Here is a 54635-nt window from a genome sequence, read left to right as displayed (position 1 = left end):
GCTGGTGAGCGAGCACGGCATCGGACTGGTGATGATCAGCCATGACCTGTCGGTGCTGGGGTCGGTGTGTGAGCGACTCGCGGTGATGTACGAGGGCGAGATCGTCGAGCTGGGGACCGCGCCGACGGTTGTGCACGACCCGCAGCACGCGCATACCCAGGCGCTCGCGGCGGCGTTCCCGACCGTGGGAGACCCGGCGTCGCGGTATGCGCCGGCGACGACGAATCCCGCGGGGCTGCCGCCGAGGGTGGTGCCCGAGGCGGGGGAGCCGTTGCTGCGGACCGAATCGCTGCGGGTGGACTTCCGTGACCGCGGCGGCGGGTGGACGCATGCGGTGCGGGACGTGAACCTGGAGGTCGGGCGCGGGGAGATCGTCGCGCTGGTCGGCCAGTCCGGTTCCGGCAAGACCACGCTCGCGCGGACGGTGCTGGGGTTGCAGCAGCCCACCAGTGGGCAGGTGCTGTTCGAGGGCCGGCCGTTGCCGCGAGGCGGGCGGGCGTTGCGGGATTACCGGCGGCAGGCGCAACTGGTGCTGCAGGATCCGTCCAGCGCGTTGAACCCGCGCCACAGTGTCTACGAGGCCATCGCCGAAGGGCTGCGGATCCACCGCATGCCCGGCGATGAACGCGCGCTGGTCGCCGCGGCGCTGGAGGCGGCGGAGCTGCGTCCCGCGCAACGGTTCATGCCTGTGTTGCCGCATCAGCTGTCCGGTGGGCAACGGCAGCGGGTGGTGATCGCCGGGGCGTTGGCGTTGCGGCCGCGGTTGCTGGTGGCCGACGAGCCGGTCGCGTCCCTGGACGCGTCGGTGCGCGGTGAGATTCTGGCGTTGTTGTTGCGTCTTCGTGCCGAACTGGGGCTGGCGGCGTTGGTGATCACGCACGATCTGGGCCTGGCGTGGAACATCGCCGACCGGGTCGCGGTGATGTACCGCGGTGAACTGGTCGAAGTCGGTGACGTGGAACAAGTGCTGCTTGAGCCGCGGCACGAGTACACCAGGTCGCTGTTGGCCGCGCTGCCGGAAGTGGCGGCTCCGGCCTAGTGCGTTACTCCGTTGTTAAGACCAATAGCACACGGGGTAGCCGGTAATGCTGACCACGGGTGGCCATGAACGCACGCAGCGGGACGGTGTGTAACCTGCTAGACGCCATGGCCACCACCACAGATCCGGCGCCGAACCTGGATACCACTTTGGGTGCTGACACCGACAAGACCGGACCATCCGGCAAGCCCGCGACGGGCATGCCGGTGCGCACGATCGCGCTCGGCACACTCGGCACGATCCTGATCCTGCTCACGGCCGTCGGCGCGGCCGGGACCCTTGTCCGTGACCCGATTCTGGGCAACGGCCCGCTGTCGTGGATCCGCTACGGCCACGGCAAGATGCTGGCCACCGCGGTGCTCTACATCGGGTTCGCGCTCGTGGTGTGGGCCTGGGTGCGGCTGGGCCGGCACGTGCTGGCCGGCCGGGTGGACGCCCGCGCGGTGCTGATCGCCGCGTTGTGCTGGATGGCGCCGCTGCTGTTCTCCCCGCCGGTGTTCACCCGCGACGTGTTCTCCTACCTCGGCCAGGGAATGCTGCCGCTGCACGGGTTCGACCCGTACGTGGTGGGGCCGGCGCAACTGGAGAACATGCCCGACATCTCCCAGAACGTGCACTCGTTCTGGCAGACCACGCCCGCGCCCTACGGGCCGATGTTCATCCTGCTGGCCAAGGGTGTCGTGTCGATCACCGGTTCGGACGCGATCTTCGGCGTGATCCTGATGCGGCTGGCCCTGGCCATCGGGCTGGGCCTGCTGATCTGGGCGCTGCCGGGCCTGGTCAGGCACCTGGGCGGGAAGCTGTCGGTGGCGATGTGGCTGGCGGTGGCCAGCCCGATGACCGTGGTGCACCTGTTCGGCGGGCCGCACAACGACATCCTGATGGTGGGCCTGCTGGCCGCGGGTACTTTGTGTGTGCTCAACCGCAAGCACGTGCTGGGGATCGTGCTGGCGACGCTGGCGATGGCGGTGAAGGCGTCCGCCGGTCCGGCGTTGCCGTTCCTGGTGTGGGTGTGGGCCAAGCACCTCACGTCGACGTTCTGGCGGAACTTCGTGCGCGCCGCGTCGCTGTCGATCGGCATTTTCGCGGTCACCTTCACCGCGGTGACCCTGGCGGCGGGCGTGAACCTCGGCTGGTTCCCCGCGCTGCGTGCCCCGGCGATGATCGTGAACTGGATGTCCCCGCCGACCGCGGTGGGCGAGTTCCTGCACTGGGTCAGCGCGCTGGTGTTCAACGTGTCCAAGGACCCGTTCATCATGGTCACCCGTGCCATCGGCGCGCTGGTCCTGGCGTACATCTTCGTCCGGCAGTGGTGGGCGGCCCGTGACGGCGGTGCTGACGCGATCCGCCGGATGGCGATCGTGCTGCTGTGTGTCGCGTTGCTGTCCCCGGCGACTCTGCCGTGGTACCTCACGTGGGGCTTCGTGATCGCGGCCGCGTTGCCGTGGCCGGTCAAGCGTCTGCCGCTGGTCGTGGGCTTCGCGGTGTTCCTGGTGCTGACCTACTCACCGGCGGGTGAGGACCAGCTCTACAACTATCCGTTCATGGCCGCCGCGATCCTGGTGTCGGTGCTCGCGGCCAAGGCGTTGACCACGATCGACCCGCTGAACATGTTCGGCCACAAGAAACCTGCCCTGGTCGATGTCGGGCCGGCGCCGCTGACCGACAAGAAGCCCGTGGCGGACTGATCATCCAGACACACGTGGAGGGGCCCTGGGGCAATCCGGGGCCCCTCCACGTGTGTCCTGGGGTTGTCGGTCGGCTGGCCGGGAATCCGGCCGTCCGGTCAGGACAGTCGCGGTGTCAGGCGGTAACCGGACCTGCACACACGGTGGCTGATCATGGGTGTTAGGTTGCGGCGATGCAGTCCAAGTCCCGCACGATCGGCCGCGACGGCCCGTCGTTCATCGAGGTGGCACGGCGTGCGCAGATCGTCGAGTGCGCCATCGAGACCATCGCCGCCATCGGCTACGCCCAGGCGTCGCTGAACCAGATCGCCGAGCGGGCCGGCATCTCCAAAAGCGTCATCTCGTACCACTTCGCCGGCAAGGACGAACTGATCCAGCAAGTCCTCACCGACGTCAGCCAGGCAGGCGCGGCCCTGATCTGGCCCCGCGTGCAAGCCGAGACAACCTCAGCGGGGATGCTGCGCGCCTACATCCAGTCCCACCTGGACTTCATGCGTGATCACCCGAAACAGGTGGCCGCTGTCTCGGAGATCCTGCTTTACCACCGTGCCCAGACCACAGCGGAGCACGACACCACACCCCTGGAGGAACGGCTGCGGCAAGGCCAGCGTGACGGCGAGTTCCGCACGTTCTCACCCCGCCTGATGGCGTGGACCATCCGCGCCGCCCTGGACGAGGTCGCCCGCCAGTACGTCGCCGACCCGTCCCTGGACCTCGACGAGGCCGCCCGCGAACTGGCCCGGAACTTCGCCCTGGCCACCACAGCACACACTCCCGGACTCACGCATCCTGACAGCGGGTGTCAGGTATCGCGGGGAGGATGAGCCGCGTGCAGATCACCGCGACGTTCGAGATCACCGGCTGGGACCAGGTTCTCTACGACGAGCCCGCCGACGGCCCGCCACTGGGGCAGGCCACCATCCGCAAGACCTACACCGGCGCCCTCGAGGGCACGGCCGAGGTGCGCATGCTCGCCTGCCAGACCGGCGACAGCCCCGCCGACGGCGCCGGCTACCTCGCCCAGGAACGCGTCACGGGCACCCTCCAGGGCAGAACCGGCACCTTCGTGCTGCAGCACGGCGCGTGCGGCGGACCCGGCGGCACCGACCAGTTCGGGTTCATCGTGCCCGGCGCCGCCACCGGCGAGCTGGCCTCGCTGACCGGCACCTGCCGGGTCCGGCACGGCGAGATCACCCTGGACTACCGGCTGGACTGAGCGCGGGCCGCAGGATCGTCAGCGTGCCGTTGTCGGCGTCCAGTTCCGCCTGGACGCCCAACGGCACCGTCAGCTGCGCCGCGCAGTGCCCGAACCCCAGCTCCCACACCGTCGGGATCCCCAAGGACCCCACCAGGTCGTGCAGGATCGCCTCCACCACATCCGGGGCGCCGCAGTTGGTCCACGACCCGAGCGCGATCCCGTTGACACCGGTGAACCAGCCCGACCGCAGCAGCGCCGTGAGGATGCGGTCCAGCCGGTAGGTGTCCTCGGCGACGTCCTCCAGCAGCAGGATCGCCTCACGCGGCGGCGGCCCGGACCCCAGCAGGCTGGCGTTGCCGCCCACCACCATCCCGGTGGCCTTGCCGTGCACCATGGTCGCGGTGTTCGGGCCGGCCAGCACCCGCACCTTCTCCGGCTCGAACAACGTCTGCCGGAAATGCTCCCGCGCCGCCGCGTCGGCGACGAACCCGTCGGTGCCGACCATCGGCGCGAACAACGTCGCCACGTTCAGATGCTGCAGGAACGCCTCGTGCAGCACGGTGATGTCACTCGATCCGGCGAACAGCTTCGGGCCCGCCGCGGCCATCGCGTCCCAGTCCAGCAGGTCGACCATCCGCAACGTGCCGTACCCGCCGCGCACGCAGAACACCGCGTCGACGTCCGGGTCGCACCACGCGGCCTGCAGGTCCGCGGCCCGGTCGGCGTCCGCACCGGCCAGGTAGGGCAGCTTGGGGTGCCGGTCGAGCACGTGCTCGCCGATCTCGACCCGCAGGCCCCACGACTCCAGGTGTTTGATCCCGGCGTTGAGCAGGCTCGGCGCGACCGGCCCCGACGGAGCCACCAGTGCGACACGGGAGCCCGGCCGCAGCCGGGCGGGATGGATCTTCACGACCGCAACTGTAGGACCGGCACGCCCGGCGGCGTGAACCCGAACACCTGCCCGTAGAACGACAGCTGCGCCTCCAGCGCCGCCCGCTGTGTCTCGGCCTTGCGGAACCCGTGCTGTTCACCGGCGAACGCCAGATACGCGTGCGCGACACCGGTGCCCGCGATCGCCGCGACGAACCGTTCGGCGGGTTGCGGTGGGCAGATCCGGTCCTCCAGGCCCTGCATCAGCAGCACCGGCCCGGCCAGCGTGCCGACGTGGTTGACCGGTGAGCGCCGGGTGTACCGGTCACGCTCCCGCGGCCACGGCCCGACCAGGCTTTCCAGGTAGCGCGACTCGAAGTCGTGGGTCTCGCCGCCCTCGGCGGTCCAGCGCACCAGGTCCAGCACCGGGTAGAGGATCGTGGCACACGCGTACACCCGGGTGCTGGTGATCGACGACGCGGCGGTCCAGCCGCCCGCGCTGCCGCCCATGATCGCCAGCCGGGCCGGGTCGGCCGTGCCTTCCTCGGCCAGCGTCCGCGCGACCGAGGCGCAGTCGTCGACGTCCACCACGCCCCACTGCTCGTGCAGCGACTCCCGGAACACCCGCCCGTACCCGGTCGACCCGCCGTAGTTCACCGCGACCACACCGATCCCGCGGCTGGTCAGATACGCGAACCCCAGGTTGAGCGTCGGCACGTACTTGCCCGTCGGGCCGCCGTGCGCGAACACCACGTACGGCGGTTTCTCACCCGCCGGCGCGGCGAAGCCCGGATTGGCCGGCGGATACACGTACGCGGGGACTGTGCCGAACATCCGCTCCCGAGGCTCGGGCAGCACATCCGGATCGAACGGTGCCTCCTGCGGCGAATAGGTGGCCAGCTCACCACGCGACAGGTCCAGGCTGACCACGGCCGTCGGCAGCGACGCGGTGCCCGCCGCGCCGTAGAGCATCCCGTCGCGGGCGATCAGATCGGCGCGCCACACGGTCAGGTCGGTGTCCACATCGGTCACCGTGCGGCTGCGCTCGTCCAGGATCGCCAGGCTGCCGCCCGCGCGCAGCACCGCGAACCGCCCCGACCCCAGCGGGGTGAACCAGCGGCTGCCCAACCGCCACAACGGGCCGCCCAGCTCCTCGGCGCACGGCGCGAGGTTGCGGGCGGTGCCGTCGATCCCGATACGGAACAGGTTCCACCAGCCGTCCGGGTCGGTCAGCGCCAGCAGTGTCGCGCCGTCCTCCCAGGCGAACTGGCACACCGCCTCCCGCGGGCCGCCGGCCACCACACGGTGCGCGCCGAACGTGCCGTCCGCCAGCAGCGGCGCGACGCACAGCTCGGCGCGGTCCCACGGCATCCACGGGTGGTCCCAGCCGATCCACGCCGCGTGCCGCCCGTCCGGGCTGATCCTCGGGCCGGACAGGAAGTGGTGGCTCGCGCCCAGCACCCGCACCTGCCCGCCGGTCAACGCGACCAGGTCACGCCGGACGTCGGTCGGCGCGTCGCCGGTGACGGTCTCGCGCACACACCACACCTGACCGTCCGGGCCCGCCGTCAGATCGCCGTAACGCCACCCGTGCTCGCGGTCCGGTTCGGGCGTGACCGGCTTCGGCTCGCCGCCGTCCCACGGCACCTCGTACACGCGTTGGTCGTCCCAGTTGGTGAACACGACCCGGTCGTGCAGCACCACCCACGACCGGCTGCCGTACTCGTGCACCCGGTTACGCACGCTCCACCGTGCGTCGAGCACCTCGCGTGCCTGGCCGCCCGCGGGGCTGCGCATCAACGCGATCCGGCCGCCCTCGCTGGGCCGTGTCTCGGTCCACCACACGTCCGGGCCGTACAGGTCCACCCAGTCCGGGCCGCCGGCCACGGCAGCCGCCTCGGCGGCGGTGATCGGCGAGGCCCAGGTCCCGTAAGAAGCGATCTCCACCACAGCCGCCGACCCTACTGGTCGCGGCCGTGCCGTGCGGCCACAGGGAAACCACGGCGAAGATCGCTGTGAGGCTGATGGCAAGTTGGTGAGCCGGGCTGCTCATCGCCGGTCGCGTGCCCTAGGGTCGAAGGTGCCATGGCTCGTGTCATACATGTCTTCCGTCAGCCCGACCGGTTCATCGCCGGGACCGTCGGGCAACCAGGCGACCGCACGTTCTTCCTGCAGGCCTCCCAGGACGCCCGCACGATCAGCGTCGCACTGGAGAAACAACAGGTCGCGGTGCTCGCCGAACGGATCGGGTCACTGCTTGAGGAAGTGGGGCGCCGCTTCGGCGCCGAGGTCCCGCCCGACACCCCCGACGAGATGATGGACTCCGAACCGCTGACCGTGCCGGTCGAGGAGGAGTTCCGGGTCGGCACGATGGGGCTGGGCTGGGACGCCGAGACGCGCGCGGTGGTGATCGAACTGCTCGCGGTCAGCGAGGCCGAAGTGGACGAAGCGGTCGTGCTGGACGACACCGAGGAAGGCCCGGACGCCGTGCGGGTGTTCCTCACGCCCGCGCACGCCAAGGCGTTCGCCGCCCGCGCCGACCGGGTCGTGCGCGCCGGCCGCAAACCGTGCCCGCTGTGCGGCGAGCCGCTGGACGCCGACGGGCACGTCTGCCCCCGCCAGAACGGCTACCGCAGAAACGAAGAAGGCTGAGCGTGCACGCGGGTGACCCGGCGGCGCTGGAACTGATCACCCATGGCCGGATCGACGTGGAAGGCAGGCTCGTTGACGCCTCCAACGCCACGCTCTACGGCTCGATCAGCCACAACGGCGTGACCGCGCACTGCGTGTACAAGCCGATCAACGGTGAACGCGCGCTGTGGGACTTCCCCGACGGCACCCTCGCCGGCCGGGAGGTCGCCTCCTACCTGGTGTCCGAGGCGACCGGGCTGGGCCTGATCCCGCCGACGGTGCTGCGCGCGGGCCCGTTCGGCCGCGGCATGGTCCAGCTGTGGATCGACACCAAGGAAGGCGACGACCTGGTCGACGTCCTGGCGCCCGACGAGATGCCCGACGGGTGGCGCATGGTGCTGCGCGCGCACGACCGCCACGGCGACCCCGCGGTGCTCACCCACGCCGACCATCCGAGCGTGAAACTTCTGGCCGCCCTGGATGTCGTGCTCAACAACGCCGACCGTAAAGGCGGGCACGTCCTGCACGGCACGGACGGCAACGTCTACGGCGTGGACCACGGCATCTGCCTGCACAGCGACCCGAAACTGCGGACCGTGCTGTGGGGGTTCCTCGGCGAACCGCTGCCCGAGCAGGCCATCGACGCGCTGACGCGGCTGCGCAAACACCTGGACGCCGAGCTGGGCCAGCGGTTACGGCCCCACCTGACCCGCCGGGAGATCCACGCGCTGCGGGAACGCACCGACGCGCTGCTGCGCCAGCCGGTCTATCCGGAGCCCAACCCGGACGGGCGCCCGATTCCCTGGCCCGCGTTCTGAACGTTCCGGTGACCGGAATACCCGAGAATCGACCACACAGGAAGTGGTGCGAATCGTGTGGCGTGATTCGCGGCGCGTTCATGGTGACAGGCGACGAGACACGTTCGGTCAAAGCGTGTACCACGCTACGCTGAATTGGCCGGCGAAGACGGGGCACTGTATCCGATCGTGGCCGTGGGGAAGTGGCCTTGATTTGTCACTCCGGCATGTAACATCCGTGACTTCCGTCGCGACTGACGGATGTCGATGGAGCCAGGGAACTGTTCTTATGGCAAGATCCACGGCGCTGAGTGACCGGGAACCCGTTGGGTCACCGTCCGGCCGCTGGTACCGATCCGGCTGAAACGAGCATGACTGGCATGGCAGGCCACACAGCGGCCGGTCATGACCGGCTGTGGCAGAGGCAAGGAGACGACGATGTCCGGTAGCGCTCCGCCCCGCGTGGTCCTCTGGCTGGGCGGCGGTGTCCTTGCCGCGCTGGGGATAGCGATCGTCGACCAGGTCGTGGAGGAGTGGACGGTCGCGCTGATCGTGGGTGTCGTCATCGCTGTCGGGTGCGGCCTTGTCGTCGAGCCAGTTCGATCTGCGCTGTCCTCGCGGCCGAGCCGACAGCGGCTACTTCCGTCGGGCGATGCGATTCGTCAGCCCAGTCACTCCAGCCAGGACGCACGCCGTGATGATGTACTGCCAGAAGCTTCCTTTGATCAGCGCGACTAGCACGACGAGCACGATCAAGCACAATAAGACGACAGACCACAGCACGCCCATAACGCAGATGTGCTTTTTCTCATGCTCCATCCACGCGGTCAACCCTCGATACACTCTGCCGATGATGTCGGCGACCAGCTGAAGGAACGACAGTTTGTCGACCATGCGGCGAGTCGGTGCCGGTGTGATGGTCTCGTTCGCCGACGGGCTGCCAACAGCCTGCACACTTTTGTCGAGGGCATGGCCGGCGCCGGTGGATCTCTTCTTGTTCTTGTCAGGCTTGCTGGGCATCGGAACTCCGGAACGAAATGGGGCATGTGGTGTCGGCCTGGTGACATGCGGGCGTCACCTCGCGGAATCCGGTGCGGCCGCCTCCGGAGTTCCCAGCCGGCTTCTGGCTCGCTCGATGAGGTCGCGAGTCTCCGACGGACTGAGGGTTTGTGCTTCTATCTCGGTGAAGCTCGTACGGTAGAGGTTGATCCGTTCGTCGCCTGTTCTGATCAGGTACTCGGAATCCCCGGTCTCCCGATAGACGATCGTCTCGTAGTCGTGTGCGTCGAGCGAGCCGCCAGGGATGGTCATGATCATGAATGGTTCCCAGAGGCCCAGATGCGCGCCCGCGGCGAACGGAATCACGCGTAATGTCAGATTCGGGCGGCCGCTGATCTCGAGCAGGCGAGTGAGCTGTGCCGCGAGCACGTCCGGGCCACCGATCTGCCGGTACAGCATCGCCTCGTCGATGAGGAACTCGAACCGGGGTCCCTGGGGGTCGTCGAGGATCTGCTGGCGGACCTGGCGGGCTTTGACGAGCGCGTCGAGCTTGGCGCCGCTGTGCTTCACCGACAGCAGGGCCCGCGCGTACCGCGGAACCTGTAACAGGCCCGGCAGCACGAAGGAGTTGGCCGACCGGATCCGCAGCGCGGACTCCTCGTAGGACAGCAGCGTCTGGTACTCGGCGGTCAGATGCTTCTTGAACGGGGTGAACCGGTCCCTTCTGCGCGCTTGCCGAGCCATCGCCAGCAGGTGCTGAGCGGCCGTGTCGTCCCTGAGCCCGTACAGCTCGACCAGCGCCTTGGTGTCGGTCCAGGACACGCTGACCACCGCCGTCTCGATGCGCTGCAACTTCGACAGCGACCAGCCCATCTTGTTGGCCGTCGAGCTCTGGCTCCAGCCCTTGTCCTCCCGCGCGCGGCGCAGGTAGTCGGCCAGCCGCTCGCGCAGGACAAGCGGGCTCAACGAGCGGCTCTCGTCACTCATTCGCACTCCCGTCACACGTCAGTGGTGTTCCAGTCGGGTGATCTGCGGCGCGGCGATCTGCGGTGCGGCAGATTAACTCAGCTGGGGAACCTACCTGATCTCCGGACGACGCCGCGCGTCGAGGGGGGTCAACCGGTGTGCCGGGGTGATCTCGCGGGAGCCCGGGAACGAGTCGGGCGGCCGACCGCGTGAACCACACGATCGAGCCATGAATCACTCGATTGACGTAGTTCTGTGACCTCGCCCATGGGCGCCGCGCATTTGTCAGCGCCCATAATGGGAACGCTGGTATCAAAAATGGTCATCACGTAAGGGGAGATCTGATGACGTCCGACACGAAATGGCGCCGCAGTTCACGCTCATGGGGCGGCGACTGCGTTGAAGTGTGTCACGTCGAATCACGAATCCGTATTCGCGACTCCAAGGATCCACGACAAATATTGGACATTCCGTGGTCACGCGCTTCCGAGTTCACCGACTACCTCAAGTCGATCCCGCCAACGCCGGAAGCGGCGGCCGAGAGGGAATTCGGTCCACGGCACATCTGATCGGACAAGCTCAGGTGACCGGACGTCCGCGCTCGGTCACCCGGCCACGGCCCGACCCTGGCCGGGGGGAGCGGCAACTGCCGGTGCCCGCGCCGGGCGGAAGCCCGACAAAACGCTGTTGTTGTCGCGGTGTAGGCACAACGGCCGTCGAGGAACACGTGATCCGGCGGTTATCGTGGACGGTCCTGCACCGGGGCAGGACAGGGCCAGGAGGACGCGATGGGTCGCCGCCGAGTCACGTTCGTCGCCGTCAACGTCACCGCGGTGGCCCTGGCCACCCTGACCACCATGACCGCCGCCGCGGACCCGTCAGCTGATCGCGGGCACGGCTGGTTACGGCTGGAAGTGTTGTCCGGTCCCGCCCACTACGTCAGCGGCGGCGCCGCGCGCCTGCGCGTCGTCCTGCCGCGCTCCGCCCCGCTCACGGCGAGCGTCACCGTCAACGGCACCGACGTCAGCGCCTCGTTCACCCGCGACGATCAAGCACCGCACGCGCTGGAAGGCGTCGTGCGTGACCTGCCGCTGGGCGACAGCCGCGTCCAGGCCCGCGCCCACGGCCGCCGCGCCGAACTCACCCTGACCAACCACCCGAGCAGCGGCCCGATGTTCTCCGGGCCCCACCAGCGGGACTTCTTCTGCTCCACACCCGCGCACCTGGCCGGATTCGACCTCGCCCCGCCGTTCCTGGACACCGACTGCGCACTGGCCACCCGGACCAGCCACTACTACCTCGCCGCAGGCGGCGACTGGAAACCCCACGACCGCTCCGCGCCACGCCCCGCCGACATGACCCGCACGACCACCAGCCACGGCGCCGACGTGGACTTCGTCATCCGCTGGGAACGCGGCACCCTCAACCGCTTCATCTACACCATCGCCGTGCTCGACCCCACCGCGACCGGACCCGCGGCGCTGCCGGCGTGGAACCGCAAACTCATCTACCACTTCGGCGGCGGCGTGGGCGTGGGCCACTACCAAGGCTCCAACAACCACGACGAATCCCGCTACGTCCACGGCCTGGGCCAGGGCTACGCCATCGCCTGGTCGACCGGCACCAAAACCAGCACGCACTACAACCTCGTCCTCGGCGGCGAGACCGCCATGATGGTCAAGTCGCGGTTCGCCACCGAGTACGGCGACCCGCGCCACACCATCGGGCTCGGCGGATCCGGCGGCGGCATCCAGCAGTACGTCTACGCCCAGAACCACCCCGGCCTGCTCGACGGCGCGATCCCGCAGTACTCCTACCCGGACATGGCCACCCAGACCATCCACGTCGGCGACTGCGAACTGCTCGAACGCTGGATGGACGGCAAGGTCCGCACCGACCCGTCCTCGAAATGGGCCAGGTGGACCAACCGCACGCTGCTGGAAGGCCTGGCCGCCTCCGACACCGTGACCAACCCGTACCAGCCACTGACCCCCTGGCTGCGCTCGCCGGGCTCGTCGGAATGCGTCAACGGCTGGCGCGGCCTGTCGGCGCTCGCGCTCAACCCGAAGTACGGCACCGCCCCGGGCATCACCCCCGACCAGCAGGCACGCGTGGAATGGACCCACTGGAACGACGCGGTCACCGTCTACGGCCGCGACCCGCTCACCGGTTACGCCCGCTCCACCTGGGACAACGTCGGCGTGCAGTACGGGCTGAAAGCCCTGGTGGACAACCACATCAGCCCAGCGGAGTTCCTCGAGCTCAACGCGGCGGTGGGCGGGTGGAAACCACCGCAGGACAACGTCCAGGAAGGCTGCCCGTTCATCACCACCGCCTGCCCGGCCGACATCGACGTCTGGAGCGCACGCAACCAGACTGTGCCCGGCGCCGACGGTGTCGCGCCCCGCACGCACGGCAGCGTCGAGGCGATGCGCGCGGCGTACCGGTCCGGCCTGGTCTTCGACGGCCGCATCGACATCCCGGCCATCGACTGGCGCCACTACCTCGACGCCGAACTGGACATGCACAACGCCCGCCAGTCCTTCGCCGCCCGCCACCGCATCACCGACCGGCAGAGGGCGGCCAACCAGGTCGTGTGGTTCACCGACGCCCGCCCGGCCCGCGCGTACGACCAAACCCCGATGGCGCTGCGGGTGATGGACACCTGGCTGGAAACCCTGCGCGCCCGGCCATGGCTGGGCGTCGCGGGCGCGAAACCAGCCGAAGCGGTGGACTCCTGTTTCGCCACCGACGGCACCCTGCAATACCGGGGCAGCGACGCGTGGCGCGGCATCCTCGACCCCGGACCGGCCGGGCCGTGCACCCAGCGGTACCCGATCCACGGCACCTCCCGCACCGTGGCAGGCGGCCCGTTCGACGGCCAGCACTACAAGTGCGCGCTGCAACCCGTCGAGCGAGCCATCGCCCGCGGCGTGTACGGGTCATGGCAGCCCACGGACACCGAACGGGACCAGCTCACCCGGATCTTCCCGACCGGAGTGTGCGACTACACCCGCCCTGACGTGGGACGGCCCCGCTAACCGGGTCGCGCACCGTCGAACGCCCGGTTCGATCTTGATCCGGACGGGCTGCTGACCGAACGAACGGTCCGTTCGCGAATCTGGTTGTCCACAACCCACCGGTAACCCTATGACCAGGCCTTATTCCGACTAGAATGGAAGCGGGGCCGGCCCCCGGGACAGGGCGGGGGCATGTCTAGTGGGGGACAGGGGCGTTCGCGGCGGCCGCTCAGGCGTGGGCTGTGGTGTGCGGTGCCTGCTGACCCGGTTAGACCACGCCGGCCGAGATGGCGAGACGAACATCAGCGCCTTCGGCGCGCGGGCCGCTACCCGCTGCGGGTTGTGGTGGCGCCGCTCCAGCCAGGGGCGGTCACGGACGTGGTGGTGCTTGCGGAGGATCGGGGCGCCGGTGGCACGGGCAGCCGCCCCGGCTGCCTTGGCGCGCGGCGATCGCGCTGGGCGCCACCGCACCAGATCGGCACCGGCGACGCTGGCACCCGGCCACCGCACCGGAACGCTCACCGTGACCGTCGGCCGCGGTGTGCCGTTGCCGGGACCCGACGGCATGTCGCGGTAGCGTGCGCCGCGTGCGCTCCCAGGACTACGGCGACATCCTCGCCGGCAAACCGAAACGCCGCATTCCCGAACTGGCCGCCGAGCCAGGCCTGGTCGTCGAAGACCCGGCCAGCGGGTTCTGCGGCGCGGTGGTCCGCGTCGAACAGGGCAACGTCGTGCTGGAAGACCGCCACGGCCGCCACCGTCTCTTCCCGCTCACCCCCGCCGGGTTCCTCGTCGACGGCAAACCGGTCACCCTGGTCAAACCCGCCGCGCCGCCCAGGAAACCGGTGATGTCCGCGTCCGGGTCGGTGAAGGTCGAAGGCCTCAAAGCCCGCACCGCCCGCGCCAGCCGCATCTGGGTGGAAGGCATCCACGACGCCGAACTGGTCGAACGCGTCTGGGGCCACGACCTGCGCGTGGAAGGCATCGTCGTGCAACCCCTCGACGGCATCGACGACCTCGCCGCCCGCGTCGCCGAGTTCCGCCCCGGCCCGCAACGGCGCCTGGGCGTGCTCGTGGACCACCTCGTCAAAGGCAGCAAGGAATCCCGGATCGTCGACGCGGTCACCGACCCGAACGTGATGATCACCGGCCACCCGTACGTCGACATCTGGCAGGCGGTCAAACCCTCCTCGGTGGGCATCACAGCGTGGCCGACCGTCCCGCGCGGCGTGCCATGGAAGGAAGGCATCTGCGCCCAGCTGGGCTGGGGCGAGCCCGCCGACGGCTGGCGCCGGGTGCTCGCGGGCGTCAAGGGGTTCCGCGATCTGGAGACCCCGTTGATCGGCTCGGTCGAGCGACTGATCGACTTCGTGGGTCACTTCGGGTGACATGCCCCTCGAAACGGCCACTTTTTCTGCCAGGATGTGACCATGGCGGCCTGGCTGGTGTGGCTCATCGCAGGGTTCATCCTGATCTCCGCCGAGGTGCTGTCCGGCGACCTGTGGCTGTTGATGATCGGACTCGGCGCCCTCGGCGGCGCCGCCGCGTCCGCCCTCGGCGGTGACCTGGTGATCAGCGGCATCGTGTTCGCCATCGCCACCATCGCACTGGTCGGCGGCATCCGCCCGATGCTCAAACGCAAGATGCTCGCCGGCCAGGACATCAAAACCAACACCCAGGCCCTGATCGGCGCACGTGCCCTCACCGTCACCGCGGTCGACGAACACAAAGGCCAGGTCAAGATCGGCGGCGAGATCTGGTCGGCCAGGGCACACCACCCCGGCGACACCATCCCGGAACCCGGCACACCGGTCGTGGTGGTCGACATCTCCGGCGCCACCGCGATCGTGGCACCCGAACCGTGACCCTGAACCTGCCGCAATTCGCGGCGCGATCACACGGCATCGAGTAGAACCGACCTCACATAGCGCGCGGAAGGTGGAGGTACTGCTTTGGACGCCGTCGCGATCGTCATCGTCGCGGTCATCGTGATCTTCGTGCTCACCATCGTGTTCAAGTCGATCCTGGTCATCCCCCAGGCCCAGTCCGCGGTGATCGAACGGCTCGGCAGGTTCACCAAGGTCGCCGAACCGGGCCTGAACTTCCTCGCCCCGTTCGTCGACCGGGTCCGTGCCCGCATCGACCTGCGCGAGCAGGTCGTGTCGTTCCCGCCGCAACCGGTGATCACCCAGGACAACCTGACGGTGTCCATCGACACCGTCGTCTACTTCCAGGTCACCGACTCCCGCGCCGCGGTCTACGAGATCTCCAACTACATCGTCGGCGTCGAACAGCTGGCCACCACCACCCTGCGCAACCTCGTCGGCGGAATGAGCCTGGAAGACACCCTCACCTCCCGCGACGAGATCAACAACCAGCTGCGCGGCGTGCTGGACGAAGCCACCGGCCGCTGGGGCATCCGCGTCGCCCGCGTCGAGCTCAAGGCGATCGACCCGCCGCCGTCCATCCAGGACTCCATGGAAAAGCAGATGCGCGCCGACCGGGAGAAGCGCGCCATGATCCTCACCGCCGAAGGCCAGCGGGAAGCCGCGATCAAGACCGCCGAAGGCCAGAAACAGTCCCAGATCCTCTCAGCCGAAGGCGCCAAGCAGGCCGCGATCCTCGCCGCCGAGGCCGAACGGCAGTCGCGCATCCTGCGCGCGCAAGGCGAACGAGCCGCCCGCTACCTGCAGGCCCAAGGCCAGGCCAAGGCGATCGAGAAGGTCTTCACCGCGATCAAGGCGGGCAAACCCACCCCGGAAGTGCTGGCCTACCAGTATCTGCAGACCCTGCCGCAGATGGCCCAGGGCGACGCGAACAAGGTCTGGCTGGTGCCCAGCGACTACGGCAAGGCCCTGGAAGGCTTCGCCAAAATGCTCGGCGCACCCGGCGACGACGGCGTGTTCCGCTACGAACCACCCAAGGAAGACGTGCCGGTGTCCAAGCCCGAACAGGACGACGAGGAAATCAAGGACTGGTTCGACACCGCACCCGACCCGCACGTCGCCGAAGCCGTGCGCGCCGCCGAAGCCGTCGCCCGCAAAGAGGTCCCCAGCCCGCTACAGGTCCGGCCCACCCCGGGACTGCGCCAGCCACTGGACACCCAGCCGCCCAGCCCCGGCGTCGACCTGGCCGACTCCCCGGAGCTGTCAGACGACCCGCGCAACCCGTGACCCCCTCGTGAGTGTTTATCAGGGTTAGAACCCTGATAAACACTCACGAGGCCACGGCTGGCTGACCAAGCGCTAGATGTCGTCGAACGGAGCGGCGTACCGGAACGTCCCCCGGACCTTCTCCTCATACGCCGCCAACGTCCGCACCTGAAAATGCTGCAACCAGTTCTCATCCGGCGGCAGCACATGCATCATCGCACCCAGCCCGAACCCGAACCGCTGATAGAACCGCGGCTCACCCAACAGACCCACCAACGGCTCACCCAACGCGTCCGCCGCACCCAACACCGTGTGCATCAACGCACTGCCCAGCCCCTGGCCCTGAAACCGGCGCGCCACCCCGATCGGCCCCAACGCCACCACCGGATACTCATCCACATACGCCCGCGTGCACACCACATGCCCGGCGATATCCACACCGAACCGCACCACGAACGACAACTCCGGCATCCACGCGTCACACGCCCGCAACTCATCCAGCAGCGACGCCTCCAGCTCACGCCCGAACGCCTCGACATGCACCGCACGCACCGCCGCCACATCACCGGGCCGCTCACGAGTCACCCACATGGTGATCAGCCCCGCGCCGCCTCCACCGAATCGAACAACCGCAACGTCTCGGTCAACCCCGTCAACTGAAACACCCGAGCGGTGTTCGAGTTCGTCACGACCCGCACCTCACACCCGGCCTCCTCGGCCTGCTGATGCGCCTGCACCAGCACCGACAACCCAGCCGAACTCAGAAACGTCACCCCGCCCAGATCCACCACCAGCGCCTGCCCGGCCGACGGCATCGCCTGCTCCACCCCAGCCTGCAACTCAGGCGCCGTCACCGTGTCGATCTCACCCTGCACCGACAACACAGGACCCGACGGCCCCTGCTCGACCTCGATCGACAACGACTGAAACTCAGCGGAAGACATGCGCGACATCATCGCATCACGCCACCAGCACCACCTTGCCCACCGTGCCGCGTGTCTCCAACGCCCGATGCGCCGCCGCCGCATCCGCCAACGGGAACGACTGCGTCAACGGCACCAGTTCACCCTGCGCCAACGCCGCCAACGCCGCCGTCTCCAACCCCCGCACCCCACCCGGACGCCGCAACACCCGCGCCCGGAACGCCGCCGACACCGACAAACTCCGCCCCACCAACTCCGCCGGCGTGAACTCCACCGGCTCACCCGACGACCACCCGAAAACCATCATCCGGCCACCCAGCCCCAGCAACTCGAACCCCGCGCGCCCGGTCTTACCCCCGACACTGTCGAAAAACACCGACACCTCACGCTCACCCAGCGCCTGGCGAACCCGATCCGGCCACCCATCCACCCGATAATCCACCACCACATCCGCACCCAACTCCCGCACCCGCGCGACCTTCTCCGCGCCACCCGCCAACCCCACCACGAACGCACCCACATTCCTGGCCGCCTGCACCAGCAACGCACCCATCCCACCCGCGGCCGCGGGCACCAACACCACGTCATCCTTCGTCAGCGCCGCCATCTCCAACACCGCCAACGTCGTCCGACCGGTGCCGATCATCGCCACCGCCTTGTCGAACGCCACATGATCCGCCAGCTCATGCAACGACTCGACACCCGCCACCGCCAACTCCGCATACCCACCGCTGGCCTGCCCCAGATGCGCCACCACCCGCGCACCCAACAACGCCTGATCCACACCCTCACCCACCGCGTCCACCACACCAGCCACCTCACGGCCCGGCGTCATCGGCAACCGCGGCAACGGAAACGGCCCACCGCTCGCACCACTGCGGATCGACGTGTCCAGCAGATGCACACCCGCCGCCGCCACCCTGATCCGCACCTGACCCCGGCCAGGAACCGGGGCAGGCACCTCCTCGAACCGCAACACCTCAGCCGGGCCGAACTCGTACTGCCGAATCGCACGTGTCGTCATACGCCCAGCCTGCAACCTCAACCCAAGTCGAGGTCAACTCGCGTACGGCGCCTTCGCCGCCCGCGCCGCGGTCAGCAACGCCCCCTTGTTCCGCGGCCAGAACAAACTGTCCACACACGAATACTGCGGGAAGAACCCGCCACAGTTACCACTGGACGACCCCAGCTCGAACGTGTAACTCGCGATACCCAGGTTGCCGTAGGTGAAATCATCCGTCGTCCCGGTCGTGTCACCCTCGGCCCGCACCGTGTACCCGTTGAACGCCGCCATCTTCTGCCCCAACGCCCGCAGACCCGCCGCGTTCGGATTCGCGTTCCACGTCCACCCCCACGGCGGCATGATCAAGTTGCCGTAGCTGTGCACCGTGATCATCACACCCCTGGTCGTCACCGGCGCCGGATCGGTGTCACCCGGACCACGCTGATCCGGGAACAACTGCCGGAACCACGCCTCCAACGCCTTCGTCTCCGGCTCCGACCCCGCCGACGGACCCTGATACGTCTCACCACACCGCGACGTCCCCGCACCACCCCACTTGAACGTCGAGTTGCGGTTCAGATCCACCCCGCCCGTCGCACCCGAACACCCCGTCGGGTTGTTGGCGTTCTTGCGCTGCATCAACGGCTGATTCCCGCCCGAGGCCACAATGTCCACCCCGTCAGGATTGGCCACCGGCACCACCCACAACTCCGTGGTGTCCATAATGGACGTCACCTCGGCGTCCGAGCCGTACCCCCTGGTCAAGTGATCGATCCACCGCCACGCCAACTCACCCGTCGCCAGCTCCCGCGCATGCAACTGCGCGATCAACGCGAACCGCGGCTTGGCCGAATTCGGGCTCAACGCACAATCCCCGGCCTGCTTACGCGTGATGCAGACCGCCCGGATGTCATGCCCACCCTGACCCTGCGTCTTACGCCAGCTGTCACCGATGTCGTACACCTGCGTCAACGCCGGATACGCCGCCGCCACATCCGTCAGACGCCGCGAATGCTCCGCCGCAGTGCGATAACCACCGTAGAACGTCTGCACACCCACGTCCTGAACGCGGGGGAGGACCTCCTTGTACACCGTGTCGTGCCGCACCGGCCGATACCCCAACCCAGCCAGCCGATCGGCCACCGACTGATCACCGACCACCTGCACAGCACCGCCGGCACCGTGCTCGACATCGAACCCCGCGAGCTTCAACCGCCGCTCACCAGCCCCCGGAACCTGCCAGTAATACGGCGTCGCATCCGGCTGTTCCACCTCCAGCCGCGCCGTCTCCAACTGGGCCGCCGAAGGGGTATTGACCAGCACCAAAGGCACCACCACACCGGCAACGGCCACACCGATCCGCAACTTCATGGACACACCTCCACAAGGAGCCGACGGCCAATGCAGGGGACAGGGCGACCGCCGCGCCGAACGCGAGTATGAGGTGACATACCTGTGATTAGAACCTACGAACGGTGGTCACATGTAAACAGACAGTATCGCCTGAAAGGATGATCACGTGCGACACCTGATCATCCTCACCACGCTCCTGCTGACCGCCTGCGGCTCACCACCTCCACCGGCCCCACCACCACCCGCACCCGCACCGAAACTCGTCATCCAACTCGGCGCCGTCGACGCCGCCATGGGCCTGCGCAGCCTCGACATCCAACTGACCAACCAAGGCACCGCCCCAGCCCAGATCAACGGCTACGCCGACATCCGCATCCTCGACCACAACCGCCAACCCATCGACGCCCACATCGGCCACGGAACCGCCGGCGTCGCCACCGTCGAAGGATTCGACGCACCACCCCAACCCATCACCCTCGAACCCGGCCACACCGTCCACGCCGGACTGCTCTGGCGCAACCTCGTCACCCAGACCGACCGCAAAGCCACCCAGGGCGCCTACCTCGACATCGCCCCCGCACCAGGCCAGGCCTTCCAGACCGTCGAACCCGACGGCGGCATCGACCTCGGCAACACCACCACACTCGGCCTCAGCGCCTGGAAAACCATCACGCCCTGAGCGGAACCACTGGCCGCCCGGCACGCCCCACCAGCACGCTGACACCATGAGCAGGGGATTCCGCGGCGACGTCGCCGACTACTACCAGCGCTACCGCCGCGGCTACCCACCCGAAGTCTTCGACACCCTCACCACCGTCTTCACCCTCACCACCACCGACACCGCCATCGCCATCGCCATCGACCTCGGCTGCGGCACCGGACAACTCACCATCCCGCTGACCGACCACACCGGCGCGGTCATCGGCATGGACATCGAACCCGACATGCTCGCCCACGCCCGCGCCGCGGCAGGGGAGCGGCCCATCACCTGGCTGCTCGGCGGCGACACCCACCTGCCCCACCTCATCCCGCTACTCGGCCCCCAGTCGGTCAGCCTCATCACCATCGGCCAAGCCCTGCACTGGATGGACCACGACACCCTCTTCCGCACCGCGCACCCGTTACTGCGCACCGGAGGGGGAGTAGCGGTCATCACCAACGGAACTCCGCTCTGGCTCCAGGACACCACCTGGTCCCGCGCGCTGAGAACCTTCATGGAGAACTGGCTCGGCCGGCCCCTCGCCGCCACCTGCGGCACCGACCCCGCCACCCAACAGCGCTACCGCGACAGCCTCACCACCGCCGGATACACCGTCCACACCCACGAAATCACCTACACAACAGCCCTGGACATCGACCAGATCGTCGGCGGCGTCTACTCCGCACTCTCACCCGAACAACTGCCCACCGACCGCGACACCTTCCACCACGACATCCACCGCGCGCTCAGCCCGCACCAGCCGTACACCGAACACGTCACCGTCACGATGCTCCTCGGGATCCGTAGCGACTGACCAACTCCGACCCGAGTCGAGCCAACTCGGCCTTCACCGCGTCCGACTCCTCAACCTCCACCAACGCGCCCCACCCCGCCAGCACCTGCGCGATCATGATCGGCGCCGGCGCCGCCAGCCTCACCCGCACCCGGCCGTCCGGCAACTCCTCCAGCACCTCACACTGCCGGCCGAACTGGTCCTGCAACACGAACAAATGCCTCGACTGCGCCACCACGACCGCCGACACCGAACCCCGCCGGCGCTCCACCCGATCGACCACCTCGTCCCACGCCACCGACAAGTCGAAATCATCCGGCCGCGCGGCAGGGGAGTCGGTCACCTCCGTGTCCAGCATCCGATCCACCCGGAACGTCCGCTGACCACTCTCCGTCCCGGCCACCAGGTACCAGACCTCGTCCTTGTCCACCAAACCCCACGGATCAACCACCCGCTCAGTCACCTGACGCGCCCGATTCGTGTACCGGAACCGCACCTTCCGCCGCCGCACCACAGCCGACTGCAACACCTCCACCGGACCCGACCGGACCTTCTCCCGCTCACCCCACCTGCTCGAATCGATCACCACCGCACTCGCCGCGGCCTCCGCGTCCGCCCGGAACGTGTCCGGCAACGCCCGCACCAACTTCCGCAACGCCGCCTTCGCCTCCGGCGCGATCGCCGCCGCCGGCCCCACCAACAGGAACAACGCCTGCGCCTCCGCCGCGGTCAGTCCACTGAGGTCAGTCCGGGCACCGCCGACCAACTGCCACCCACCACCACGCCCGGCCTGCGGGTACACCGGGATTCCCGCCGCCGACAACGCCTCCAGATCACGACGCGCGGTCGCCACCGAGACCTCCAGCTCCGCGGCCAGCTCGGCAGCCGTCACCCGACCCCGCGACTGCATCAACAACAACGCCGCGACAAGCCGGTCAGCACGCATAGGGGAGAGCCTCGCACACAAAGTGCTCACCGGATGAGCGCTTACCACGGCCAGGCATGCGATGCTGGGCAGATGATCAACAGGATCGAAGCGATGCAGGCCGGAGTCGGCGTCCTGACCGTCGCACACGGCGCCTTGCGAGGTTCCGAGGACACCGAGGACATCAGGACGGCCTTGTCGCTGCTTCGGCACGGAGCCCTCGACATCACCATGGACGTGGGGGGAGTACCGGCCGAATGTGGCGCCATCGTGCGCCAGAAAGCCCAGGAAGTCGCCGAGGAACTCAGCCAACGCGCACAGCTGATGGTCAACGGGTGTGTCAAGGCGTTCATCGAGGTCGCCGCGGCCTACGAGCGTGACTGCCCGGATGCGGACATCCCGGCGATCCTGCAGAAGGCGTCCCTGTCCCTGGCCGCCGACCAGTTCGACGGGGAGGCCTGACAGCCGTTACTTGACATAATGTAGATTATCGAACTTAGGGATGATCGACTGGTCAAGGCTGAAAGAGGCTTCACGGACTCGTTTTCCGGCACTCAAAGGCTGTCCGTCGCGCTCGGCGTCGCTCCGTCGGCGCGTTCACGCGAAACCTTCGTTGGGGCTCGCGGTCGAGCCGTGACGGTTTCGGGAGGATGCCGCCCTTGGTTGAGTCAGGCGCACATCAGGCATGTATTGAATCGTCACCGTGACGTAAGACGCGTAGGTCTCTGGCCGTCGACAGACTGAGGCTTGTCCGGTTTGATGCATAATGACCGTTATGCATGAATTCAACGGACGCTGAAATGTGGATTGTCGGTGGTTACCGGTATCAAGATCACGTGCTGCTGCTCCACGCCCAGGACGCGTTCTTCGTCGCCCGCAAACCTCGTAAGGACTCCCCGCACACCACTGCCGCCTACCGCCGTGACCTGTCCGGCATCACTTCCCTACTGGCCGACGGCGCCGGCAAATCGGTAGCCGAGCTAACCATTCAGGACCTGACGGTTCCGGCGTTGCGGACGGCGTTCGGCGAGTTCGCCGACGAACACGCCAAAACCTCGGTGGCACGGGCCTGGTCGACCTGGAACCAGTTCCTCAACTTCTGTGTGGCCGACGGTTTGCTGGAAGGCAACCCGATGGGCGCGGTCACCCGGCCGAAAGCACCACCGCCCTCCCCCAAGCCCCTGCGTGGTGAGGACACTCCCGAACGGCTCCTCGCGGCCGCGGCGGCCGGGGCACGCAAAGCCCGTGACCCCTGGCCGGAGCGCGACGTCCTGGTGATCGCGCTCGGCCTGGTCGCCGGCCTGCGGTCGGCGGAAGTCCGTGCGCTGCAACGGTCCTCGCTGGTCGGCAGGCCCGGCGAGCAGCGGCTGCACGTCCAAGGCAAGGGAAGCCGCGAACGGTCCATCCCGATCGAGCCCCCGCTGGAGCGGGTGATCGACGCGTATCTGGCGTCGTGCGCGAAGCGGTTCCCGCACCAGCGGTTCGGCCCGAACTCCGCCCTGCTGCTGGACTACCGCGGCGAACCGATCGGCCGTGGCGCGCTGGACTACCTGGTGAAGACGAGTTATCGCTGGGCGGGCATCCGTGATCAGGTCCCGACCGGGGCGAACCTGCACGCGTTGCGGCACACGTTCGCGACCCGGCTGGCCGAGGACGGTGCGAACGCCGCGGAGATCATGGCGTTGCTCGGGCACGCCAACCTCAACACGAGCCAGAACTACATCGAGGCGACGGGACGGGAACGCCGGGCGGCGGCCGCGGGCAACCGCACGTATCGCGCGTTGTCCGGGCTCGAGCCGGGGGTCACGAGTCCCGACTCGTAGCCTGCGGTCACGGGTGGTCCTCTGGGACCGCAAAAAGTGGGATTTCCGCAGGTCAACCCGGTCGAGTGATCCTTGGCTCCGAGGGCGGCTGAAGCGCTTCAGGGGCGGCGTGGAGCCGGTAGGGTGGCCGCATGTCGATCCCCGAGAAGAGGTTTCGGATGGGACAGATCACGGCAGATGTGGAGGGCCTCTATGAGGTAGCGGATGCCACCATGAAGATGGTGGCCACCATCAGCGAGACACAGCGGGAACACAGTCGCCGCATAGGTGACATGCAGGTGGCGCTGACCACGGTGACCACCAAGTTGAGCAGTCTCGACTGCCGGATGAACCGGGTCGGCGCGCGCTTCGACGTTGTGGACGTCCGGCTCGGTGGGCTCGAAGGAAGGCTCGGCCGTGTCGAGATCAGGATGGATGATGTCGACAGTCGCCTGACCAGTGTGGAATCCACGCAGCGCGAACACACCGGTCGCCTGGAGAGGCTGGATCGCGGCCAACAGGAACATTCGTTGAAGCTGGACGGCCTTGACTCGAAGATAGACCGAGTGGCCGCGGGGCTTGATTCCAAGATTGATCAGGTGGCCGCAGGGCTTGATTCCAAGATGGACCAGGTTCTCGCGTTGCTGACCGCCAAGCCTGAGTAGTTCTCTCCCCTACTCCGTACTCAGCCAGCGCACGCTGTGCGCCTCGGTCGGGTCGGGGGTTTCCCATTTGTTCACCAGGCGGTCGATGACCGCGGCGGGTACGGGTTCTGGGCGCGCGGCGTTGCGTGACTTGATCAGCGCCAGTGGTGCCTCCAGTGCGACCACTTCCACTCGTGCCTTGTAGGCCGCGGCGAGTCCGATGGATTGTTGCCGGATCTGCCTGGACACGTTCGTTCCGTTCCACACGAAGGATTCTCCGGCGCGCAGGTGTCTGCGTGCCTGTTCTTGTGCTGCGCTGATGACGGGTCTTTGGTCGTCCGTGGGTTTGACGCGCAGTTCGGTGCGGAGGGTGTCCAGGCTGATCACCGGGTGGTCGGGGCGGTGGGCGGCGATCCAGGTGTCCTTGCCGACGCCGGGCAGGCCGGACATCACGGTGACGGTGACGGTGAGGCGTGTGTCGTCGTAGGCGTCGTAGTCGGGGTCACGGCCGGGTGTGCGGAAGTACATGAAGCGGGCGTGGTCGGAGGGAAAGGCACGTGGTTGTGCCAGGCATGCGGTTTCCGTGCAGTACTCGCGGTACAGGGCGATGTTGTCGAGGACTTCTGGTGTGTCGGTGCAGATGCGGCCGAGGATGTCGGCGGTGGCGAGCATGGCGAGGTCGGTGTTGCGGGCGAGCAGGCTGACGCGGAAGGCGATCTGTTCGATGTCGGGGCGTTCCAGTGCCCAGAACGGGATTTGGTGGTGGCGCACCAGTGCGGCGACGTGTTCGCGCCATGGGGGTGTGGCGCCGAGTTCCCAGAGGATGCGGCGGGTGAGCAGGTCGCCGCGGCGGGAGTGGCCGTGTGCGGTGATGCGGCCGTCGACGTGTTGGGTGCAGTCGGGTTTGGCGACGTCGTGGAGTAGCACGGCGGCGAACATCTGTACTTGACGGTCGCGTGGCAGTGCGCGCCATTCGGGCAAGGCGACCAGTGCTGAGGCGGCCATGCGGGTGTGGGTTTCGACGTCGCCTTCGGCGTGGTGCTGGTGGTCCTGGGGTACGCCTGTCATCCGGCGGATCCACCAGAACTCCGAGCGGATGGACGGCCATGCGATCGTCCACGGTGGACCGGATGGGCAGAGCCGGTCAAACACCTCCATACATCACCGCCGGGTTGGCCAGTCCGTTCGGCACGATGGGCCGGTCGGCCCAGTGTGAGCCGGAGTCCAGCACTGCGGTCAGGAACGTGGGCCGTACCCACTTGTAGCGTTCGGTGACTTGGCCGTGCTGTTCGACTTTGATGTAGAGCCCTTCCATCTGCGGTTCGTCCGGCGCGGCGCTCCCCTATACATATGCTCATGAGTGACACGACTGGGCCGCGTGAGTTCGCGCAGCGGCTGCACGACACCCGGAATCGACTGGACACTGACGTGGACACCTGGGTCGCGACCGCCGACCCGGCGACCGGGACGCCTTATCTGGTGCCGTTGTCGTTCCTGTGGGATGGCGAGACGGTGTTGGTGGCCACCCCGGCGGCCAGTCCGACCGGTCGTAACCTGCGCGTCACCGGCAAGGCGCGGTTGGGGTTCGGGCCCACGCGTGATGTGGTGATGGTCGAAGCGACCGTCGAGTCGGCTGGAGAGGTCGAGCGGGAGGTGGGTGACGCGTTCGCCGCCCGGACCGGGTTCGACCCGCGCGAGCTGGACGGGTACTTGTACTTCCGGCTGCGGCCGCAGCGGGTGCAGGCGTGGCGTGAGGCGGACGAGCTCGCCGGCCGGGACCTGATGCGTGGCGGGGCCTGGCTTGCCCAATAGGGTGGGCGGCGATGGATACGTCAGCCTCTCGCCCGCTCGCCGCCCGTGTGCCGGTGGTGTTCGCCGTGGCCGTGCTCGTTGTCGCGCTGGATCAGGCGACGAAGTTCTGGGCCGAGTCGACGCTGCCCGGTCGTGCGCCGATCCCGGTGCTCGGCGAGTTCCTGCGGTTCCGGCTGCTGTACAACCCGGGTGCGGCGTTCTCCATCGGCGCCGGATCGACGTGGATCTTCACGATCATCACCGCGGTGGCGGTCGTCGTGCTGATCCGGTTCGCCCTCAAACCCGCATCGGGCGTGCAGGCGGTGGCGTTGTCGCTGCTGTTGGGCGGGGCGATCACGCACTTGCTGGACCGGTTGTTCCGCGAGCCCGGGTTCGCGCGTGGGCACGTGGTGGACTTCATCGACTACAACGGCTGGTTCGTCGGCAACGTCGCGGACATCGCGCTGTTCAGCGGAGCGGTGTTGTTGCTGGTCCCCGCGTTGTTCGGCGGCGAGGACCAGAAGAAGGCCGAGGACTAGGCCGTGTTTCAAATGCCCGATCGCGATAGCCGGGCCGGATGCGGCCCCTGACGCCACCGCGGGACCGCCCAAAGACAACCAGTATTCGCGGCGATCCCGCGGCGACGCCAGGAACCGCCCCACCGAGCCGATTCCGGCCTCCGGCCGGGGCAGACTCTCATCGACCGGGACATTCGAAACACGACCTAGAACGGTGGGCGTTCGTCGGTCACGGTGTACAGGCTGACGGCGACGTTGTGCATGGTGATCCCGGTGTTCGGGGCGTTCGCCACGGCGCGCCACCGGTCGAGGTCTTCGCGTGATTCCCAGCGTTCGTAGTTGTTGATGCGCGCGGGGTCCAGGGGGTCCGCGGTGATGGCCACGTCGAGGCAGCCCGGTGCCTGGCGGGCGCGGCGCAGCAGGTCGTGGTGGGCGGCTATGAAGGCGTCGCGGTGGGCGGGGTCGACGGTCAGGTGTCCGGCGATGATCAGCATGTACCTGTGACGGGCCGGGGCGCCGGAACTCATCGGTGCGGGCTGAGTGCCTGTTTCCGAACCGAATGTCCGTTGCGGCGCGTGGTGGGTGGTTGCCGTATTCCGCGACGGCAACCCAGGACCGTCGCCTTGAAGCCCGTAGGCATGCCCCCGCCACACCCTGGGGGGCGACCCCGGACCCAGTCTACCGGCGGGTAATGCCTGGTAGAAGGGTTACCGGCGGGTTGTGGACAGCCAGTTTCGCCGATGGTTCCTTCGGTACGGTCGGCGGTGCCTGGTTCGGCACCGCGAGCAGGAACGCGTTGCGGTATTGGTCCTCGCAGCCGACCATGTCTCGGATGTCGCCGAAGCCGGTCGCCACTGTCGCGGGTGCCGGTGGGTGGGGCAAGCTGGGCCGGTGATCAAGCGGCGGGGAATCACGATCGCGTTGATCGTGCTGTGTCAGAGTTCGCAGGCGCTGGTCACCGGTGGCATCGCCTTGTTCCTGCCGTTGATCCGCGGTGACCTGGGGTTGTCGTTCGCGCAGGGCGGCACGCTGGCCGCGGCGTCGACGTTCACCTATGCGCTGATGCAGGTGCCGGTCGGGGTGCTGGCCGACCGGACCGACACCAGGAAGATGTTCCTGTTCGGCCTGTTGGGGGTGAACGTTCTCGCGCTCGGGTTCGCCCTGATCGACTCCTACGGCTGGCTGCTGGCCAACCAGGCCGTGTCGGGTGTGCTGCGGTCGATGGCGTTCGCGCCCGGTTTGGTGCTGATCAGCCGCCAGTTCGATTCGGGTAAGCAGGCCACGGCGATGGGACTGTATGTGGCGGGCGGGTTCTCCTCCAGCATCGTGCTCAATCTCGTCGGGCCGCTGCTGGTCGGGCCGTTGGGGTGGCAGGGGGTGTTCGTGTTGTGCGCGGGCCTGGGCGTGGTGGTGCTGATCGCGTATTGGCTGGTCGGTAACAACGGCACCGACGCGGGCGCCAGGAAACAGCCGCCGCTGCGGGAGCTGCCGAAGCTGCTCAGGCACCCGATCGTGGCGGTGACGTCGGTGATCCAGTTCGTGCGGCTGGCCGCGACTCATGGCGTGGTCATGTGGCTGCCGAGCTTCGTGGTGGTGGAGAAGGGCTACTCGATCCAGACCGCGGGATTGCTGGTCGCGCTCGGGGCGGCGTTGACCGCGCCGTCCAACATCATGGGCGGTTACGTCGCCGACAGGACGGGACGGCCCTTGGCGGTGGTGGGTGTGTCGCTGACGATCGTGGCCGCGTCGCTGGTCGGGCTCGTGCTGGCCGATTCGCTGCCGATGATCATCGCGATGGTCGCGGTCAACTCGATCGTCATCCAGCTCTACTTCGGGCCGCTGTTCGCCATCCCGATCCAGTACCTCGGCCGCTCGGTGGCCGGCGCGATCAGCGGGTTCGGCAACTTCTGGGCCAACCTCGGCGGGTTCACCGCGGTGTGGGCGCTGGGCGCGCTCAAGGACGCGACCGGCGCGTTCGACGCGGGATTCCTGTTGCTGACCGGGTTATGTGTGGTCGGTGTCGTCGCGGTGCTCGTCGTACGGCGTATCCCGGTGCCGGGTCAGCAGATGGACAGCACGCCCAGCAAATGAGCCACGGTGTGCGCGACCGCGTCCCGTGCGGGGGCGAGGTACTTGCGCGGGTCGGCGATCCGCAGATCGGCGGCCTGCACGGCCTGGGTGAAGGCGACGTTCAACGCTGTCCCGATGTTGATTTTCACCATGCCGTGCCGGACCGCGGCCCGGAGCTGGCTGTCGGGCACGCCGGACGATCCGTGCAGCACGAGCGGGACCGGCACCGCGGCCCGGATCCGGGTGATCAGTTCCAGGTCCAGCGAGGCGGTCTGCGAGGTCATCGCGTGTGAGCTGCCGACCGCGACCGCCAGGGCGTCGACGCCGGTCTCGGCCACGAACCGTGCCGCGTCCGCCGGGTCGGTGCGCACACCGGGTGCGTGTGCGCCGTCCTTGCCGCCCACCTCCCCCAGTTCGGCTTCCACCCAGAGCCCGACCCGGTGCGCCCATTCCACCGCGTTGCGGGTGACTTGCACGTTCTGGCTGTAGGGCAGGGTGGAGGCGTCGTACATGACCGAGGCGAACCCGGCGTCCGCGGCTTGGCGCAGCAGCAGCTCGTCCTGGACGTGGTCCAGGTGCAGCGCGACCGGCACGGATGATTCGGCGGCCACCGCGGCGGCGGCCCGGGCGATGGGCAGCAGCCGCCCGCCGTGGAACCGCACGCAGTTCTGGCTGATCTGCAGCACCACCGGTTTGTTCACCGTTTCCGCGCCGGTCACGATCCCTTCGGCGTGCTCCAGCGTGATCACGTTGAACGCGCCCACGCCGGTGCCGGTGCGGATCGCTTCTTCGATGATCGCCGTCGTCGCAACCAGCATCAGCTTTCCTCCACAGTCACCTGATCAGTGAAGTCCCGGTACGCCGCCGGGTCGTAAGCGCCCGCGACCGGGCTGAGCACGGCGGCCGCCGACAAGGCCACCGCGTCCGCCAACATCCGCGGCCACGGCGTGCCGTGCGCCATCCCGCGTGCCAGCGCGGCGGTGAACGCGTCCCCGGCGCCGGTCGGATTGCCGGCGAGCTCACGTGGCGGGCGCGCGGTCCACACACCGTCCGCGGTGGACAGCACCGCGCCGTGGGCGCCCAGTGTCGCGGCCACCGGCACGCCCAACGCCACACAGTCGGCCGGCAGGTCGGGTTGTCGGCCAAGCAGCCTGGCCAGCTCGTCGGCGTTGGGTTTGACCAGCGCGGGACGGGCCGCGATGCCGTGCCGCAGCGGCTCGCCGTCGGTGTCGAGGATGACCGGTACCGGGCAGCGGCCGATCAGTTCGGCGTACGCCCGCGGGGGCAGCCCGCGCGGCAGACTGCCCGACAACACCAGCACACTCGCCTCGGCGGCTAGCCGGTCGAACCGCGCCAGCAGTTGCGTCCACTCGGCCGCGCTGACCTCGGGGCCTGGCTCGTTGAACAGCGTCGCCGTGCCGTCCTGAGCGGAGACCACCGTGACCGTGCGGCGGCTCTCGGCCGCGATCGGCACGAACCCCGGTAGCTGCGCGCCCAGTTCGGGTCCGGCGAACCCGGTCGCGATCACGGGCTCACCCAGTTGTGTCAGCACCGCGGCGACGTTCACGCCCTTGCCGCCTGGACGGGTCCGTACCTGCGTGACCCGGTGAGTGTGGCCCGGCTGCACGCTGTCGACGTGGTAGGTGACGTCCAGCGCGGCATTGAGCGTGACGGTGACGATGTTCTTCACGCCACCTCCCACGCGCGGATCGCCGCACCCAACCGGCCCGCGGACGCTCCCAGCTGAGCGCCTACCACCCGCGGCGGCATCCGCCACGACACGCCCACCGCCAGTTGCGCGCGCACCGGCGCCAGCAGCGTCTCGCCCGCTTCGGCCAGCCCGCCGCCGATCACGATCAACGCGGGGTCCAGCAGCATCGTGTAGGTGGTCAACGCGAACCCCAGCGCGCGGACCGCTTCGGAGAACACTGTCGCCGCGCGCGGATCGCTCGGCACCCGCGCGACCACGTCCGCCGCGCTCAACGCCGGGTCGCCGTAACGGCGCACCAGTGCCGCCGCCGAGGCGTAGGTCTCCAGACACCCGCGTTGCCCGCACGCGCACGGCTCGTCGGCTGCGCCAATCGTGGTGGCGGGCACGGGTGCGTGCCCGATCTCCCCGGCCATCCCGTCGGCGCCGCGATACGGCACGCCGCCGGTGAACACCGTGCCCGCGATTCCCGTGCCGATCGGCAGGAACAGGAAGTCGTCCACACCCCGCGCCGCGCCGAACTCGTGCTCGGCCACGCCGCCCGCGCGTACGTCGTGCGTCAACGCGACCGGCAGGCCCAGCCGCTGCGCGGCGATGTCACGCAGCGGCAGGTCACGCCATCCGAGATTGGCCGAATACCGGGCGATGCCGCGCTGCTCGTCCACGATCCCCGGCACCGCCAGCCCCACCGCCCGTACCGGTCCCGCGGTTTCGGCCAGGTCGGCGGCGAACCGCAGGATGCCCTCGACGGTGTCCGGCTGGGGACGAGTCGGCCGCTGCTCCACGGTCCGCGCGGTGCCGTCGCGCTGCACGACCGCGCCTTTCATCAACGTCCCGCCGACATCCAGCGCGACAACGCTCACGTCAGGATGACCGAGCGGGTCAGATGCCGTGGCGCGTCGACGTCCAGGCCGCGCCGGTCGGCCAACCCGACCGCCATCCGCTGCGCCCGCACCAGCTCGGCCAGCGGATCCAGCAGCGACACCTCCACGTGCGCGCCCGTGGCCCGCACCTCGTCGAGCAGGCCGTGCGGCGCGTCGCCGAACACCCACACCAGCGACGCGATGTCCGCGACCGCGATCGGGCCGTGCCGGTACTCCATGCCGGAATACGACTCCGACCACGCCTGCGCGGCCTCCCGCACCTTCAGTGCCGCCTCGTGGGCCAGGCCGAGCGTCCAGCCCGATCCGAGGAACGTGAACTGCCGGAACCCGTCGAGGTCGTCGGGCAATGGTAGGCCCAGCGCCCGTTCGGCCTGGCCGGGCAGCCCGGTGACGTCCTCGCCGAGATGTGCGCGAAGTAGCGTGATCAATGTCGTCGGGAACCGTGTTTGGACAACCGACTGCTCGTCGGCGAACCCCAGCGTGAGCACCTCGTCGGCCTGGTCGCGCACCGGGCTGCCGGCCACCGCGGTGATCGCGGTGATCTTCGCCGGGCGGTCGATCTGCGACAGCGCCCGCAGGATCTCGGTCGTCGTGCCCGACCGGGAGATGGCCACCACCCGGTCGTAGCGGCGCGACACCGGGAACTCCGAGGCGGTGAACGCGTCGGTTTCGCCCTGGCCCGCACGCTCGCGCAGGACCGCGTACGCCTGGGCGACGAACCACGACGTTCCGCACCCGATCACGGCCACCCGCTCACCGGGCTCGGGCAGCCCGGCCGGCTTGGCCGCGGCCACCTCGATGGCCGCGCGCCAGCAGGACGGCTGGCTGGCGATCTCCTCCGACGCGTGACTCATAAGACCCGACCTCGCTCCACCCTAGGACCGCACTGCCTGACTACCGATGAGCATTTCTGTTTCATACTAGGTCAGAGCGTGCACGTTCACGCAACACTGGGCGTGGTTGTTGGCGTTCGACCCGGTTTACTGTGACGATCTGCACCGATTCGGGTCAGCGGAACTGGAGGAACAATGGCGTCACACGAGCGATGGAACGCCTTGCTGGAGATCATCGCTCGCGACGGGCGCCTGGAAGTCGACTCCGCCGCGCAAGAACTCGACGTGTCCACCGCCACCATCCGCCGCGACCTCGACCGCCTGGCCCAACAGCAGATGGTCACCCGCACCCGCGGCGGCGCCACCGCCAACAACGTCTCCTACGACCTGCCGCTGCGCTACAAGACCGCACGCCACGCCACCGAGAAGGACCGCATCGCACGCGCCGCGTCCGCGCTCATCCGCCCCGGCAGCGTCGTGGGCCTCAACGGCGGAACCACCACCACCGAAGTCGCCCGCGCGCTGGCCACCCGCGCGGACCTGCACGCGGCAGGCGGCGAAGCGGCACTCACAGTCGTGACCAACGCCCTGAACATCGCCAACGAACTGACCGTGCGCCAGCACGTCAAGATCGTGGTCACCGGCGGTGTCGTACGCCCGCAGTCCTACGAGCTCACCGGCCCGCTGGGCACCCTGGTGCTCGAACAGCTCACCCTCGACCACCTGTTCCTCGGCGTCGACGCCATCAGCGCCAGCGCGGGCGCCACCGCGTACAACGAAGGCGAGGCCAGCATCAACCAGCTGATGGTCGCCCGCGCCCGCCAGGTCATCGTGGTCGCCGACAACTCCAAACTCGGCCGCCACGCCTTCGCCCGCATCTGCGCGATCCGCCAGGTCGACGTGCTCATCACCGACTCGGGCGCCGAGCCCGGTGTGGTCGGCGAGTTCACCGACGCGGGCGTCCGGGTCATCCGCGCCTGATGACCCGGCCCAAGATCATGTACACGCTGGCCGCGATCGCCGCGGTGCTCCTGCTGCTGCTCGGCCTGGTCTGGCTGTTCCAGCGCGCACTGATCTACCTGCCCGACACCAGCCCCGTCCCGCCCGCCAACCAGGTGCTGCCCGGCGCGCAAGACGTCCGGCTGCGCACCAGCGACGGCCTGGACCTCGGCGCCTGGCTCGTGCCACCCGCACAACCCGGCCCGTACGCGGTCGTGCTCGTCGCACCCGGCAACGCCGGCAACCGCGTCAACCGCGCGCCCCTGGCCACCGCGCTGTCGGCCAAAGGCATGGCCGTCCTGCTCGTCGACTACCGCGGCTACGGCGGCAACCCCGGAACCCCCACCGAAGACGGCCTCGCCCAGGACATCCGCGCCGCCCACCGGTTCCTGGTCGACGACCTGCGCATCCCGCCGGCCCAGCTGATCTACTACGGCGAAAGCCTCGGCTCGGCCGTCGTCACCGACCTGGCCGTCGAACACCCACCCGCCGCGCTCGTGCTGCGCTCACCGTTCACCGACCTGGCCGCCGCGGGCCACGAGCACTACCCGTTCCTGCCCGTGCGGCTGCTGCTGCGCGACCGGTTCCCGGTCGCCGAGACCATCCCACGCGTCACGGCGCCGGTGACGGTCGTGCTCGGCACGTCCGACTCGGTCATCCCGCCGGAGCAAAGCCGCGAGGTCGCCCGCGCGGGCAACGCGACACTGGTGGAGATCCCCGGCGCCGACCACAACGACCGCGTCCTGCTCGACGGCCCGCAGCTGATCGACGCCATAACCCTCTGAAAAACACAGGCCTACAGCAACACAGGGCTACAGCGCGGCGTACAGGTCCACGCCGTTGCCGTCCGGATCGTGCACCACCGCGTACCGCTGACCCCAGAACGCGTCCCACGGCTGCCGCTCACCGTGATACCCCGCGTCCACCAGCTGCGCGTACAGCGTGTCCACCTCGGCCGGGCTGTCCACCTCGAACGCCAGCGACATCCCGTCGCTGCCGCGCCGCACCCAGTCCGGATCGATCGACCGGACCACGTCCTCGGTGTCCCACAGCAGCCGCAGCCCGCCCGGCAACGGCGCCTCCACATGCGGCTGGCCGTCCGCGTCCGCCGGGACGGCCACCCCCAGGCGGCGGTAGAAGGCCAGGGACCGGCCCATGTCCGCGACCACGATCGAGATCGCATTCAGTCGAACAGTCATGGGCCGCACCCTAGAAACATCCACTCGCCGGCGTCTTGAACGAAACGGACCTACTCCACCGTCACGCTCTTGGCCAGGTTGCGCGGCTTGTCGATGTCCCGGCCCAGCGCCGAGGCCACGTGGTAGGCCAGCATCTGCAACGGGATGGTCAGCAGGATCGGGTCCAGCTCCGGCTCGTTGCGCGGCACCCGCAGCACCGCGTCGGCCAGCCCGTCCGGCAGATCCGCGTTGGTCACCACGATCACCGGGCCACCACGCGCCTTGATCTGCTCGATCGTGGCGATGTTCTTGGCCAGCAACTCGTCCTGCGGCACGATCACCACACTCGGCATCGCACTGTCGATCAACGCCAGCGGCCCGTGCTTGAGCTCCGCGGCCTGGTAGGCCTCCGCGTGCACGTAGGAGATCTCCTTGAGCTTCTGCGCGCCCTCCCGTGCCACCGGCCAGCCCCGCACCCGGCCGATGAAGAACATGTGCTTGGCCTGCGCGTACTTCCGCGCGATCGCCGCGACCTCGTAGTCGGTCTCCAGGATCGAGGCGATCTGGTCGGGCAGCTGCTGCAACGCCGAGACCAGCCGCGAGCCGTGCGCCGCCGAGAGGTCACGCACCCGGCCCAGCCACAACGCCAGCATCGCGAACGACACCGCCATGTTGGTGAACGCCTTCGTCGAGGCCACCGACACCTCCGGCCCGGCGTGCAGGAACACACCGCTGCCGCACTCCCGCGCCACCGCCGACCCGACCACGTTCACCGCGCCGATCACGTTGCCGCCCTTGCGCTTGAGCTCCTGCACCGCCGCAAGGGTGTCCAGGGTCTCGCCGGACTGCGAGATCGCCACGTACAGCGTGTCCGAGTCCACCACCGGGTTGCGGTAACGGAACTCCGACGCCGGCTCGGCGTCCGCCGGGATACGCGCCAGCTCCTCCACCAGGTTCGCGCCGATCTGCCCCGCGTAGTACGCCGTGCCGCAGCCCAGGAACTTCACCCGCCGCACCGCCCGCAGATCCCGCGGGTCCAGCCGCAGACCACCCAGCCGCGCGGTGGCGAACCGCGAGTCCAGCCGCCCGCGCAGCGCCCGGCGTACCGCCTCGGGCTGCTCGGCCATCTCCTTGCGCATGAAGTCCGGGAACTCGCCCAGCTGGTAGTCCTCGTCGGCCAGGTCCACCGTCTCCGCGCGGCCGCTGGTCTCGAAGTCCCCGGCCCGCACCGTGGCGATCTCGCCGTCCTCCAGGTACACCACCCGCTGGGTGTGCCGGACCAACGCGGCCACGTCCGAGGCGATGAACATCTCGCCCTCACCGACACCCAGCACGATCGGGCTGCCGTTACGCGCCACCACCAGCTCATTCGGGCGCCGCGCGTCCAGCACCACCAGACCGTAGGTGCCCTCCACGCCCCGCAGCGCCGCGCGCACCGCCTCCTCGAGCGTCTCGTGCTGCTCGGCGGCCGCGGCGATCATGTGCGCCAACGCCTCGGTGTCGGTCTCCGACTGCAACACCACACCCTGCGCCACCAGCTTCGCGCGCAGCTCGTCGGAGTTCTCCACGATCCCGTTGTGCACCACGGCGTAGCGGCCCGAGGTGTCGGTGTGCGGGTGGGCGTTGACGTCGGTGACCTCACCGTGCGTCGCCCACCGCGTGTGCGCGATGCCCACCACGCCAGGTGCCTTGCCGACCTGCTCCTTCAGTTCACGCACCCGCACCGCGGCCTTGTGCACCTTCAACCGGCCACGGTGCACCAGCGCCAGCCCCGCCGAGTCATAACCGCGGTACTCCAGGCGCTGCAGCCCCTCCAGCAACACCGGCACCGCGTCCCGATGCCCGACATAGCCGACGATCCCGCACATATAGGGTCCCTTTCAGCCGTACACGATCCGTCGCAGCTGACGCTCGGACAACCGCGGAGCCGCCACCCGCCGCTCGGCCAGCTCCCCGGCGATCACCGGCCAGATACTGGCGTTGCCGTAGTGCCGCCGCCGCAGCTCCGCGTGCCGGCGGCGCACGAACTGCTCCGTGGTCTCGCCGAAGTAGGCGATCACATCCGCGATCAGCCGCGCCGCCGTCTCCGGAGCCAGCCCGGTCGAGGCGACCACGTGCCGCACCAGCTCCGTCTGCGTCATGGCGTCCGAGCCTGACACCACCCACCCCCAAACTCAACTTCCGTGCCCGAAATCGGGCACAGCTGCGAGGTTACTCACGACCGAGTGAACTTCACGCTCCGTGCTGGCTGTCCGCCGGCCTGGTGAGGAGCATCAAGCGGCATGCACAGGCAGCCCGACACCGACCTGCTCTACCGCCATCCCGAGCTCTACGAAGTCGTCTACGACGGCGACAACCACGCCGTGCCCCGGCTGGCCGAGACCATCTTCACCGAGCGACTCGGCCGCCAGCCCGCCAGCCTGCTCGACATCGGCTGCGGCACCGGCCGGGACCTGGAATACCTCGCCAAACACATCCCCGACGTGGCCGGCGTCGACCACCAGCAGGTCATGATCGACTACGCCCGGCAGCGCCGCGGGCAGATCGACTTCCACGTCGGGGACATGCGCACCCTGCGCCTGCACCGCACCTTCGAGGCCATCACCTGCTTCGGCTACGCACTGGCCAACGTCCACGCCAACCGTGACATCGACAAGGCCGTCGCCACCTTCGCCGCGCACAGCGCACCCGGCACCCTGCTGATCCTGGAGGTCATCGACCCGCTGCGCACCGACAAACTCCCGCGCAGCTTCACCATCGACATCCCCGACCTGCGTGCCGACGCCATCGCCGAATACCGCCAGCACCACGCCCAGCAGCTGCTGGAACGCCGCCGCACCTGGCGCCGCGCCCAGGGCCTGGTCCACGACCACGTGACGTTCCGGCTGCTGTACCCCAAAGAACTCGAGTACTACCTGGACAACCACCACTTCGACATCCTCGGCGCCCACGAACTGCGCGAGAAGCACAACGCCGCTAGCGCGTTCGTCGTCGCCCGCTACCGTGACAACACGGCACCGGAAGAACCGCCATAACACCCGGCATGTGGTTCGGGATCTTTCGTCGCGACTCATGCAACCCGCCGAGCCGCCGCGGGCGTGACTAGTGCGGTAACGCAAAACGCACCAGGCCACCCACATTTCCTAGCCGGGGGATCGATGACCGATCGGGACACCGCGTTCGCGGACTACTTCGCGGCGCGGGCCGACGCCATGCGCCGCACGGCATACCTGCTGTGCGGGGACTGGCACCGGGCCGAAGACCTCGTCCAGGTGGCGTTCACCAAGCTCTACCTGGCTTGGCGGCGCGTCACCAGACACGACGCGTTGGACGCCTACGCCCGCCAGACCCTCGTGCGGACGTTCCTGTCCGAACGCCGCCTCGGCTGGTTCCGCAAGGAAAGCGTCACCGGCGACCCGGCCGACACCCCGATCAGCACAGTCGGCCCGGAGGACCGGATGGTCCTGCACGCGGCGCTCAAGCAGGTGCCGCCCGGCCAGCGAGCGGTGCTGGTGCTGCGCTACTGGGAGGACATGTCGGTCGAGGAGACCGCCAAGACCCTCAAGTGTTCCACCGGGACGGTGAAAAGCCAGGCCGCGCGGGGGCTGCAGACGCTGCGCGACCTGCTCACCGACCAGATGACCCCGACCTTTGATCGAAAGAGGACCTCCTAGATGAACGAGCAGGAACTGCGCGACGGCCTGCGTCAGGTGATGGCGGTCAGCAGCCAACCGCCGACGATGAACCCGAACACGGCGCTCGACGCCGCCCGGCGCGCCCACAAACGCCGCCGCGCCACCTGGGCAGGCGCCGGAGCCGGAGCCGCCGTCGTCGCCCTGGCCGCCGGCACCGTGTTCGCCCTGGCCCCCAGCGGCGACTCGCTGCCCATCGGGCCCGCCGCCAGCGGCCCCGGCCTCGCGCCCCCGTCCACGGGCGCCGCCGAGGCGGACGGATCGACCAAGACCTCCTGGCCCAACGGCCAGGTCGACCGCACCGCCCGCAACGGTGCGCGCGCCGACACCGCCGACGCGGTCCTCGCCGCGCTGAAAGCCGCCGTGGCCCCCACCCTGGCCGTCGACGAGAAACGCACCTACCCCAACTCCGACGCCAAGGTCACCGGCTCCCAGGCCTCGTTCGAGGACCGCGCCGGGCCGGACAAGCAGGAGGTATGGCAGTACCTCGTGACCGTCGCGGTGACCAGCAAGTCGGCGCCCGCCGGCGGAACCGGCCGCGTGATGGCCCTGGTGTACACGCCAGGCAACACCTACCCGGCTGACGTCTGCCAGCTCACGCCCAAGTTCTGGGGCGCGGGCGGACAGTGCGAGACCAAGGTCGTGCAAGGCAAGACCGTCGGTGTGGTGGCCAAACCCGAGGACTCGCGCGTGAACACCGTCGTCGGCTACCGCTACGACGACGGCACCGTGGTGTTCGTGGCCCAGTCCAAGGACCCCGACAACGAAGAAGGCAGCCCCGCCAAGGGCTCCATGGCCACGCCGCCGCTGACCATCGACCAGCTCGCCCCGATGGTGCTCAACCCCGCGTTCAAGGTCACCTGACCACCTCGCCGTCCGGCCGGTCCGCGTCTTTACGCGCCCGGCCGGGCAACCACCGGCGTATCAGAACGCGCTGCCACCGCTCTGCTCAGCGAGGGAGTAGGGAGCGCGATCATGCCCGAGGCGATGACTCTGGCCGAGTACACCGCGGCCACCGCACCACTGACCCCGGCACAGCGCCGCACGATCGTCGACGAGGCACTGGCGTGTGTCACCCGCCCCGACGACGTGACGCGGCTGCGACGCGCCTGCCGGCTCACCGGGGACCGCGCGTTCCACTGGGAGATGATCATCATCCACCGGTCGCTCGGCCTGACCTACCGACTGCCCGAACCGTATGCCAGCCGCTTCGCCTACCTGCCGTTCCGGCTGGAGCGCACGGGCCCGACCTACCTGGTGACCAAGCTTGTGCCCGGCGCCACCCCGGCGGTCCGGTTCGGACCCGGCGCCGAGGTCACCCACTGGAACGACACGCCCATCGCCTGGGCCGCCGCGCTCACCGGCCTGGATTCGCTGCCGCTGCGGCCCATGCTGACCCGCCTGCCGCCCGACGAAGACGCCGTCACCCTGACCTACATCGGCCTGGACGGCGTGACGCGGTCGCTGCGGGAACCGTGGCGCGTGGGTGAAATGCCCGCACCGGCCACCCCACGACTGGACCTCGACCTGGACGCCGACGCGCGGGCACGCGCCCGCAAACTGCTGTTCCGCCCGGACGTCGTCGCCTGCGAGGGCGGCAACACCGCCGTCCGGCTGGACCGGCCCGTCGCGGTGAGCGCCGGAGACATCGCCACGCACATGCCGGGCGTGCTGCGTGCCCGTGTGGTGCAGACGCCGCACGGCCCGGTCGGGCACCTACGAATCTTCACCCTCCACGTGGCCGACCCGCGCGCGTTGCCCCTCGAGGTCCAACGGCTGCTGACCCTGCTGCCGCCGCGCACGGCGATCGACGTGCGCGGCACCACCGGCCCGGTGGGATTCGCCGTCCCGCACGTGCTCATCGACGCGAGCGCCGACGATGTCATCACCCGGCGAGACCTGCTGCACGGCAACGCCGACCTGATCGAGCGCGCCGCCCAGGCTCAGGCGAACACCGGCACCAACGCCACGGCGAACAACCCGTAGAACGCGCCGACGATCGACAACCTGCGCACACTCAACCGCCCGGACCGCAACGTGATCAGCAGGTACACCACCGCCAGCAGCGTCACACCACCGGCGACGAGCAACGCGGAATCCAGCCGCCACGGCGTGAACAGCAGACCGAACCCGCTCGGCACGGTCGCCTGGATCATCATCGAACCCGACACGTTGGCCAACGCCAGCTGGGTCTTGCCCTGACGCACCCAGATCACCGCGTTCATGATCTCCGGCAACTCGGTCGCGATCGGCGCCAGCAGCAACGCCGTCAACGTCGCGGGCAGCCCCAGCATCGGGCCCACCGCGTCCAGTTGCAGCACGAACACCCGCGACGCCGCGAAGATCACCGCCAGCGCACCCACCGTCTGCGCCACCACCGCCCACGTCGCCGGCACGGCACGACGGCGCTGCAGCTTCAACGGCTCCAGGTCCTCACCCGGCCCGTCGTCCCGCTGACGCATCTCCCGCACGCAGTACACGGCGTAGGCGGCGAAGAACAACAGCCCCAGCCACGGCTTGATCGAGAACGCCACCAGCCCCAGCGCGACCTTCACCACGAACACCACCACGAACCAGGTCTGGTCCTTGGCCAGCTTGTCGACGTCACCCCAGTCCTGCACCGCGCCCCGGCGGCGGCTGGCCAGCAGGCTCCAGCCGATCACCCCGTAGGCGACCGTGGCCAGCGCCAACGGCCCGCCCATCGCCGCACCGACACCCAGGTCACGCTGTTCCGGCGTGTCACCGAAGGCCACCGCCACGAACGTCACGACACTTTCCGGCAGCGCGGTACCGATCGCCGCCAGCACCGTGCCGACCGCGACCGTCCCGACCTTGAGCCGCCGACCGAGCCACTCCACGGCGTTGACAAACCACTCACAGGACAAGTAGATCGCGACCGCACAGCCGATCAGCAGAACGAAATGAATCACGGGGTCCTCCCGCGTCGCGGGACGAGAACCCCGGGAGCGCACCGGCGACCTCGACCCACGGCGCGCATCCAAGTCATGCGTCCGTCATGGGTCGAAGGTCTCGCCCGCCTTCCCGCACGGGAAGGCCGCCGGGCCGGGCTGTGTCAGCCAGTGTGTCGACCCAGGCGTTGGGGGCTACTCCCCTTCGTTCGGCATCAACCTTGCCGGACACACCCCCGATTGTCAATCAATTGCGCAAGTGTCAGACTGTGGCGCGCGCCTCGTTCGGGAAGAATCCAACGCGCCATGAGCGAACCGACACCGACCGACGAGCCGACCCGCCCGCAACTGCAGTCCGCGGCGGCCACGTTCGCGCTGCTGTCCGCCCCCACCAGGCTGCACGTCGTGTGGCTACTGGCCCGGCACGAGTACGACGTGGGCACCCTCGCCGAACGCATCGGCACCACAGTCGCCGCGGTCAGCCAGCACCTGGCCAAACTCCGCCTCGCGGGCCTCGTCGCCGCCCGCCGCGACGGCCGCCGGCAGATCTACGCGGTGGAAGACCCGCACGTGCTCACCCTGGTCGAGCAGATCTTCGAACACATCGCCCCCGACGGCTCACTCGCCCCCGACCCGCCGACACCGCGCCACCCCACCCGAGGAGCACCGTGACGCAGGCATGGGACACCCGCTGTGGACAACCACGCCAGGCAGATCTCCGCGCGCCCGAACCTGTCAGTGCCCGTCAGTACGCAGGATTCCGGGGGCCGGAGGCCGCCGTCACCCGCGAGGACCGAGCTCACCGGCGAGATCCCGGCGTGCCAGCGGGCTCGAGTACACCACGCTCGTGGTCACCGAACCCAGTCCGCTGATCCGGCCGGTCGTCTGCTCCAGATGCCGCATCGACCGCGCGATCACCTTCAGCACGAAACAGTCGTCGCCGGTCACGTGATGCGCCTCGATGATCTCCGGTGTGCTGGCCAGCAGCTCGTGGAACGGCTTGTAGTTCCCGGTCGGGTACCGCAACCGGACCAGCGCGAGGATCGCGAACCCGAGCCGCTCGGCGTCGACGACCGCCGTGTAGCCGCGGATGATCCCGGCCTGTTCCAGGCGTCGGACCCGTTCGGTCACCGCCGACGCCGACATCGACACCGCCCTGGCCAGCTCGGCGTAGCTCGCGCGGCCGTCCCGCTGGAGCTCCTCCAGGATGCGCCAGTCCGTAGCGTCCAAGTTTTCCACGGCCACAAAGCATAATCACCGGGGAAACACCGGCCGGACAACGGCAACGCCGTTGATCGCTCCTTCACGTCCCCACCGTGGGGAAATAGCGTTTCAGCCATGAACGCTCTCGACTTCTTCGCCGCCCGCCTGCGGTTCCAGACCGACGTCTCCGACGTGCACGCGGCAGCCGGCACCGTCGTGCTGATCGACTCGCGCGGTGAAGCGGGCTGGCGCCAAGGCCACATCCCGGGCGCCCTGCACATGCCCACCGCCGAGATCGCCGACCGTGCCCCGCTGGCCATCGACCCGGCCACACCCGTGGTCACCTACTGCTGGGGACCGGGCTGCAACGGCGCCACCCGTGCCGCCCTGGAGTTCGCCACCCTCGGCTACCAGGTCAAGGAGATGCTCGGCGGCATCGAGTACTGGATCCGCGAAGGCTTCCCGGTCGAAACCGCGACCGGCACCACCAGTCAGCCCGCCGACCCGTTGACCGCGCCGCGCGACACGATCAGCTGCGAGTGCTGACCGCGCGCTTCGCGGTGCGGTCGATCCCGTCCACCAACGTCGGCCATATCCCTTGCGGCAGGTCATGACCCATCCCCGGCACGAGGACCAGCTCAGCGCCGGGGATCGCCCGCGCGGTCGCCTTGCCGCCCGACACGTGCACCAGCGGATCGGCCTTGCCGTGGATCACCAGAGCCGGCAGCCGAAGCCGCCGCAGCTGCGCCGACCGGTCGGCCGCCGAGGTGATCGCGACCAGCTGCCGCAACGTCCCGGCCCGGTTGAGGCCGCGATCGAACGTGCGCATCGCCCGGGTGCGCATCCGGTCCTCGTCGAACGCGAAACCCGGTGAACCGATCAGCTTGAACGTCGACAACACCGCCTCGACATAAGCCTCACGGCTTTGTGGTGTCCTGCCCAGCAACGACGGCAACACCCGCGGGTTGGGCCAGCCCACGAGTTTCCCGCCGGTCGTCGACATCACCGACACCAGCGACCGCACCTTCGCCGGGTGCCGGATCGCCAGCGTCTGCGCGATCATCCCGCCCAGCGACACGCCTGTGACGTGCGCGGCCTCGATACCGAGGTGATCGAGCAGGCCGGCCGCGTCATCGGCCATGTCACCGAGCGAGTACGGCGGCGGCTGCCGCAGGAACGACCCGATCAACGAGGCACGGCCGGTCATCGCCTGCGACCGGCCGCAATCCCGGTTGTCGAACCGGATCACATGGAAACCACGCTCGGCTAACTGCCCGCACAGCTCGTCGTCCCACCAGATCATCGGCCCACCCAGGCCCATGATGAGCATCAACGGCCGGTCGGCAGGATCACCGATGGTCTCGTAACAGATCCGCACCCCGTTGATGTCGACGCTTTGCTCAGCCATTCCCCGATTGTGCCCGGCCCGCGGCCGTGATCAACCACGGCCGCAGCACAGGCAGCACCGCGCCGGGCTGCATCGCCTGGGTGTGGTCGAGCCCATCGAGGATGTGCACCTGCCAGCCCGCGGCTTCGAGCTCACCGTGGTGATCCGCCACCGCGCCCGCGATGTCCACCGTGACCCCGCCCCACCGCTCGTCGTAGACGATCGTGTCCTTCGAGCCCACGAAACACAGGCGCGGACACGTCACCCGGGACTGCACCGCCCGGTCGTCGAACCCCTGCAAGGCCACGTACAGCGTCATGAACTGCCGGGTCTGCTCCTCGCTCATCGTGACCTCCGCGGTCGACCAGTCGTACTCGTCGCCGGACTTCCGCGCTGGCGGCTCGCTGGAACGAGGAGCGCCGGACGAGGCGTGCGTCGCGGCGGTCACGGCCAGCATCTCGGCGTACGGGCCGGCGAGCGCGGGAAATCCACCCATGACCAGCGCTGTCAGCCGATCGGTGCGGATCGCCAGCTGGAGCCCGCTCAACGCCAGCCAGGAGTAGCCGTAGTACGCGAACCGCTCAGCACCGGCCGCGTCCGCCACGGCCAGGAAGTCGGCCGCGATGTTGTCCGGGGTCAGCGTGTCCGGCTTGGGCGTCGCGATGACGTGCCCCTCGTAGTCGAACGCGACCACCCGGAACGCGTCGCTGAGCCCGTCGATCAGCGAACGCCCCAACGCCGGGTCCACGCCCCAGTTCCGCATCTCATCCGCACGCTGCCCGGTCACCGGCACCGGGTTGACCGGCAACAACACCGTCGGGCCCGTCCCGTGCACCTCCACGTCGATGCGGCTTGCATCGTGCAACGTCGCCTGGACCACGATCGTCTCCTAACTCTGTACACCGTAAGGCGATAACGGTAACACCTTACGCCATAAAGAGCCGCCGGGGTTCCCCTGGGGGCATCTCGGCGTCGATCAGCCGATGCGGAGGATCATCCCAGCCCACGCCGGAGTTTCGTCACGGTGACGACCTCCCGGTTTTGACATCCTTCGAAGCCTGGCGCATTCGTGTCAATCCACCCTCCAGAACGACGACCTGACTTACACCGTGATAACAGTCATTATCACTGAACTACACGGTCGTCATAGTTACGCGCCAGATTTACGCGATACCAGTATCGCTTACGCGTAAGCGAATGAGATAGGCTGGTGGAGTGGAAGATGACGCGGTTGAGCGGGCAACGTGCGCGTTGGAGGAATGCGAGAACCCCTTGCCTCCCCCGGCCCGGGATGAGCAGGGACGGTTGAAGGGCGGGAAGCCTGTTCGGTACTGCTGCAAGGCGCACGCGGACGAGGCGTCGAGGCGCAAGCGGGCCCTGGAGTCGGTCGGCGTCGAGGAACCCCTGCAGCTGCTGCGAAACCTCGGCGGGCAGACCCGGGACGTGATGGACGCGGCGTTGCGGGAGCTGGCGGAGATCCGGCGGCGCTGGGACGAGCTCGACGCCGGCGCGGTGGCGCAGTCAGCCAAGGACAAGGCCGAAACCGCCGAGGCCCTGCTGACAGTGGAACGTGCGCGACGCGAAGCAGACGACGCGGAGAAAGCGCGCCGTGAGGCGGCCGCGGCCGCGGCGAAGGATCAGCAGCGGCGCAAGGCCGCCGAGGACGCCGCCGAATCGGCCGTCAAGGAAGCCGAACAGGCCAAGAAGACCGCATGGGAACAGGTCGCCGAGCACGAACGGGCCCGTGGCCAGGCCGAGACGCGGGCTGCCCACGCCGAGCAAGCCCTCCGGGAAACACTCGACCAGCTGGAGATCGTCCGGCGGGAGCTGCGTGCGGTGATCACCGAGCGCCAGGAGACCGAGCGGCAACTGGGCCAGGCGCTGGCGGCCGCCGACCTGGCCGAGGCGGGCAAGACCCTCGCGGAAGCCAAGATCGCCGGTGCCGAGGAACGGGCCCGGCTGGCCGGACAAGCCGCGAGCCTGGCCGAACAAAGCGCACAGCGGGCACACGAGGACAGCCGGCGTGCGCAGCAGGACACGGCCACGGCGCGACAAGCCGAGAGCACGGCCAAGGCCGACGCGGCCAAAGCGCAAGCGGCCTACAGCGTGGTCGTGCAGCGCTTGTCCAGCCAGGACCAGGAGATCCAGCAACTGCGCCGGCAACTGGCCGAGGCCAGGGAACGGGAACGCCTGCTACTGGAGAACGTCGTCGTGCACGGCGAGCAGGTCGAGGGCGGCTGACGCCGGCTCGTCCGCGGGCAGGTAGACCGTCAGGCGCTGCTCGTCGGCGTCGGGCAACGCCAACGTCTCGTACGACAGCCGCAACTCCCCCACGCGCGGGTGCCGCCAGCGTTGGGAGCCGGTGCGGCTGGCCAGCATCGCGGACGAGCCGTAGCGGCGGGTGAACTCCGTGCCCCCGGCGACGGACAACTCCTGCGCCATGAACCCGGCGTACGAGTCGCCGAGTGACGCCGCGGCGCGCAACTCCGCGGCCCATTCGTCAGCGACACGGTCCCAGTCGGGGAACACCTCGCGCGCCTGCGCCGAGGTGAACACGAACCACGCGAGGTTTTCCGGCACCGGGTCGAGCAGCCGCTGATAGGCCTTGGTGTACGCCAGCACGTCACCGACCTGGTTGGTCACCAGCGCCGGGGTGGGCTCCAGCCGCGCCAGCAACGCCGTCACCGTCGGACGGACCGACCGCGCGGGAGCCGAACCGCCCTGGCACACGCCGCCCGCGGTCGCCTTGAGCAGGCGGTGCAGGTAGACGCGCTCGTCGACGGTCAGGCTGAGCGCGTCGGCCAGCGAACCGAGGATCTCGGCGGAAGGGTTGCGGTCACGTCCCTGCTCCAGGCGCGTGAGGTACTCGACGCTGATGCCGGCCAAGGTGGCCAGCTCGGCGCGGCGCAACCCGGGCGTGCGGCGGCGGGGATTGTCGGGCAACCCGGCCTCCGAAGGCGCGATCGACTCGCGCCGTGCCCGCAGGAACGCCCCCAGCTCGGTCATGACCTGCAGTGTATTGCCTACCCCCGAGAGGACCACCCTTGTCGCGGTCTCCCTGCACACGGCCGGAACCACCAGGCTGACGGCATGCGTTACCGACTACTGGGCCGGACCGGGTTGCGGGTGTCCGAGGTGTTCTTCGGTGCCATGACGTTCTACGAGCGCGGCGCCGAACCGCGGTTCCGGGCGATGCTCGACGCGTACGCCGAGGCCGGCGGCAACGTCATCGACACCGCCTCGGCGTACGGCGACAGCGAAGCCATCCTGGGCGACCTGCTCGGCAAGGACCGCGACAGTTTCGTGCTGGCCACGAAGTACACGCTCTCGCGCGACCAGAACGATCCGAACGCGGCGGGCAACCACCGCAAGAACATGATCCTCACGTTGGAGCAGAGCCTGCGCCGCCTGCGGACCGACTACGTCGACCTGTACTGGGTGCACAGCTGGGACCGGCACACACCGATCGAGGAAACCCTGCGCGCCCTGGACGACGCGGTGCGGGCGGGCAAGATCCGCTACGTCGGCATCTCCAACGCCCCCGCGTGGCTGGTCAGCCGGGCCAACACGCTGGCCGAATGGCGCGGGTGGACGCCGTTCGCGGGCCTGCAGGTGCAGTACAACCTGCTCCAACGCGACATCGAACGAGAGCTGCTGCCGATGTGCGAAGCGCTCGGCGTCACCATCGCGGCGTGGGCACCGCTGGCCCGGGGGATGCTGGCGGGCAAGCTCACCGGCGCGGGCAGTCCCGGGTCCAACAGCCGGATCAACGTCGACGAGGCCAGTGCCCGTGATCGGGCGGTCGCCAAGATGGTCCAGGAAGTCGCCGACGAGGTGGGCGCCACGCCCGCGCAGGTCGCCCTGGCGTGGATCTGGCACCGCTCGCCGGTCATGCACCCGATCATCGGCGCGACCAGTGTCGAGCAGGTCAAGGACAACGTCGGGGCGAGCGGCGTAACGCTGCCGGGTGACGCGATGCGCCGCTTGGCGGCGGCGACGGAGTTCCAGAAGGGCTACCCGCACGACTTCATGGACGAGGTCGACGACCATCCCGGCGTGTACGGAACGAGACGGGTCACTCCACGGGCCAGTTCCTGAGCACGGCGTCCAGCGCGTCCAGGGTTCGTTGCCACGAGATGCCGGCATCGCGTGGGGTGTGGGCGAATCCGCCCGCGGTCTCCAGGCTGACGTATCCGTGGAACGTACTGTGCAGCATGCGGATCGCGTCGGTCTGGTCGGGTTCCCGCAGGCCGTAGCCACGCAGGATGGCCCGTGTCATCTCCGAGTGGCGGCGCGCGGCGCTCGCGGCCGCCGCTTCGGGGCTGAGCCGCAGTTGCGCGGCGGCGTACCGGCCGGGGTGCAGTTTGGCGTACGCGCGGTAGGCGTTGGCGAACGCCACGAGCGCGTCTTTGCCCGCGCGCCCGGCCAGTGCGTCGGCGGCGACGTCGGCGAGTTCCTCCAGCGCCAGCATCGCGACTCGTTCCCGGAGGTCCTGTGCGTTCTTGACGTGCGAGTACAGGCTGGCGTCCTTCACACCGAACCGGCGGGCGAGCGCCGAGACGGTCACCTTGTCGAAGCCGACCTCGTCCGCGAGTTCCGCGGCCGCCTGGACCAGGCGGTTCGCGGTCAGTCCAGCACGTGCCATCCGTCACCATTCCTAATGGCTTTAATTATTTGCCTAATACCTCTAGGAACTTTACCGTCAACGGTATGAAGGCTGTCACCGAGCGCGAGATCCGCGCGTCGTTCGTCAACTGCACCAAAGGCGAGGCGAAGCGGCTGGCCGTGCCCAGGGACCTGGCCGACCGCCCGTGGGACGACCTGGACTTCTTCGGCTGGCAGGACCCGGCCGCGCCCGACCGCGCCTACTTGGTCGCCGAGGACGGCGAGGGGTTCGTCGGCATCGCCCTGCGCCGGGCCGCGCCCTCCGCCGCCGGGTATGTGCGTCGCAGCATGTGCTCGTTCTGCCTGACCACGCACGTGGGCGGCGGCGTGTCGCTGATGACCGCGCGTAAGGCGGGCAAGAGCGGCCAGCAGGGCAACTCGGTGGGCGCGTACATGTGCACTGACCTGGCGTGCTCGCTGTATCTGCGCGGGAAGAAGGACGCCGGGCCGGGCGCCCGGTTCCACGAGTCGCTCACGCTGGACATGCAGGTCGAGCGGACGCTGTCCAACCTGACGGGTTTCCTGGACAAGGTGCGGGCGTGATCGAGCCGCACGGCTACAGGTTCGTCCTCGCCAGGAACACGTACTCGCGGCCTGGCCGGTCGGGTGCGTCGCGGACCTCCTCGACGGTGTAGCCGTGCGCTGCGAGGTCGGCCTCGATCTCGTCGCGTTCACGGAACCGCAATGTCGACTCCGAGGTCAGCGTCTGCCCGTCCGAGGCGAAGACGTATGTGCTGCGGAAGGTCACCAGCGGCAGGCTGACGTCGAGCAGCTCCACCCAGTTCTCGACCGCGCCGACGCCGTCGATGTCGCTGACCCGATAGGACTCGGCGCGATTCCACGACAGCCACGCCTTGCGCGCCGCGATGCGGGTCTCGAACACGAGATGCCCGCCAGGCCGCAGCGCGTTGTGGGCGCCACGCAAGGTGTGCGCCCACAACGCCGGCTCCACGATGGCTTGCGCGACATTGGCCGTCATGGTGGCCAGGTCGACCCGCATGGCCGGCAGATCCGATGCGTCGCCGTGGATCCACCGCACGCGCGCGGCGCCCGGCTTGACCCGGGCGACGTCCAGTGAACCGGCGGCGGGGTCGACCGCGGTCACGTCGATGCCGCGAGCCGCCAGCATCAGGGCGAACGTGCCGGTGCCACACCCGATGTCGAGCACGCTGCGCGCACCGAGCTCGTCGGCGATGCCGACGTAGACGTCAAGATCGTCACGAACCGGGTCGAGCGGGTCGTAGATCGCCGCCAGCCGTGGATGGTCGAAGATGGCGTCAGGCACGCACCGAAACGTACTCAATCGGAACCTGTAACTCGGTCACCCACTCGCCGCGGTCCTCGGGGCAGTCGATCGACAGTTCCCGGGGAAGCTCAAGCGCGCGGTAGCCGTGGGCGTCGATCCACCGCGCCAGTGCCTGCGCGGTGGGCAGGACGTCGTCCATGCTGCCGTGGTGCACGACCGTCGCCGCGCGCTCGACCGCGGGCAAGTCGACCATCCGCGCACCGGAGACATCGGCTGTCACGGGGAATCCCGCGTGCACGACGATGGTGCCGTCGTCACCTTCTTCATAGCGGGCGAGCCCAGGGCCGGCCGGGTTGCTGACAAGTTCGCACAGGGAGGCGAACATCGGGCCGACGACCGGCCCGATGTGGTGCGGCTCGAAGCTTTCCGCGACCGCGGTGAGCGTGGCCAGCCGCATCGGCGGCAGGCTTTTGATGACGATGTCGTCGGCCATTGATCCCTCGGTTTCGATGCTGCGGAGCCTCGCCTCGACCCTGGCCAGCCGCGCGGCCGTCTCGGTCACCGCGGTCCGCAGTTCCATCCGCCGCAACCGCAGCATGCCGCGCAACTGCTCGACGCTGACCTCCTCGTCGAGGATCACACCGGCCTGCTGCAGGCTGAAACCGAGATCCTTCAACGCGATGAGCCGGTTGAGGCGCGTGAGCTGCTCCGCGGCGTAGTAGCGGTAGCCGCTGGACTGGTCGACGTGCGCGGGCCGGAGTACTCCGATGGCGTCGTAGTGCCGCAACATGCGGACCGACACGCGGCCGTACTTGGCGAAATCTCCGATGCTGAACATGACGCCTCCCACTACAGGCCCTCACACCGTGAGAGGGTCAACAGTTGACCTCAACCTGAGGTGAGGTTGCACGCTCGACCCATGCACGCTGTCGTCCTGCACGAATTCGGTCCGCCCGAGAACCTCACGTACGAAACCGTCCCAGACCCGGTGCCCGGCCCCGGTCAGCTGCGGATCGCGGTCCGAGCGGCCGGTGTCCACCACGTCGAGACGCTGATCCGCAAAGGCTGGGTCAGCGAGACATCGCCGCCGCTGCCGCGGTTGCCGTCGATCTTCGGCGGTGAGGTGGCCGGTGTCGTGGACGCGGTCGGCCCGGAGGTGGATCCCGCGTGGCTCGGCCGCGATGTGGTGGTCGCCCGCAGCACACCCGGTGGTTACGCCGAACTCGCTGTCGCGCAGGCGGCGAACGTCCACCGGATCCCGGACGGGCTCGACCACGCCGCCGCGGTGGCGATGATCATCACCGGCAACACCGCGATGGGCCTGCTGCACATCGCCGAACCGACGCCCGATGACGTCGTGCTGGTGACCTCGGCCGCGGGCGGGATAGGCCGGCTGGTCGTGCAGCACCTGCGCGACCTGGGCGCGAAGGTCATCGGCGCCGCGGGCGGGCCGGACAAAGTGGCGGCCGTGCGGGCGTTGGGCGCCGAGGCCGTCGACTACAACCAACCCGGCTGGGGGCATGGCATTCACGGCGTGACGCTCGTGCTCGACGGCGTCGGCGGCGAGAAGGCGAAGACGGCCTACGACCTGATCGTGGCCGGTGGCCGGTACGTGACCATCGGCAACGCCTCGCAGCAGGACTTCGCCCAGGACAACCCGAACGTCACGTCGATCGACGCGCTCGGCCTGATGCTCAGCGGAGCGGTCGACGTGGACTTCGAGGCCGAGGCGCTCGCGGCGGCGGGCGAGGGCAGGCTCGTGCCCGGTGTGCAGAGCTTCCCGCTCGCCGAGGCCGCCGCGGCCCACGCCGCGCTGGAAACCCGGGCGACGACGGGCAAAGTCGTGCTAGTCCCGTGACACGTCGGCGACGACCACGCAGTCAAGGCCGTCGCCGGCCGCATCGGGGTCGCTGAACCAGCGCCCGCCGTGGCCGAGGTAACGGAACCGGATCTGCCTGCCGGATTCGGCGGTCCAGGACACCGAACGAGTGCCGTTGGACCGCTTGCCGAGCACGTGCAGGCCGGGTGTCCAGTCGTTGAAGCAGCCCACGACGCTGACCGGACCGTCATGTACGTCCGCGGGCAGTACCCACGTCACGGTCACCATGCCGTTCTTCTGCCGACGCTTCTTGATCACGGCCTCAAGCGAAGCACATGCCCTGCTTGCCCGATGGAGTTACCTGCGTGGTTACGCGCAGTCAACTACCTTACGCGCGAGTGCGTACTCCCCCACGCCCCGGCAACTTCGTAGACTGACGAACGTGCGAGTGGAGATCTGGAGCGACGTCATCTGCCCGTGGTGCTACATCGGCAAGGCCCGGTTCGAGTCGGCGTTGGCCGGTTTCGAGCACCGGGACGAGGTGGAGGTGATCTACCGGTCGTTCGAACTGGACCCGAACCGTGCCTCCGTCGAACCGGTCGAGCAGCTGCTGACCGAGCGTTACGGCCCTCAGGCAGCACAGATGGAACAGCAGGTCGCCGCGCTCGCGCAGGACGAAGGCCTGGGCTACCGCACCGACCGCGAGGTCGGCAACACCTTCGACATCCACCGCGTGCTGCACCTGGCCCGCGCCAAAGGCGTGGAACACGAGCTGATGACCGCGATGTTCGCGGCGAACTTCGCCGACGCGCGCCCGATCTTCACCGCCGACACCGTGGTGGACGTCGCCGTCAGCGTCGGTTTGGACAAAGCGGACGTGGTGCGTGTGCTGGACGACAAGACCGCGTACGCCGACGACGTTCGGGCCGAGGAACGCGAAGCGGCGCAGCTCGGCGCACGTGGCGTCCCGTTCTTCGTGCTGGACCGCAAGGTCGGTGTGTCCGGCGGTCAGCCGGTTGAGGTGTTCGCCCAGGCGTTGCGCCAAGCGTGGGACGCCTAACTGCGGAACGTCACCACGCACACGACGGCGGCGCCCACGAGCAGCGGCACACCGAACAGCACGGCCGCGTGCAGGCCGAACACGCTGGCCACGACGCCACCGGCGAGCGCTCCGACCAGCGACGCCACCATGGTCGTGGTACGGGCGGTACTGGTGACGCGGCCGAGCATCTCGTCCGGAGTGAGCTTCTGCCGCTGAGTCAGGCTGATCACGTTCCACACACCGAACGCGAAACTGCCCACGACCAGGCCGACCGCGGTGACGGGCGTGGAGCTGGTCAGCCCGAGCAGTAGCTGCCCGACCGCAGCGACCATCAGCGCGCCAGCCAGTGTTCTCCCAGGTCCCCACACACGGCCCAGTCGTGCGGCTGACGCTCCGCCGGCCAGGCCGCCGACCGCTCCGGCGGCCAGCAGCAAGCCGTAGCCCGCGGCGGGCAGGGCGAGAACGTCGGTCACGTACAGCACCAGAACGGCGAACCAGGCGCTGTCGGTGAACACGAACAGGCTGGCGAGTCCGGTCAGCGTGCGCAGCCGGCGATGCCCGGCCAGCCAGCGCAAACCCGCACCCGTCTCGGCGAGAAGCCGTCCGCTTGGCGCGCGTCGGGGCGCGAACAGGGTAGGCAGCATGAGAATCAGCACGACGGCGATCGCGAGCGCGCCGCCGTTGACCGCGAACGGCAGCATCAGCGCGACACCGGTCAGGTAACTGCCGAGCGGCGGCCCGATCAGTTCGTTGCCCGCGATTTCGGCGTTGACCAGGCGCCCGTTCGCGCGGTCAAGATCATCGCGGCTCACCAGCGGCGGCAAGAGCGTCGACGCGGCCGTGTCGCGAAGGGTCTCGCCGATCCCGCAGCCGAACGCGACCAGGTAGATCAGCGCGAGTCCGGCCATGTCCGCCGCGATCGCGGCGACGAGCACGGCCAGCAGCGCGACACGCACGATGTCCACGACCGCGACGAGACGACGGCGGTCGACGCGGTCCACAATCGCACCCGCGATGAGCCCGAACAGCAGCCACGGCAGTTGCCCCGCGACAGCCACCCCGGCGACGAGCAACGGATTCGTCGTGACGGTGATCGCGAGCAGTGGCAGGGCGGCTTGCCGGATTCCGTCGCCGAGATTGGCCAGCGCGGTCGCCGACCACAGTCGCCGGTACGCCGGACCCAACGACGCTGTCGCCATCTCGCCACCTTAATGTGCGCGATCACGTTCCCTGACGGGCGAACATCGCGTGTAGTGGCGTCGGATCAGCGCAGACTCGACACCATGCCCGACCTGAGCTACGACTCGGCCGCTCCACTGAACGTGACCGTCGACCCGCTGGCGCAACGGCCTGGCGCGAGGATCTCCCGCTGTGAGTTCGACAACGCCGAAGGCGATCGCGTCGCCGGGTACCTGGTCGAACCGGACAGCACGCCGACCGCGGGCGTGGTCTACATCCACACCACCAGTGGCGCCGAAGGTTTCCTGCCGGACGCGATCCGGCTGGCCAAGGCAGGCGGGATCGGGTTGTGCCTGCAGGTGCACTACCTCGATGACCAGGTCGCGTCGATCCGGCAGTCCGTGCAGTCGATTCGCCGGGGCGTGGACCTGCTGCTTCAGCGCACCGACCGGATCGCGGGTGTCGGGCACAGCGGTGGCGCGATGATGATGACGGTCGTGGCCGGGATCGACCGGCGGTTGCGGTGCGTTGTGCTCGAGGTGCCGATGGCCGGGCTGACGCATCACTGGCGCAACACCAGTCACCCGCAGATCGTGCGGATGCGCGACGCGATACCGGCGGACCTGTTGGAAGCGACTCTCGCGACGATGGCGCCCTACGATGCCGAGCACTTCATCGGCGCTGTCCAGCGACCGGTGTTGTTCCAGTTCGCGCGGTTCGACATCGGCGTGACGGCCGCCGAGTCCGAGGAGTTCTACGCCATGGCCGGCGAGCCGAAGCAGCAACAGTGGTACGACTGCGGGCACGTGATCAACGACGTGGCCGCCTACGAGGACCGGGATCGATTCCTCGCCCAGCACCTCGCCGGTTAGCTGTCGTCCTACGTGACGTACCGGGGGCTGGCGGCCGCGTGGCAGGCGCCGAAGCCCTCCGCGCGCAGCACGGTCCGGCCTGACTCGACGCGCAGCGCGATCTCGGTCGTGTCGGTGACGGACTCGATGCCCGCGGG

64 protein-coding genes (2 of these 64 only partly in view) are annotated in these 54635 nt (G+C 68.9%); 34 read left to right on the top strand and 30 right to left on the bottom strand.

Going from position 1 to position 54635, the window contains the following annotated elements; translation table 11 throughout:
* The 4 genes from GC106_RS13860 to GC106_RS13845 all read left to right on the top strand — a co-directional run.
* Window positions 1-1039, top strand: partial view of a dipeptide ABC transporter ATP-binding protein gene (locus tag GC106_RS13860; RefSeq protein WP_173129422.1) — the 3' portion only. The gene continues 578 nt to the left of window position 1, outside the view; the window shows 1039 of its 1617 coding nt (coding positions 579-1617); its start codon lies off the left edge, out of view; the stop codon is at window positions 1037-1039.
* A 107-nt stretch (window positions 1040-1146) separates the two neighbouring features.
* Window positions 1147-2727, top strand: coding sequence for a polyprenol phosphomannose-dependent alpha 1,6 mannosyltransferase MptB (gene mptB / locus GC106_RS13855; protein WP_173129419.1), 1581 nt, complete (start codon window positions 1147-1149; stop codon window positions 2725-2727).
* Between the two features lie 173 nt (window positions 2728-2900).
* Window positions 2901-3551 (top strand): TetR/AcrR family transcriptional regulator, encoded by a 651-nt coding sequence (locus GC106_RS13850; protein ID WP_173129416.1) that lies wholly within the window; start codon window positions 2901-2903, stop codon window positions 3549-3551.
* Window positions 3548-3943 (top strand): DUF3224 domain-containing protein, encoded by a 396-nt coding sequence (locus GC106_RS13845; protein ID WP_173129413.1) that lies wholly within the window; start codon window positions 3548-3550, stop codon window positions 3941-3943. The genes GC106_RS13850 and GC106_RS13845 overlap by 4 nt, the downstream gene beginning before the upstream one ends.
* Here GC106_RS13845 and GC106_RS13840 read toward each other — a convergent pair.
* Window positions 3918-4835 carry a S66 peptidase family protein gene (locus GC106_RS13840; protein WP_173129410.1) on the bottom strand — a complete coding sequence of 306 codons (918 nt, stop codon included), beginning with the start codon at window positions 4833-4835 and terminating at the stop codon, window positions 3918-3920. The two genes, GC106_RS13845 and GC106_RS13840, sit on opposite strands and share 26 nt — an antisense overlap.
* Window positions 4832-6745, bottom strand: coding sequence for a dipeptidyl-peptidase 5 (locus GC106_RS13835; protein ID WP_173129407.1), 1914 nt, complete (start codon window positions 6743-6745; stop codon window positions 4832-4834). The genes GC106_RS13840 and GC106_RS13835 overlap by 4 nt, the downstream gene beginning before the upstream one ends.
* Window positions 6746-6880: 135 nt before the next feature.
* On the opposite strand from GC106_RS13835, the gene GC106_RS13830 reads away from it, so the two are divergent.
* Together GC106_RS13830 and GC106_RS13825 are read left to right on the top strand one after the other, a co-directional pair.
* A complete protein-coding gene (locus GC106_RS13830; RefSeq protein ID WP_173129404.1) occupies window positions 6881-7447 on the top strand; it encodes an Rv2134c family protein in 567 nt (188 codons plus the stop codon).
* Window positions 7444-8244, top strand: coding sequence for an Rv2133c family protein (locus GC106_RS13825; protein WP_217280514.1), 801 nt, complete (start codon window positions 7444-7446; stop codon window positions 8242-8244). The genes GC106_RS13830 and GC106_RS13825 overlap by 4 nt, the downstream gene beginning before the upstream one ends.
* 615 nt (window positions 8245-8859) lie before the next feature.
* Here the strand turns inward: GC106_RS13825 and GC106_RS13820 are convergent.
* Complete coding sequence (locus GC106_RS13820; protein ID WP_173129398.1) at window positions 8860-9243, bottom strand: hypothetical protein; 384 nt, start codon at window positions 9241-9243, stop codon at window positions 8860-8862.
* A 54-nt stretch (window positions 9244-9297) separates the two neighbouring features.
* Window positions 9298-10209 carry a helix-turn-helix domain-containing protein gene (locus tag GC106_RS13815; RefSeq protein WP_173129395.1) on the bottom strand — a complete coding sequence of 304 codons (912 nt, stop codon included), beginning with the start codon at window positions 10207-10209 and terminating at the stop codon, window positions 9298-9300.
* Window positions 10210-10532: 323 nt separating this feature from the next.
* Between GC106_RS13815 and GC106_RS13810 the strand changes: the two genes are divergently transcribed.
* The 5 genes from GC106_RS13810 to GC106_RS13790 all read left to right on the top strand — a co-directional run bounded on the left by GC106_RS13810 (window position 10533) and on the right by GC106_RS13790 (window position 16381).
* Window positions 10533-10757: a DUF397 domain-containing protein gene (locus tag GC106_RS13810; RefSeq protein WP_173129392.1), complete on the top strand. Its 225-nt coding sequence runs from the start codon at window positions 10533-10535 to the stop codon at window positions 10755-10757.
* A gap of 219 nt (window positions 10758-10976) precedes the next feature.
* The gene (locus tag GC106_RS13805) at window positions 10977-13229 is read left to right on the top strand and encodes a DUF6351 family protein (RefSeq protein ID WP_173129389.1); all 2253 of its coding nucleotides are present in this window, start codon (window positions 10977-10979) and stop codon (window positions 13227-13229) included.
* 566 nt (window positions 13230-13795) lie between these two features.
* Window positions 13796-14596: a DUF3097 domain-containing protein gene (locus tag GC106_RS13800; RefSeq protein ID WP_173129387.1), complete on the top strand. Its 801-nt coding sequence runs from the start codon at window positions 13796-13798 to the stop codon at window positions 14594-14596.
* Window positions 14597-14638: 42 nt separating this feature from the next.
* Window positions 14639-15073: an NfeD family protein gene (locus tag GC106_RS13795; RefSeq protein WP_173129384.1), complete on the top strand. Its 435-nt coding sequence runs from the start codon at window positions 14639-14641 to the stop codon at window positions 15071-15073.
* Between the two features lie 108 nt (window positions 15074-15181).
* A complete protein-coding gene (locus GC106_RS13790) occupies window positions 15182-16381 on the top strand; it encodes an SPFH domain-containing protein (RefSeq protein WP_376777740.1) in 1200 nt (399 codons plus the stop codon).
* A gap of 72 nt (window positions 16382-16453) precedes the next feature.
* On the opposite strand, the gene GC106_RS13785 is transcribed toward GC106_RS13790, so the two are convergent.
* The 4 genes from GC106_RS13785 to GC106_RS13770 are packed head-to-tail and all read right to left on the bottom strand — an operon-like array spanning window position 16454 to window position 19657.
* Window positions 16454-16951, bottom strand: coding sequence for a GNAT family N-acetyltransferase (locus tag GC106_RS13785; protein WP_173129378.1), 498 nt, complete (start codon window positions 16949-16951; stop codon window positions 16454-16456).
* Window positions 16952-16956: 5 nt separating this feature from the next.
* Entirely contained in the window at window positions 16957-17316 is a 360-nt protein-coding gene (locus tag GC106_RS13780) for an STAS domain-containing protein (RefSeq protein ID WP_173129375.1), read from the bottom strand.
* Window positions 17317-17320: 4 nt separating this feature from the next.
* Window positions 17321-18307 (bottom strand): zinc-binding dehydrogenase, encoded by a 987-nt coding sequence (locus tag GC106_RS13775; protein WP_173129372.1) that lies wholly within the window; start codon window positions 18305-18307, stop codon window positions 17321-17323.
* Between the two features lie 33 nt (window positions 18308-18340).
* Window positions 18341-19657 (bottom strand): M14 family zinc carboxypeptidase, encoded by a 1317-nt coding sequence (locus GC106_RS13770; RefSeq protein ID WP_173129370.1) that lies wholly within the window; start codon window positions 19655-19657, stop codon window positions 18341-18343.
* 148 nt (window positions 19658-19805) lie between these two features.
* Here GC106_RS13770 and GC106_RS13765 point away from each other — a divergent pair, with 148 nt between their 5' ends.
* Together GC106_RS13765 and GC106_RS13760 are read left to right on the top strand one after the other, a co-directional pair.
* Window positions 19806-20318 carry a DUF4232 domain-containing protein gene (locus GC106_RS13765; RefSeq protein ID WP_173129367.1) on the top strand — a complete coding sequence of 171 codons (513 nt, stop codon included), beginning with the start codon at window positions 19806-19808 and terminating at the stop codon, window positions 20316-20318.
* Between the two features lie 46 nt (window positions 20319-20364).
* Window positions 20365-21153, top strand: coding sequence for a class I SAM-dependent methyltransferase (locus tag GC106_RS13760; RefSeq protein ID WP_173129364.1), 789 nt, complete (start codon window positions 20365-20367; stop codon window positions 21151-21153).
* Here the strand turns inward: GC106_RS13760 and GC106_RS13755 are convergent.
* Window positions 21122-22078, bottom strand: coding sequence for a helix-turn-helix transcriptional regulator (locus GC106_RS13755; protein WP_173129362.1), 957 nt, complete (start codon window positions 22076-22078; stop codon window positions 21122-21124). The two genes, GC106_RS13760 and GC106_RS13755, sit on opposite strands and share 32 nt — an antisense overlap.
* A 72-nt stretch (window positions 22079-22150) precedes the next feature.
* On the opposite strand from GC106_RS13755, the gene GC106_RS13750 reads away from it, so the two are divergent.
* From GC106_RS13750 to GC106_RS13740, 3 genes are all read left to right on the top strand, one after another.
* Window positions 22151-22519 carry a hypothetical protein gene (locus GC106_RS13750; RefSeq protein ID WP_173129359.1) on the top strand — a complete coding sequence of 123 codons (369 nt, stop codon included), beginning with the start codon at window positions 22151-22153 and terminating at the stop codon, window positions 22517-22519.
* Between the two features lie 374 nt (window positions 22520-22893).
* Window positions 22894-23880: a tyrosine-type recombinase/integrase gene (locus GC106_RS13745; protein WP_376777733.1), complete on the top strand. Its 987-nt coding sequence runs from the start codon at window positions 22894-22896 to the stop codon at window positions 23878-23880.
* A gap of 131 nt (window positions 23881-24011) precedes the next feature.
* Window positions 24012-24524, top strand: coding sequence for a hypothetical protein (locus GC106_RS13740; protein WP_173129353.1), 513 nt, complete (start codon window positions 24012-24014; stop codon window positions 24522-24524).
* Window positions 24525-24533: 9 nt separating this feature from the next.
* Here GC106_RS13740 and GC106_RS13735 read toward each other — a convergent pair whose 3' ends face one another.
* Window positions 24534-25571, bottom strand: a complete 1038-nt coding sequence (locus GC106_RS13735) for an AAA family ATPase (RefSeq protein WP_217280473.1) — start codon at window positions 25569-25571, stop codon at window positions 24534-24536.
* Between the two features lie 76 nt (window positions 25572-25647).
* On the bottom strand, window positions 25648-25818 hold the full coding sequence (locus GC106_RS13730) for a hypothetical protein (RefSeq protein WP_217280472.1): 171 nt from the start codon (window positions 25816-25818) through the stop codon (window positions 25648-25650).
* Window positions 25819-25859: 41 nt separating this feature from the next.
* On the opposite strand from GC106_RS13730, the gene GC106_RS13725 reads away from it, so the two are divergent.
* Together GC106_RS13725 and lspA are read left to right on the top strand one after the other, a co-directional pair.
* Entirely contained in the window at window positions 25860-26315 is a 456-nt protein-coding gene (locus GC106_RS13725) for a pyridoxamine 5'-phosphate oxidase family protein (protein WP_173129347.1), read from the top strand.
* An 11-nt stretch (window positions 26316-26326) separates the two neighbouring features.
* Window positions 26327-26833 carry a signal peptidase II gene (gene lspA / locus GC106_RS13720; RefSeq protein ID WP_173129345.1) on the top strand — a complete coding sequence of 169 codons (507 nt, stop codon included), beginning with the start codon at window positions 26327-26329 and terminating at the stop codon, window positions 26831-26833.
* Window positions 26834-27018: 185 nt separating this feature from the next.
* Here lspA and GC106_RS13715 read toward each other — a convergent pair whose 3' ends face one another.
* The gene (locus GC106_RS13715) at window positions 27019-27339 is read right to left on the bottom strand and encodes a putative quinol monooxygenase (protein ID WP_246365631.1); all 321 of its coding nucleotides are present in this window, start codon (window positions 27337-27339) and stop codon (window positions 27019-27021) included.
* 164 nt (window positions 27340-27503) lie between these two features.
* Here GC106_RS13715 and GC106_RS13710 point away from each other — a divergent pair, with 164 nt between their 5' ends.
* Both GC106_RS13710 and GC106_RS13705 read left to right on the top strand, forming a co-directional pair.
* On the top strand, window positions 27504-27707 hold the full coding sequence (locus GC106_RS13710; RefSeq protein ID WP_173129341.1) for a hypothetical protein: 204 nt from the start codon (window positions 27504-27506) through the stop codon (window positions 27705-27707).
* Complete coding sequence (locus GC106_RS13705; protein WP_217280470.1) at window positions 27704-28903, top strand: MFS transporter; 1200 nt, start codon at window positions 27704-27706, stop codon at window positions 28901-28903. The genes GC106_RS13710 and GC106_RS13705 overlap by 4 nt, the downstream gene beginning before the upstream one ends.
* Here GC106_RS13705 and GC106_RS13700 read toward each other — a convergent pair.
* Genes GC106_RS13700 through GC106_RS13685 form a run of 4 tightly spaced genes read right to left on the bottom strand, consistent with a single transcriptional unit; the run spans window position 28873 to window position 32328 of the window.
* On the bottom strand, window positions 28873-29703 hold the full coding sequence (locus tag GC106_RS13700) for a class II fructose-bisphosphate aldolase (protein ID WP_376777739.1): 831 nt from the start codon (window positions 29701-29703) through the stop codon (window positions 28873-28875). The two genes, GC106_RS13705 and GC106_RS13700, sit on opposite strands and share 31 nt — an antisense overlap.
* Window positions 29700-30572, bottom strand: coding sequence for a 1-phosphofructokinase family hexose kinase (locus GC106_RS13695; RefSeq protein ID WP_312872634.1), 873 nt, complete (start codon window positions 30570-30572; stop codon window positions 29700-29702). The genes GC106_RS13700 and GC106_RS13695 overlap by 4 nt, the downstream gene beginning before the upstream one ends.
* Entirely contained in the window at window positions 30569-31453 is an 885-nt protein-coding gene (locus GC106_RS13690) for an ROK family protein (protein ID WP_173129335.1), read from the bottom strand. The genes GC106_RS13695 and GC106_RS13690 overlap by 4 nt, the downstream gene beginning before the upstream one ends.
* Entirely contained in the window at window positions 31450-32328 is an 879-nt protein-coding gene (locus tag GC106_RS13685; protein WP_173129333.1) for an SIS domain-containing protein, read from the bottom strand. The genes GC106_RS13690 and GC106_RS13685 overlap by 4 nt, the downstream gene beginning before the upstream one ends.
* Window positions 32329-32502: 174 nt before the next feature.
* Here GC106_RS13685 and GC106_RS13680 point away from each other — a divergent pair, with 174 nt between their 5' ends.
* Complete coding sequence (locus tag GC106_RS13680) at window positions 32503-33288, top strand: DeoR/GlpR family DNA-binding transcription regulator (RefSeq protein ID WP_173129330.1); 786 nt, start codon at window positions 32503-32505, stop codon at window positions 33286-33288.
* On the top strand, window positions 33288-34091 hold the full coding sequence (locus GC106_RS13675; RefSeq protein WP_173129327.1) for an alpha/beta hydrolase: 804 nt from the start codon (window positions 33288-33290) through the stop codon (window positions 34089-34091). Before GC106_RS13680 ends, GC106_RS13675 begins: the two co-directional genes overlap by 1 nt.
* 27 nt (window positions 34092-34118) lie before the next feature.
* On the opposite strand, the gene GC106_RS13670 is transcribed toward GC106_RS13675, so the two are convergent.
* The 3 genes from GC106_RS13670 to GC106_RS13660 are packed head-to-tail and all read right to left on the bottom strand — an operon-like array spanning window position 34119 to window position 36625.
* Window positions 34119-34505: a VOC family protein gene (locus GC106_RS13670; RefSeq protein ID WP_173129324.1), complete on the bottom strand. Its 387-nt coding sequence runs from the start codon at window positions 34503-34505 to the stop codon at window positions 34119-34121.
* A 50-nt stretch (window positions 34506-34555) separates the two neighbouring features.
* Window positions 34556-36352 carry a glutamine--fructose-6-phosphate transaminase (isomerizing) gene (gene glmS / locus GC106_RS13665; protein WP_173129321.1) on the bottom strand — a complete coding sequence of 599 codons (1797 nt, stop codon included), beginning with the start codon at window positions 36350-36352 and terminating at the stop codon, window positions 34556-34558.
* Between the two features lie 12 nt (window positions 36353-36364).
* A complete protein-coding gene (locus tag GC106_RS13660; RefSeq protein WP_173129318.1) occupies window positions 36365-36625 on the bottom strand; it encodes a hypothetical protein in 261 nt (86 codons plus the stop codon).
* 141 nt (window positions 36626-36766) lie between these two features.
* Between GC106_RS13660 and GC106_RS13655 the strand changes: the two genes are divergently transcribed.
* The 4 genes from GC106_RS13655 to GC106_RS13640 all read left to right on the top strand — a co-directional run bounded on the left by GC106_RS13655 (window position 36767) and on the right by GC106_RS13640 (window position 40162).
* On the top strand, window positions 36767-37519 hold the full coding sequence (locus tag GC106_RS13655; RefSeq protein WP_173129315.1) for a class I SAM-dependent methyltransferase: 753 nt from the start codon (window positions 36767-36769) through the stop codon (window positions 37517-37519).
* 123 nt (window positions 37520-37642) lie between these two features.
* Window positions 37643-38158 carry a SigE family RNA polymerase sigma factor gene (locus GC106_RS13650; RefSeq protein WP_173129312.1) on the top strand — a complete coding sequence of 172 codons (516 nt, stop codon included), beginning with the start codon at window positions 37643-37645 and terminating at the stop codon, window positions 38156-38158.
* A complete protein-coding gene (locus tag GC106_RS13645) occupies window positions 38159-39040 on the top strand; it encodes a hypothetical protein (protein ID WP_173129310.1) in 882 nt (293 codons plus the stop codon).
* Window positions 39041-39151: 111 nt separating this feature from the next.
* The gene (locus GC106_RS13640) at window positions 39152-40162 is read left to right on the top strand and encodes a hypothetical protein (protein WP_173129307.1); all 1011 of its coding nucleotides are present in this window, start codon (window positions 39152-39154) and stop codon (window positions 40160-40162) included.
* On the opposite strand, the gene GC106_RS13635 is transcribed toward GC106_RS13640, so the two are convergent.
* Window positions 40120-41106 carry a sodium:calcium antiporter gene (locus tag GC106_RS13635; RefSeq protein WP_173129304.1) on the bottom strand — a complete coding sequence of 329 codons (987 nt, stop codon included), beginning with the start codon at window positions 41104-41106 and terminating at the stop codon, window positions 40120-40122. The two genes, GC106_RS13640 and GC106_RS13635, sit on opposite strands and share 43 nt — an antisense overlap.
* A gap of 285 nt (window positions 41107-41391) precedes the next feature.
* On the opposite strand from GC106_RS13635, the gene GC106_RS13630 reads away from it, so the two are divergent.
* A complete protein-coding gene (locus GC106_RS13630; protein ID WP_173129301.1) occupies window positions 41392-41757 on the top strand; it encodes an ArsR/SmtB family transcription factor in 366 nt (121 codons plus the stop codon).
* 108 nt (window positions 41758-41865) lie between these two features.
* Here GC106_RS13630 and GC106_RS13625 read toward each other — a convergent pair whose 3' ends face one another.
* Window positions 41866-42324: an Lrp/AsnC family transcriptional regulator gene (locus GC106_RS13625; RefSeq protein ID WP_312872633.1), complete on the bottom strand. Its 459-nt coding sequence runs from the start codon at window positions 42322-42324 to the stop codon at window positions 41866-41868.
* 99 nt (window positions 42325-42423) lie between these two features.
* On the opposite strand from GC106_RS13625, the gene GC106_RS13620 reads away from it, so the two are divergent.
* The gene (locus GC106_RS13620; RefSeq protein ID WP_173129295.1) at window positions 42424-42834 is read left to right on the top strand and encodes a rhodanese-like domain-containing protein; all 411 of its coding nucleotides are present in this window, start codon (window positions 42424-42426) and stop codon (window positions 42832-42834) included.
* On the opposite strand, the gene GC106_RS13615 is transcribed toward GC106_RS13620, so the two are convergent.
* Both GC106_RS13615 and GC106_RS13610 read right to left on the bottom strand, forming a co-directional pair.
* Window positions 42818-43696, bottom strand: coding sequence for an alpha/beta fold hydrolase (locus tag GC106_RS13615; protein WP_173129293.1), 879 nt, complete (start codon window positions 43694-43696; stop codon window positions 42818-42820). The genes GC106_RS13620 and GC106_RS13615 overlap by 17 nt on opposite strands.
* Window positions 43689-44555 (bottom strand): alpha/beta fold hydrolase, encoded by an 867-nt coding sequence (locus tag GC106_RS13610; protein WP_173129290.1) that lies wholly within the window; start codon window positions 44553-44555, stop codon window positions 43689-43691. Before GC106_RS13610 ends, GC106_RS13615 begins: the two co-directional genes overlap by 8 nt.
* A 335-nt stretch (window positions 44556-44890) precedes the next feature.
* Between GC106_RS13610 and GC106_RS13605 the strand changes: the two genes are divergently transcribed.
* On the top strand, window positions 44891-45916 hold the full coding sequence (locus GC106_RS13605) for a coiled-coil domain-containing protein (protein WP_173129287.1): 1026 nt from the start codon (window positions 44891-44893) through the stop codon (window positions 45914-45916).
* On the opposite strand, the gene GC106_RS13600 is transcribed toward GC106_RS13605, so the two are convergent.
* Complete coding sequence (locus GC106_RS13600) at window positions 45869-46681, bottom strand: helix-turn-helix domain-containing protein (protein ID WP_173129285.1); 813 nt, start codon at window positions 46679-46681, stop codon at window positions 45869-45871. The genes GC106_RS13605 and GC106_RS13600 overlap by 48 nt on opposite strands.
* Window positions 46682-46765: 84 nt before the next feature.
* Here GC106_RS13600 and GC106_RS13595 point away from each other — a divergent pair, with 84 nt between their 5' ends.
* The gene (locus tag GC106_RS13595; RefSeq protein WP_173129282.1) at window positions 46766-47773 is read left to right on the top strand and encodes an aldo/keto reductase; all 1008 of its coding nucleotides are present in this window, start codon (window positions 46766-46768) and stop codon (window positions 47771-47773) included.
* Here GC106_RS13595 and GC106_RS13590 read toward each other — a convergent pair.
* Window positions 47751-48320, bottom strand: coding sequence for a TetR/AcrR family transcriptional regulator (locus GC106_RS13590; RefSeq protein WP_173129279.1), 570 nt, complete (start codon window positions 48318-48320; stop codon window positions 47751-47753). The two genes, GC106_RS13595 and GC106_RS13590, sit on opposite strands and share 23 nt — an antisense overlap.
* Before the next feature lie 65 nt (window positions 48321-48385).
* Here GC106_RS13590 and GC106_RS13585 point away from each other — a divergent pair, with 65 nt between their 5' ends.
* On the top strand, window positions 48386-48883 hold the full coding sequence (locus tag GC106_RS13585; RefSeq protein ID WP_173129277.1) for an FBP domain-containing protein: 498 nt from the start codon (window positions 48386-48388) through the stop codon (window positions 48881-48883).
* A 13-nt stretch (window positions 48884-48896) separates the two neighbouring features.
* Here the strand turns inward: GC106_RS13585 and GC106_RS13580 are convergent, their stop codons facing one another.
* Both GC106_RS13580 and GC106_RS13575 read right to left on the bottom strand, forming a co-directional pair.
* Complete coding sequence (locus tag GC106_RS13580; protein WP_173129274.1) at window positions 48897-49625, bottom strand: class I SAM-dependent methyltransferase; 729 nt, start codon at window positions 49623-49625, stop codon at window positions 48897-48899.
* Window positions 49618-50424, bottom strand: coding sequence for a MerR family transcriptional regulator (locus tag GC106_RS13575; RefSeq protein WP_173129272.1), 807 nt, complete (start codon window positions 50422-50424; stop codon window positions 49618-49620). The genes GC106_RS13580 and GC106_RS13575 overlap by 8 nt, the downstream gene beginning before the upstream one ends.
* A gap of 81 nt (window positions 50425-50505) precedes the next feature.
* Between GC106_RS13575 and GC106_RS13570 the strand changes: the two genes are divergently transcribed.
* On the top strand, window positions 50506-51444 hold the full coding sequence (locus tag GC106_RS13570) for a zinc-binding dehydrogenase (RefSeq protein WP_173129270.1): 939 nt from the start codon (window positions 50506-50508) through the stop codon (window positions 51442-51444).
* On the opposite strand, the gene GC106_RS13565 is transcribed toward GC106_RS13570, so the two are convergent.
* Window positions 51433-51723: an early set domain-containing protein gene (locus tag GC106_RS13565; RefSeq protein WP_312872632.1), complete on the bottom strand. Its 291-nt coding sequence runs from the start codon at window positions 51721-51723 to the stop codon at window positions 51433-51435. The genes GC106_RS13570 and GC106_RS13565 overlap by 12 nt on opposite strands.
* Window positions 51724-51847: 124 nt before the next feature.
* On the opposite strand from GC106_RS13565, the gene GC106_RS13560 reads away from it, so the two are divergent.
* Window positions 51848-52465, top strand: a complete 618-nt coding sequence (locus tag GC106_RS13560; RefSeq protein WP_173129267.1) for a DsbA family oxidoreductase — start codon at window positions 51848-51850, stop codon at window positions 52463-52465.
* On the opposite strand, the gene GC106_RS13555 is transcribed toward GC106_RS13560, so the two are convergent.
* Window positions 52462-53646 (bottom strand): MFS transporter, encoded by a 1185-nt coding sequence (locus GC106_RS13555; protein WP_173129264.1) that lies wholly within the window; start codon window positions 53644-53646, stop codon window positions 52462-52464. The genes GC106_RS13560 and GC106_RS13555 overlap by 4 nt on opposite strands.
* Window positions 53647-53730: 84 nt before the next feature.
* Between GC106_RS13555 and GC106_RS13550 the strand changes: the two genes are divergently transcribed.
* Complete coding sequence (locus GC106_RS13550; RefSeq protein WP_173129261.1) at window positions 53731-54498, top strand: alpha/beta hydrolase family protein; 768 nt, start codon at window positions 53731-53733, stop codon at window positions 54496-54498.
* 8 nt (window positions 54499-54506) lie between these two features.
* Here the strand turns inward: GC106_RS13550 and GC106_RS13545 are convergent, their stop codons facing one another.
* A protein-coding gene (locus GC106_RS13545) for a TetR/AcrR family transcriptional regulator (protein WP_173129257.1) crosses the window boundary here: on the bottom strand, window positions 54507-54635 show its final stretch. It continues 870 nt past the right edge of the window; only the last 129 of its 999 coding nucleotides appear in the window; its start codon lies beyond the right edge, outside the window; it ends in the stop codon at window positions 54507-54509.

The sequence above is a fragment of the Kibdelosporangium persicum genome, assembly GCF_013280595.1.
GTDB lineage: Bacteria > Actinomycetota > Actinomycetes > Mycobacteriales > Pseudonocardiaceae > Kibdelosporangium > Kibdelosporangium persicum.
Note: the sequence above shows the minus strand (reverse complement) of the source record. Positions and strands in the feature narration are given on the sequence as shown.

Excerpts from the sequence above, each read along its gene's own strand:
- mptB (WP_173129419.1), top strand. The coding sequence starts at position 1,147 with ATGGCCACCACCACAGATCCGGCGCCGAACCTGGATACCACTTTGGGT.
- GC106_RS13850 (WP_173129416.1), top strand. The coding sequence starts at position 2,901 with ATGCAGTCCAAGTCCCGCACGATCGGCCGCGACGGCCCGTCGTTCATC.
- GC106_RS13845 (WP_173129413.1), top strand. The coding sequence starts at position 3,548 with ATGAGCCGCGTGCAGATCACCGCGACGTTCGAGATCACCGGCTGGGAC.
- GC106_RS13830 (WP_173129404.1), top strand. The coding sequence starts at position 6,881 with ATGGCTCGTGTCATACATGTCTTCCGTCAGCCCGACCGGTTCATCGCC.
- GC106_RS13820 (WP_173129398.1), bottom strand. The coding sequence starts at position 9,243 with ATGCCCAGCAAGCCTGACAAGAACAAGAAGAGATCCACCGGCGCCGGC.
- GC106_RS13815 (WP_173129395.1), bottom strand. The coding sequence starts at position 10,209 with ATGAGTGACGAGAGCCGCTCGTTGAGCCCGCTTGTCCTGCGCGAGCGG.
- GC106_RS13810 (WP_173129392.1), top strand. The coding sequence starts at position 10,533 with ATGACGTCCGACACGAAATGGCGCCGCAGTTCACGCTCATGGGGCGGC.
- GC106_RS13805 (WP_173129389.1), top strand. The coding sequence starts at position 10,977 with ATGGGTCGCCGCCGAGTCACGTTCGTCGCCGTCAACGTCACCGCGGTG.
- GC106_RS13795 (WP_173129384.1), top strand. The coding sequence starts at position 14,639 with ATGGCGGCCTGGCTGGTGTGGCTCATCGCAGGGTTCATCCTGATCTCC.
- GC106_RS13785 (WP_173129378.1), bottom strand. The coding sequence starts at position 16,951 with ATGTGGGTGACTCGTGAGCGGCCCGGTGATGTGGCGGCGGTGCGTGCG.
- GC106_RS13780 (WP_173129375.1), bottom strand. The coding sequence starts at position 17,316 with ATGATGTCGCGCATGTCTTCCGCTGAGTTTCAGTCGTTGTCGATCGAG.
- GC106_RS13775 (WP_173129372.1), bottom strand. The coding sequence starts at position 18,307 with ATGACGACACGTGCGATTCGGCAGTACGAGTTCGGCCCGGCTGAGGTG.
- GC106_RS13770 (WP_173129370.1), bottom strand. The coding sequence starts at position 19,657 with ATGAAGTTGCGGATCGGTGTGGCCGTTGCCGGTGTGGTGGTGCCTTTG.
- GC106_RS13760 (WP_173129364.1), top strand. The coding sequence starts at position 20,365 with ATGAGCAGGGGATTCCGCGGCGACGTCGCCGACTACTACCAGCGCTAC.
- GC106_RS13755 (WP_173129362.1), bottom strand. The coding sequence starts at position 22,078 with ATGCGTGCTGACCGGCTTGTCGCGGCGTTGTTGTTGATGCAGTCGCGG.
- GC106_RS13750 (WP_173129359.1), top strand. The coding sequence starts at position 22,151 with ATGATCAACAGGATCGAAGCGATGCAGGCCGGAGTCGGCGTCCTGACC.
- GC106_RS13740 (WP_173129353.1), top strand. The coding sequence starts at position 24,012 with ATGTCGATCCCCGAGAAGAGGTTTCGGATGGGACAGATCACGGCAGAT.
- GC106_RS13735 (WP_217280473.1), bottom strand. The coding sequence starts at position 25,571 with ATGACAGGCGTACCCCAGGACCACCAGCACCACGCCGAAGGCGACGTC.
- GC106_RS13730 (WP_217280472.1), bottom strand. The coding sequence starts at position 25,818 with ATGGAAGGGCTCTACATCAAAGTCGAACAGCACGGCCAAGTCACCGAA.
- GC106_RS13725 (WP_173129347.1), top strand. The coding sequence starts at position 25,860 with ATGAGTGACACGACTGGGCCGCGTGAGTTCGCGCAGCGGCTGCACGAC.
- lspA (WP_173129345.1), top strand. The coding sequence starts at position 26,327 with ATGGATACGTCAGCCTCTCGCCCGCTCGCCGCCCGTGTGCCGGTGGTG.
- GC106_RS13715 (WP_246365631.1), bottom strand. The coding sequence starts at position 27,339 with ATGAGTTCCGGCGCCCCGGCCCGTCACAGGTACATGCTGATCATCGCC.
- GC106_RS13710 (WP_173129341.1), top strand. The coding sequence starts at position 27,504 with ATGCCTGGTAGAAGGGTTACCGGCGGGTTGTGGACAGCCAGTTTCGCC.
- GC106_RS13685 (WP_173129333.1), bottom strand. The coding sequence starts at position 32,328 with ATGAGTCACGCGTCGGAGGAGATCGCCAGCCAGCCGTCCTGCTGGCGC.
- GC106_RS13680 (WP_173129330.1), top strand. The coding sequence starts at position 32,503 with ATGGCGTCACACGAGCGATGGAACGCCTTGCTGGAGATCATCGCTCGC.
- GC106_RS13675 (WP_173129327.1), top strand. The coding sequence starts at position 33,288 with ATGACCCGGCCCAAGATCATGTACACGCTGGCCGCGATCGCCGCGGTG.
- GC106_RS13670 (WP_173129324.1), bottom strand. The coding sequence starts at position 34,505 with ATGACTGTTCGACTGAATGCGATCTCGATCGTGGTCGCGGACATGGGC.
- glmS (WP_173129321.1), bottom strand. The coding sequence starts at position 36,352 with ATGTGCGGGATCGTCGGCTATGTCGGGCATCGGGACGCGGTGCCGGTG.
- GC106_RS13660 (WP_173129318.1), bottom strand. The coding sequence starts at position 36,625 with ATGACGCAGACGGAGCTGGTGCGGCACGTGGTCGCCTCGACCGGGCTG.
- GC106_RS13655 (WP_173129315.1), top strand. The coding sequence starts at position 36,767 with ATGCACAGGCAGCCCGACACCGACCTGCTCTACCGCCATCCCGAGCTC.
- GC106_RS13650 (WP_173129312.1), top strand. The coding sequence starts at position 37,643 with ATGACCGATCGGGACACCGCGTTCGCGGACTACTTCGCGGCGCGGGCC.
- GC106_RS13645 (WP_173129310.1), top strand. The coding sequence starts at position 38,159 with ATGAACGAGCAGGAACTGCGCGACGGCCTGCGTCAGGTGATGGCGGTC.
- GC106_RS13640 (WP_173129307.1), top strand. The coding sequence starts at position 39,152 with ATGCCCGAGGCGATGACTCTGGCCGAGTACACCGCGGCCACCGCACCA.
- GC106_RS13630 (WP_173129301.1), top strand. The coding sequence starts at position 41,392 with ATGAGCGAACCGACACCGACCGACGAGCCGACCCGCCCGCAACTGCAG.
- GC106_RS13620 (WP_173129295.1), top strand. The coding sequence starts at position 42,424 with ATGAACGCTCTCGACTTCTTCGCCGCCCGCCTGCGGTTCCAGACCGAC.
- GC106_RS13615 (WP_173129293.1), bottom strand. The coding sequence starts at position 43,696 with ATGGCTGAGCAAAGCGTCGACATCAACGGGGTGCGGATCTGTTACGAG.
- GC106_RS13600 (WP_173129285.1), bottom strand. The coding sequence starts at position 46,681 with ATGACCGAGCTGGGGGCGTTCCTGCGGGCACGGCGCGAGTCGATCGCG.
- GC106_RS13595 (WP_173129282.1), top strand. The coding sequence starts at position 46,766 with ATGCGTTACCGACTACTGGGCCGGACCGGGTTGCGGGTGTCCGAGGTG.
- GC106_RS13590 (WP_173129279.1), bottom strand. The coding sequence starts at position 48,320 with ATGGCACGTGCTGGACTGACCGCGAACCGCCTGGTCCAGGCGGCCGCG.
- GC106_RS13585 (WP_173129277.1), top strand. The coding sequence starts at position 48,386 with ATGAAGGCTGTCACCGAGCGCGAGATCCGCGCGTCGTTCGTCAACTGC.
- GC106_RS13575 (WP_173129272.1), bottom strand. The coding sequence starts at position 50,424 with ATGTTCAGCATCGGAGATTTCGCCAAGTACGGCCGCGTGTCGGTCCGC.
- GC106_RS13570 (WP_173129270.1), top strand. The coding sequence starts at position 50,506 with ATGCACGCTGTCGTCCTGCACGAATTCGGTCCGCCCGAGAACCTCACG.
- GC106_RS13555 (WP_173129264.1), bottom strand. The coding sequence starts at position 53,646 with ATGGCGACAGCGTCGTTGGGTCCGGCGTACCGGCGACTGTGGTCGGCG.
- GC106_RS13550 (WP_173129261.1), top strand. The coding sequence starts at position 53,731 with ATGCCCGACCTGAGCTACGACTCGGCCGCTCCACTGAACGTGACCGTC.